Origin of the sequence: Vibrio sp. 16, from assembly GCF_963681195.1 — a bacterium.
GTDB classification, from domain to species: Bacteria; Pseudomonadota; Gammaproteobacteria; order Enterobacterales; family Vibrionaceae; genus Vibrio; species Vibrio sinaloensis_D.
This window is the reverse complement of sequence record NZ_OY808997.1, coordinates 2,996,584-3,054,254: the sequence shown is the minus strand read 5'-3', so window position 1 is coordinate 3,054,254 and position 57,671 is coordinate 2,996,584. Positions and strand designations below refer to the sequence as shown.

Sequence of the window (57,671 nt, the reverse complement as noted above, 5' to 3'; positions counted from 1 at the left end):
GAATCTGCTCACGACCACGTACATCTGGTAGACCAACCACCACTTGACGGTCAAAACGACCAGGGCGCAGAAGCGCTGGGTCAAGTACGTCTGGACGGTTAGTCGCAGCGATAACAATGATACCTTCGTTACCTTCAAAGCCATCCATTTCAACGAGCATTTGGTTCAGTGTTTGCTCACGCTCATCGTGGCCACCACCAACACCAGCACCACGCTGACGACCTACTGCATCGATCTCATCGATAAAGATAATACAAGGTGCTGCTTTCTTCGCTTGTTCAAACATGTCACGTACACGGGATGCACCGACACCAACGAACATTTCTACAAAATCAGAACCAGAGATAGTAAAGAATGGTACTTTCGCTTCACCGGCAATCGCTTTCGCAAGTAGCGTTTTACCAGTACCAGGAGGACCAACCATCAGAACACCCGTAGGGATCTTACCGCCCAGTTTTTGGAAGCGGCTTGGATCACGCAGGTAGTCCACCAATTCTTTTACGTCTTCTTTTGCTTCATCACAGCCCGCAACATCAGCAAACGTTGTTTTGATTTGCTCTTCGCTCATCATACGAGCTTTGCTCTTACCGAAAGACATAGCGCCTTTACCGCCGCCGCCTTGCATTTGACGCATGAAGAAAATCCACACACCAATTAGCAAAATCATCGGGAACCAAGAGATGAAGATAGTACCTAGCAAGCTTTGCTCTTCAGGAGGCGTGCCTTGTACTTTTACATTTTGATTAATTAGGTCATCAAGGAGCTTCTGGTCGTAGACTGGCATGTAAGTAACATAACGCGCGCCGCCGCCACGACGAGTGAAAGTAATCTCACCGTCTTTAAAAGTTGCTTCCTGAATCTGGCCTTGGCCAACTTCCTGTACAAACGTGGTGTAATCCACCGCTCTGCCATTGCTCTCTCCAGGGCCAAAGCTCTGGAATACCGACATCAATACGACAGCGATAACAAGCCACAGAATTAAATTTTTTGCCATGTCACTCAAGGTGTAAGCCTCTCGATAACTAATTGTAATTAAAGGTAGGGTACTACAGTTTATAACCTGTAGCTATAGTGTTAACTTGCCTCCCAGAAGGCAAAATAGTTAACCTTTGTAACCAGTGGCTACAACGAAGACTTCTCGGGAGCGAGCTCGCGAAGAGTCAGGTTTTCTAATTTTTACGACTTTAAACATGTCTCGGACTTCTTTCACAAACTGATCGAAGCCTTCCCCCTGGAAAACCTTTACAACAAAGCTACCATTAGGGGCTAGAACTTGTCGACACATATCTAGAGCCAATTCAACCAAATACATCGCTCTCGGCTGATCGACCGAATTATTACCCGCGATGTTAGGTGCCATATCTGACATGACCACATCCACCATTGAAGGTTGGATTCGGTCAAGCAGCGCTTCTAAGACAGCATCGTCACGAAAGTCACCTTGAAGGAAACTAACTCCTGCAATCGGATCCATTGGAAGTAAGTCACAGGCAATGATCTGACCACTGTCTCCTATTATCTTAGCAGCATATTGAGACCAACCACCGGGAGCAGCACCTAAGTCGACAACCGTCATACCAGGTTTTAGTAGTTTGTCTTTAGTTTGGATCTCTTCCATCTTGAAATAAGCACGAGAACGGTAGCCTTTTTTACGAGCTTCATTCGCGTATTTATCATCAAAGTGTTCTTTCAACCAGCGGCCTGAGCTAGCTGAATGTTTCTGTTTACTCATTTTAATCCCAATAAGGCACAAATAGGAGCTATTGTTTTAATAGGCTGAACCTATTACTCAATAAATTATAGTCTTCAGCAATAGATGGCGTTAAAATAGCTTTTTTCAACCCTTATTTTAAAGAAAATTGGCCGCGAAATGAACCTAAGCACTAAACAAAAGCAGCATCTAAAAGGCCTAGCGCACAGTCTAAAACCTGTTGTGCTTATGGGCGCAAACGGACTCACTGAAGCTGTTCTAGCGGAAATTGAAATTGCTCTAAACCACCACGAGCTAATCAAAGTAAAAGTCGCATCGGAAGACCGTGAGACTAAAAACCTGATTATCGATGCAATTATCCGCGAAACTGAAGCGGAAAAAGTACAAGTAATCGGTAAAACGCTAGTTCTTTTCCGTCAAACGGATGAGCGCAAAATCGAGCTACCACGTAAATAACTCTAGTTACGTTAGCAACAAAAAAGGTCGCCTATGCGACCTTTTTTAGTATTGGTGTTTACGCTAACGCTTAGATGTACTCTACGCGGTCGATCTCAAAGTCGCGATCGCCACCAGGTGTAGAGATTGCAACCTCATCACCTTCCATCTTACCGATAAGACCACGCGCAATTGGCGAACTTACCGAGATTCGACCTGATTTGATATCCGCTTCGTCATCACCAACGATTTGGTATCTCTTCTCTTCATCTGTATCGACGTCAATCAATGTTACCGTCGAGCCAAAGATAACTTTTCCTGAATTATCCATTTTGGTTACGTCGATAACTTGCGCCACTGAAAGCTTGTACTCAATATCACGGATTTGAGCTTCACAAATACCTTGCTCTTCACGTGCAGCATGATATTCCGCGTTTTCTTTCAGATCACCTAGCTCACGAGCTTCAGCAATTGCTTCAGAAATTTGTGGGCGAAGTTTTAATAGGCGGTCGAGTTCTTCACGTAGCTGCTTTTCGCCACGTACCGTCATAGGGACTTTTTCCATTGTTTACCTCATTCCAAAGCTATCTTTGGACAAAACAAAACTACCTAACCGCAGGGATTAGGTAGTGAGTTAACTAATCAATTTATTCTAGTGTAAACAAACTCGGCAACTAAATCACCATAAATCCCACACATCAAAAGGTTGCTCACATTGGTACTGATTATTTTTAAATCAGCACCTTCAGTGAAATGTAAAAACGTCCTTATTCAACTAAAAAAACGTAAAAAACAGCCGTGTCAGAGCAATGTCAAACATGCATGAAAAACCATACAAATCATAAACTTGATGTTTTTTAACACCAAATAAAACAGTGTTCATAATTCGAATTTATATCATTTTACTAACCCATCAGGGAACTTACACGTTAAAACATTGCTCACCGATTGCTCTCATCGAGTGAAGACTTTCTTCAGATTTCTAACATGAATCTTGAATATGAGTATTGATTCACAGGAGCAATAATTAGAGGATAACTCATGCAAACTGTGTTATCGCTCGCATATAACTATTTATGGACAGTAAATTAGGACTTATAAGATGAACAAAACTCTGATTGCTCTTGCAGTTTCAGCTGCAGCAGTGGCTACTGGCGCAAACGCGGCAGAAATCTACAACCAAGACGGCACTACTCTGGAAATGGGCGGCCGTGCTGAAGCACGTCTTTCACTAAAAGACGGTAAAGCGCAAGACAACTCTCGCGTACGTCTAAACTTCCTAGGTACAACTCAAATCACTGACGGTCTATACGGCGTTGGTTTCTACGAAGGTGAATTCACCACTGCAGACAACAAAGACGAAGATGATATCGATCACCGATACATCTACGCAGGTCTAGGCGGCAAATTTGGTGAAGTAACTTACGGTAAAAACGACGGTGCTCTGGGCGTGATTACAGATTTCACAGATATCATGGCTTACCACGGTAACTCTGCAGCGCACAAAATCGCTGCTGCTGACCGTGTAGACAACATGATTTCTTACAAAGGCCAATTCAACGACCTAAGCCTAAAAGCAAGCTACCGCTTCGCTGACCGCACAGAGGGTACAACATCTAACCCAGGTGCATACGGTGATAACGGTGCGGATGGTTACTCTCTATCTGCTATCTACGCTGTTGCTGATACTGGCCTAAATCTAGGTGCAGGTTACGCAGACCAAGCTGACCAAAATGAATACATGCTTGCAGCGTCTTACTCAATCCAAGATCTGTACCTTGCAACGGTATACACTAACGGTGAGCTAGACAAGAAAGACGCGGACTACACTGGTTACGAATTCGCAGCTGCGTACACGCTAAACCAAACTGTGTTCAGCACTACGTACAACAACGCTGAAACTAATGGCGAAACATCAGCTGACAACGTTGCAATTGACGCGACTTACTACTTCAAGCCTAACTTCCGTGGCTATGTATCTTACAACTTCAACCTTATCGACAAAGGCGACAAGCTAGGTAAAGTTGGTAGCAACGGTACAGCATCTTCTATGGATGCAGAAGACGAACTAGCAATCGGTCTACGTTACGACTTCTAATTTGTGACTAACAGTCATGAATCTAAGACGCCCGCTCTATAGCGGGCGTTTTTTTTACTGGTTATACTGACTCATGCCCATCCAATAGCCGACAACTGAATCATGAAAACCTTGTGTATTACCACTCTACTTTCCGTCTGTACGACTTTTTCCTGCCTAGCCTACTCTCCACTAGAGTCACTACCGAAAGGACATAGGGCAGGCTTACTGGTCGAGCGGTTAGACAAACCACAAGTGCTATTGACCACAAACAACAAAACTCAGTACTTTCCTCCTGCGAGCACGTTAAAAATCGTCACGGCGCTCGCGGCGAAACTCGAGCTGGGCGACAACTTTCGCTTCACGACCACAATAGGTAAAGCGGATAAAGATGTCGTGATTCGTTTTTCTGGCGATCCAACCTTGACCACCGACGATCTCAAACAACTATTGATCTCAGCTCAGCAGCAAGGACTTAAAAAGATCGAAGGCGATCTATGGCTCGACAATAGTGCGTTTACTGGTTACGACCGCGCTGTGGGCTGGCCTTGGGACATACTGGGGGTTTGCTACAGTGCGCCAGCGAGTGCTATAACCTTGGATGAAAACTGCGTTCAAGCCTCTATTTACACAGAGGCAAATCAAAAGACTCGCGTTTACGTACCTGAGCATTTTCCTATTTATGCCTCAACCTCTGCCATCAGCGTCACTAAAACTGAGCAAGAGGCAACCCAATGCGATTTAGGTCTTATTTCATCGCCAGATAATCACTACCAATTACAAGGCTGCTTGGTCGAACGGAGCAAACCTCTACCACTTAAGTTCGCGGTACAAAATCCTGAATTGTATACTCAGCGAATGCTTCACACCTTGCTCACTCAGCTCAATCTCGAGATTGAGGGTAATATTCGTGTTGGCAAGCCAAAACTTGATAACCAAATCCTCGCTGAACACCATTCAGTGTCGCTGCTCCCTATGTTGGATGAGATGCTAAAACGATCCGACAACTTGATTGCAGACAACCTAACCAAAACGATAGGCAGCCAGTTCTTTATTCAGCCCGGGAGCTTTTCCAACGGAACGAAAGCGATCAAACAGATCATCTTCGCTCATACCGGAGTCGACTTATCTGACACTCCGCTCGCAGACGGCTCGGGATTATCACGCAATAACCGTTTTAGCAGCGAGGACATGGCGAAAATACTGCGCTACATTTGGCAAAATGATGAGCAGCTCAATTTGATTGCATTGCTGCCTAAGTCTGGTGAAAGCGGAACGTTGAAATATCGTCGAAGTATGCGAAAAAGTCCTGTAAAAGGAGCGATTGTCGGTAAAAGTGGCTCACTCTATGGTAGCTATAATATGGCAGGCTTTGGTACCGATGCCAGTGGAGAGCCCAAGACGCTATTTGTCCAATTCATTACGGATTACCATCAAGCAAAAGAAAAGAGCGAGGGTAAACCTACCGTCGCTCCAATAACTCAGTTCGAGACCTTGTTTTACAAGGATGTGATCTCATTTAGTCAGGCAATACCCAAGAAATAGTTCACCACGGTGAAGTAGATCCACATACCCGAAATATCGACGATAGACGCCAACACTGGACTCACAAGCACCGCAGGGTCCAGTTTGAACGCTCTCGCAAGGATAGGTAATAGCCCTCCTAACGTTGTCGACATGGTCACTTGAATAAACAGCGCGACTGCAATCGCGATTGCAATGGTGTTGAGCTCAAAGCCTCCCGCAGTGGATCCATCGCTAAACATTAGAATGCGACCAACCATTACCAAAGAGATGGCAAACGCCAAGCACAGCGCCACTCGGCTCTCTTTCCAAAAAACCTTGACCCACTGCCGTTTCTTGAGCTCTCCCGTCGCTAGCGCGCGAATCACCAAGGTTGCCGCTTGCGTTCCAGTGTTACCACCAGCTGCGGCGATCACGGGCATATAGATCGCCAATAAAACAAGCTGACTAAGTGTATCTTCATATTGAGCAATGATAAGTCCTGAGACAATCCCCAACAGCGCTAGAGCGATGATCCAACCAATTCGTTGCTTCACATGCTCTACGACCGAGGTACTCAAATAACCGTTAGCCGTCTCAACTTCTGAATGAATAAACCCGAGTTGATGAGCGTAATGGCGAGCGCGCTTGTCATGCCCTTCATTTTCCAACAGAGATAGTAATTGCTGAACATAGCCAACAGAGCAGTGATGCAGTATCGCCACCGCCTCTTCTATTGGCATCACGGTTAGCAGATGCACTTGTTGATTTTGTTCGTACTGCAAAAATGCATTACGAGCCGCACCAATCTCTTCTTGAGAAAAGTGTGTGTTGTTTTCGATATACGTATTGCTCATTACCGTCATGGCGAATCTCCCGATTGGCAATAGGTAACGACCATCAAATACAGAATGGTAAACAAACGGTGACGTTTAGACACGAAAAGCAACCTAAACGTATTGAAAGGTAAATATGTTCTGTATTTAGTTTCTAGTTTTCGAGGAGAAAAACATGAGGAATCAAAGAAAAGAGGATTGCTCTACCAAACAGGTAGAGGCGGAAACGACAATACCGGCGTGGTTTATTTTTCTCCCTTGCTACTAGGAGGATGGTCGATATTGTTCATAAAAGTCTCCAAATAAACTGCCATACTGACAGCGCGAGCATAATAACAAAACCTAGGCAAAAAAACAGTCAATTTGAAGTCAAAAAGCCTAACATTTGAGATGGTTATAACTCTGCATTTAAATATAAAAAAAAGCGCCTAAAAGGCGCTTCAATTCAAAGTATTATCAATTAGTTGATGGTAATACGTGCAAACTTGCGTTTACCAACTTGGAACACATAAGTGCCCGCTTCTGGGGCAAACTTAGAGTCTGCCACTTTTTCACCATCAATCTTCGCAGCACCTTGCTTAACCATGCGCATCGCTTCTGAAGTCGAGGCACATAAGCCCGCTTCCTTCAGTAGGTTGCTGACTGGAAGACCCGCATCAAATGCAAATTCTGGCATTTCATCAGGGATCTGGTTTTTAGCAAAACGGTTAACGAACTCTTGCTCTGCCGCATCAGCATCGGCTTCACTATGGAAACGCGCGATGATCTCTTTCGCTAAAGCGACTTTCACATCTCGTGGGTTCTTGCCAGATTCTACACCAGCTTTGAGCTCGGCAATTTCCTCTAGTGGGCGGAATGAAAGCAACTCATAGTAATTCCACATTAGGTCATCAGAGATCGACATGATCTTACCGAACATTTCGCTAGGCGCTTCACTAATACCAATGTAGTTGTGCGCTGACTTAGACATTTTCTTCTCGCCATCTAGACCAACAAGAAGTGGCATCGTCAGGACAACTTGTGGCTTCTGACCGTGTGCTTTTTGCAATTCACGACCCATTAGCAGGTTGAACTTTTGGTCCGTACCACCAAGCTCAACGTCCGTTTCCATTGCCACCGAGTCATAGCCTTGTAGGAGTGGATACATAAACTCGTGGATAGCAATCGGCTGGCCGCCTGAGTAACGCTTTTTGAAGTCATCACGCTCAAGCATACGAGCAACAGTCTGGTTGGCAGCAAGACGAATCATGCCCTCTGCACCTAACTCAGAAAGCCACTCAGAATTGAATTGAATCTTAGTCTTTGCTGGGTCAAGAATCTTAAACACCTGCTCTTTATACGTTTCTGCGTTACGCAGTACGTCTTCACGAGTCAATGGTGGACGAGTTGTGTTTTTACCCGTTGGGTCACCAACCATGCCAGTGAAGTCACCGATTAAGAATGTCACATCATGACCTAGCTCTTGGAAAGCACGCAGTTTGTTTAGGATTACTGTGTGGCCTAGATGGATGTCCGGTGCAGTTGGATCGGCACCTAATTTGATGCGAAGAGGACGCCCCTCTTTCAATTTAGCAATCAGTTCTTCTTCTGGAATTAGTTCGTCAACACCGCGCTTAATCTCGGCTAGTGCAGCTTCAATGCTCGCCATTCTTGTTCACTCCCACAGATTTGGCAAAAATTTAATAGTTTGCCATATTACTTGAATAGCGATGCTTTTTGAAACCAGTTAGACTAAACAGCTAGGCTTTTTTACTTAATTTTTTAGAACGAACAATAAAATGTTGTCTATTTTCGCTCGGCTTCCATGGATGCACCGTGCCCTTATCGCTCTTTTTAGCGCTATTATCGTCATCGCCTTGTTTTTGCCCGAGCCTGAAGACTTACGCCAAGATGAGCGCCAATATCAAATTGGCAAAGCGTACCCACTCTCAATCGACCCAACGGCACTCACGTTAGAAACGCGACGCTCCAATCTCGCAGTGCTACGTTGGGATAAACATACTGTCGGGTCAGGAGACAGTATGGCGCTGCTATTCCAACGCGCAGGTTTGTCATCTCGCCTACTGTACCAACTCACATCAACCAGCAAAGAAATCGCCAATCAGCTAACTAAGGTTCGTCCTGGAGATTCATTTTTGTTTGGGTTTGACGGTGATAGTGAACTTGTTCAAATCAAACGCCAACTTAGCGCATACGAAACTTTCCTAATAACCAAGTCAAATGATGGATTCACCTCAAGCCTTGATAAGAAGGAAGTTCACTACCAATATAACTACGCGAGCAACATCATTACTTCTAACTTTTGGAACGCTGGGGTTGGTGCAGGGCTAACGGCAAACCAAATCATGGAACTGGCGGGGATTTTTGGCTGGGATATCGATTTTGCGTTAGATATTCGTAAAAATGATTCGTTTGAAATCCTTTATCAAGAGAAAGTGGTCGAGGGTGAAGTGGTTGGCCGAGGCAAGATCATGGCCGCTATTTTTACCAACCAAGGCGATACATTTAAAGCCATCTTAGATGACAAAACGGGGAACTACTACGACGAAAATGGTCGAGCAATGAAGAAGGCCTTTTTGCGCTCACCACTCGATTTTCGCCGCGTAACATCCAACTTTAACCCAACGCGTCGTCATCCAGTGACAGGCAAGGTTCGTGCTCATAGAGGCACCGATTATGCAGCGCCTGTTGGTACGCCTATTTGGGCCGCTGGCGATGGTACCGTTTTAAAATCTAGCTACAATCAGTTCAACGGTAATTATGTGTTTATCAAACACAGTAATACGTACATTACCAAGTACCTTCATTTGACCAAACGAACGGTAAAAACAGGTCAAAGGGTCAAGCAAGGGCAAACCATAGGTACCTTGGGTGGCACAGGTCGTGTAACCGGTCCGCACCTACACTATGAGTTCTTGGTCAATGGGGTGCATAAAAATCCTAGAACGGTGAAGCTACCGCAATCCAAATCATTGACGGGTAAAGCAAAAACAACCTTCATCGCCAATGCCGAGTTAAGGTTAGCGAAACTAGAGCGTTACAGTAAGCTACTGGCAACTGAGTAAAAATAACAAAGCCCCGCATACTCGCGGGGCTTTGTTTTTATCTTGCTTATTTCGCTTCAATTACCGTATTGGCCTCATCTTCCACCTTGTGCTCACGCCCTAACATCAATAGACATGGCGTTAAAACTAGGGTTAATACCGTCGCAAATGCCAAGCCTCCCGCCACAGCCGTCGCGAGTTGAGACCACCATTGGGTACTTGGCGCACCAAATTCTATCTTTTGGTTAACCAGGTCAATATTCATCTCAAGTACCATAGGCAACAGGCCAAGAATGGTCGTCACCGTGGTTAGCATCACAGGTCGTAAACGCTGCACGCCAGTTCTCAAAATCGCATCTCGCTTGTCTAGCCCTCGGCGACGCAATTGGTTGTAGGTATCAATTAAGACGATGTTGTTGTTAACCACAATCCCCGCAAGAGCAATCACACCGATACCCGACATTATAATGCCAAACGGTTTTTGGAATACCAATAAACCAACAAACACCCCAACTGTCGAAAACAGAACGGCAGAAAGAATAAGAAACGCTTGGTAGAAGCTATTAAACTGAGTAATCAGAATAAGCGCCATAACCACTAAAGCAACCAAGAACGCATTTTGCAGAAACGCCGACGAGTTTTCTTGCTCTTCATTCTGACCTCGAATCTTAAACTCGACGCCATCAGGCAGATCTAACTTGGTAAGCTCTTGCTCAACCTTCGGCAGCTCAAGTGCCAAGTTATATCCTTCTTTGATATCAGCAAAAATGTTGAGCACACGATGACCATCAATACGGCGAATTGTATCTTGCTTATGGTCAGGCACAATACTGGCAAAGTTGGTGATGGGTACCATGCCTGCGGCTGTTTTGACTTTAAGCTGATCAAAACGGCCAATATCACGCTTGTCTTCTGGGTAACGCACCAAGATATCTACCTCTTCGGTTGAATCATCTGGCAAGTAATCCCCTAACTTCAAACCATTGGTGACAAACTGGACCGTGTTGCCCACTAACGTCGCGTCCGCAGCAAAACGAGCAGCATCATCACGACGAATGTCGATTTGCCAATCTATCCCCGCTTTACTCGAGTTATCACTGATATTGGTAAATGCGGCATAAGAGTCTGCCCAGTGACGCACCAGTTTCGCGGCACTATCTAGCTCACCAGGAACGCGCGTAGACATTTCAATCACGAGATCATGTTCAACTGGCGGCCCTGCATCTGGGAACTTGTATTCTATTTCGACACCTGCATATTGGTCGGTTGTCAGCTTCAATTCGTCAATGATGGTTTTGACTTTACGTCGATATTGCCAATCCACAGGAGTAATCTGTATTTGACCAATTTGATCATCCCCTCCGGTGCGAGTGTAGACACTTTCAAACTCATCATGACCAAGCATTACCGACTCAATATCACGCATAATGACGTCTTTCTCATGGATAGAGAGATCGCCATAAGAACGAACTTTTACCGTGAAGAATGGCGGATCTACCTCTGGGAAAAACTCCGCGCCTAACCCCGCTTTCGCATAAGTAAAGCCAACCGCGATGGCGAGCAATATTGCACTCAACAAAATCTTGAACGGATGTCGTATCGCGATATCTAGGGTATGGAAGTAAAGTTTCGTTATCCCAGTCGCTTTGGTGTAGTCACCATCATGCAGTGCGAGCATTTTTTCGCGCTGTTGACGCGTGACATTTTGCGGTTTGCCAATCAAGCTGCCTAGAACAGGGACAAACAACAACGCCATCGCAAGGGATGCGGCCAATGTAGCAATCAGCGTCAGCGGCAAATACTTCATAAATTCGCCCGTGATGTCCGGCCAAAAGAGCAAGGGCGCAAAAGCCGCTAGTGTTGTCGCAGTGGAAGCGGTGATCGGCCAAGCCATTCGTTTCGCCGCGTCTCGGTACGCCTCTCGCCTTGACGTGCCTTCTTGCATTCGCCTATCGGCAAACTCCGTCACAACAATCGCACCATCCACCAGCATACCAACAGCCATAATCAGCGAGAAAAGCACGATAATATTGACAGTCAAACCAAACACGGACAGCACTAAAAGCCCAGTCAAGAATGAGCCCGGAATGGAGATACCCACCAAAAGCGCCGTGCGGACACCCAATATCGCGATAATGACGATCACAACCAAAATGATCGCAGACAGGATATTGTTTTGCAGATCGTTAAGCATCATCTTAACGTCATCAGATTGATCCCACGTGTATTTAACCAATAAGTTACTTGGCCAATCTTCTCGCTCCTGAGCGCCCTGCATAACAGCTTTAATAAGCTCCACCGTCTCGATGATATTTTCACCGGACCGCTTTTTAACATCCAGAACTACCGCCGACTTACCATCTAAACGGGCAAAGCTCTCTGGGTCTCGAAACGCTCGGCGCACCGTGGCCACATCGCCAAAAGTAATGACTTGTTTGCCGTCCACTTTGACGGGCAACTCTAAGACATCTTTTAACGAATCGAAGACAGATGGGACTTTAACAGAAAAACGTCCATAACCGGTATCCACAAAACCCGCTGCGACAACACGGTTATTAAGGGCAATTAAGTTATAGATATCAGCTTGATCAAGACCGTAGCTCTCCATAAGTAATGGATCGACAATGATCTCTACAATATCTTCTCTATCCCCAGCGATATCCACTTCTAAGACTTGACGATAGCCCTCAAGCTTATCACGCAGTTCTCGGGCAATTTGAACTATGGTTCGCTCTGGGACCGTACCGTATAGAACAACGGTTAACGCGGGCTCTTCCGATGCAAGAGTGACTTCATTAACGGTAGGTTCATCACTATCCGCAGGCAGTTTAGGTTTAGCGAGATCAACCGCCTCACGGACATCGGCCATCGCTTTGTTAAGATCAACACCAACACTAAACTCAAGCATCACAGACGCGTGTCCTTCAGATGCCGTTGAGGTCATCTCTTTGACACCTTCAATCGATCTTAGCTCTTGTTCAATGGGGCGAACCAGTAATCTCTCAGCATCCGTTGGGGAAATACCTTGGTGACCAACCGATACGTAGATAATCGGAATGGTAATGTCTGGGCTCGATTCTTTGGGAATCGTGATATAGGTTAACACGCCGGCGATCAGAACAAAGACGAGTAACACCAACATAGTCCGCGTGCGCGACAAGGCCGCATCAATTAATGCAAACATAACGACCTCCTAGTTACAACGATTGTTCGACGGCAATGACGCGATCACCTTCGCGAACAAAACCTTGTCCTGTGGTGATGATCTTCACCTGCTCACCGAGTCCAGTGAGCCAAACCCCATCCTGTTCTGCCTTCACGAGTTGGATTGGGACAAAATGGACGGTTTCTTCAACAAGAGTTTTCACGCCTAGATTGCCAGAATCGTCCAGCGCTAACATGGCAGGCGTGAGTTTAATCGCTAGCTTTTCTTTGAGATTCAGTTCTACTTCCGCACTGATCCCGGCAGGGATACGCTGGTCAGGATTGGCGAGCACAATTTCAATCGGAAACGTATTAGTCGATGGTGAAGAGACTCGAGAAATGTAACGCACTTGACCTGCCGTATTCTCACCCGCAATAAACCGAACCCGAGCGCTTTGCCCAAGCGTTAAATCTTGAATATGTCGCTCACTGACATCCGCTTCAATGATGATTTGACTCAAGTCGATCAACGATGCAACAGGATCACCCACGCCAACAAAGTCACCACGCTCAATAAATAAGTGTTCGACAATTCCGGAAAAAGGAGCGGTTACTGAGGTATTTCGCAACGCAATTTTTGCATTACTTACCATTGCTTTGGCTTCTACGAGTGCCGCTTGAGCATTGGTATAGGCAACCTCACCTTGTAACCCTCTGTCTTTTAAAGATTTGGCTGCGTTAAACTCTTTCTCGCGCACTTTGAGCATTGCTCTAGCGCGCTCTAGTTGAATATCAAGATCGCCTTTGTCTATCAACGCTATCACTTGGCCTTGTTCGACACTTTGCCCTTTTTCCACTTTTAGCTGGATGATTTTACCGGCAATTTCAGCCCCCAACTTAGCCTCTTTATTCGGTGCAGTGCGCCCATACAATTCGATAGATTTATACGTTTTTTGAGCATTGAAGGTTTGAAAAGCGACTTTGGCAAGCGGCACTTCTTGTGATGATTTCTCTGGACCTGATTCTTCGGCCTTTATCGCGCCTAAGCCAAGCCAAAACGAAAGGATCAGAACGATGATTATTGAGACGATGTAGGGACGAGCAGCAATAAAGCGGGTAAATGAGAAACTAGCCATAACAATCCTTTGTTTTTATTTTCACCATCAGGGGCGTTCAAATCAGGATATAAAGTAACCAGTTAAAAATAAATTACACTTGGACAGTAATTTAGCTTAGATCTCAGTTTCTGGATTAATAACTCAATTAAAAAAGGCTGCAGATGCAGCCTTTAGAAAACGCTAGTCAATAACAGCTTAAACGCTGAATGAAGCTCCACAACCACAAGTGGTTGTCGCATTTGGATTATTAACAAAGAAGCGGGAACCCTCTAGCCCTTCGGTGTAATCAACTTGACCGCCAACTAAGTATTGCAGGCTCATCGGATCAACCACTAGGGTAACGCCGCTATTAACGATCGTGGTGTCACCTTCATTGACACTCTCATCAAATGTAAAACCGTACTGAAAACCACTACAGCCGCCACCAGTAATATAAACTCGCAGTTTTAAGTTTGGGTTTTCTTCTTCAGCAATCAACGCCCCCACACGCTTAGCGGCGGCATCTGAAAATGTTAGTGGTATGTTTACTTCGCTCACGATGACCTCTCTCAGTGGTGAATTTCCAGAGCGCATCTTCTGCCACTATCTGGAACATCATCTTTAGTATTAATACCGGGATTATCTAATACCTGAGTGAAGCGTTCAAGTATTCGCCACATGGGAAGCGTTTTTTTAGCCAAATTACCTGCTATTTGGTGCCAAAGTACTCAGAATGTGCTGCAAAGCGTTTTATTGAACGGGAATCGACAGGTACAATGCGAGCCAAATTGGTCCGAGCAATCAAAAGAGGATATCCCATGACCAAATCAGCAGACTTATTCGAGAAAGCACAGCAAACCATTCCTGGCGGTGTCAACTCTCCAGTGCGTGCTTTTAACGGCGTTGGCGGCGCTCCAATTTTTGTCGAGCGCGCAGATGGCCCTCTTATTTTTGATGCTGATGGTAAAGCGTATATCGACTACGTTGGTTCTTGGGGACCAATGATTCTCGGTCATAACCATGCGGTCATCCGTGAAGCCGTGATTGATGCCGCTCAGCGTGGCCTTAGCTTTGGCGCACCGACTGAAATGGAAATTGCGATGGCTGAGCTTGTGTCTGAGCTAGTACCGTCAATGGAGCAAATCCGCATGGTGAGCTCTGGTACAGAAGCGACCATGAGTGCGATTCGTCTTGCTCGTGGCTTCACTGGTCGTGACAAAATCATGAAATTCGAAGGCTGTTACCACGGCCATGCCGACAGCTTGCTAGTAAAAGCGGGGTCTGGAGCCCTAACACTAGGTCAACCAAGCTCTCCGGGTGTACCTGCAGATTTTGCTAAACACACACTTACCGCTACTTTCAACGACCTAGATTCGGTGCGTGAGCTGTTTGCGGCTAACAAAGGCGAGATCGCATGTATCATCGTTGAACCGGTTGCAGGCAACATGAACTGTATCCCTCCTGTAGAAGGTTTCCATGAAGGCTTACGTCAAATCTGTGATGAAGAAGGTGCACTGCTGATCTTTGATGAGGTCATGACGGGCTTTCGCGTTGCATTAGGTGGTGCTCAAGGTTACTACAACATCAAGCCAGACCTAACAACACTCGGTAAGGTCATTGGTGGCGGTATGCCAGTGGGTGCGTTTGGCGGACGTAAAGAAGTGATGCAGTACATTGCACCAACTGGTCCAGTGTACCAAGCAGGTACACTATCAGGTAACCCGGTCGCTATGGCTGCTGGTTTTGCTTGTCTGAACCTTCTAAAAGAAGAAGGCAACGAAAAACGTCTTGCTTCTAAAACGAAACAGCTGGCTGATGGCTTTAAAGAGCTAGCCGATAACCATGGTATCCCACTGGTGGTTAACCAAGTTGGTGGCATGTTCGGTTTCTTCTTTACCGACCAAGAAACCATTACCAGTTACGAAGACGTGACTAAGTGTGATATCGAACGCTTCAAGCGCTTCTTCCACCTGATGCTAGACCACGGTGTTTATCTGGCACCTTCTGCTTTCGAAGCAAGTTTTACGTCTCTTGCTCATGGCAGCAAAGAGATTGAAGCGACATTGGAAGCCGCAGATCGCTGTTTTGCCATCCTAGCGAAAGAAGCGTAATCGCAATAAGCAAATTATGAAGGCTGCCTTTTGCAGCCTTTTTTATTGCCAATGAATAACAACCAACACAATTAAGCCAAGTAAAACGATACGAAACCAAGGAATCACGCGCCTCGCTTTTTGCTGCTTTTCACAACCTTTATCATTATTACAGCACCCCATAGTTTGACTCACCTCTGATACTCATTTGATTCTTCGTTGATAACTGCCTGTTTTAAAGCCATTATACTGATACAACGTCAAACCTTTGGACAAAATCGTGTCAGATAAAGTGAAAATCACCTCCAGCCATTGGGTCCTCATTACCGCTCTTTTGGCTGCTGGTTTTGCCTGTTTTCTATTGGTCGAACCGTATATCAACTCTATCGTAATGGCATTCATTATCTCTCTACTCATGTTTCCTATTCATGAGTGGATCGAAAAGAAGCTACCAAACCATCCTAATATCTCGTCCTTACTTTCATGTGTGGTTTTAACCTTCATTATTGTTGTGCCACTTTTGTTTGTGTTTGCCGCAATCGTGCAGCAAGGCTCGGCTTTTTCGCAAAATGTGTACCAATGGGTTACGCATGGTGGGATCCAAACCCTCTTTGAACACCCTTGGGTGGTGAAAGGTCTATCGTTGGTCAACACCTACTTGCCATTTGATACCGTTGAACCACAAGAAATTGCCCAAAAAGTTGGCCAATTCGCCACGACATTCGGCAGTAATCTCGTCGGTATCAGTGCAAAGATTTTGGGCGATGCAACCAACTTCTTGATGGATTTTTTCCTGATGTTGTTCGTTCTTTTCTTCTTGCTCCGCGACCACGATAAGATCATCAGCGCCATTCGTCATATCTTGCCACTCTCTCGAAGCCAAGAAGACAAGCTGCTTGATGAAGTAGAGCAAGTATCAAAGTCTGCTGTGATGGGCTCATTTTTAACCGCTATCGCGCAGGGTATTGCGGGGGGAATTGGGATGTGGCTAGCCGGTTTCCCTGGACTGTTCTGGGGCACCATGATGGGCTTTGCGTCTTTCATCCCTGTGGTCGGGACCGCTCTAATTTGGATCCCTGCAACTGTCTACCTCTATTTGACCGGTGATAGCACTTGGGCAATCTTCCTTGCCATTTGGAGCATTGCCATCGTAGGCTCAATCGATAATCTACTTCGCCCGCTACTGATGCAGGGCAGCGGTAATGCCGGCATGAGCACTCTAATGATCTTCTTCTCACTGTTGGGCGGCTTACATTTATTTGGCTTAATCGGACTTATCTATGGCCCTTTGATCTTCGCTGTCACCATGGTTCTGTTCAATATCTACGAGGAAGAGTTCAAAGACTTCCTCGACCGACAAGATCAAAACTAACCGCTACCAGTTGGTATCAACGGGGGATTATGCGAAAATCCCCCGTCTTTAATTCTTGGTAGAGTCCCTCTATGTCTGCTTATATCGCACCGAGTCAAATCGCAGAGCGCCAACTTGCTTACTTTGCAGGAAAGCACGTGCTTGTCGCTGGCGAAGCCGAAGATCTGTTTCCTGTCGAACTGGCCAAACATTGTGAATCCGTGAGTGTGTTCACCACCAACTATGGTTACTACCGCCAGCTCAAATCATACGATCATATTACTCGTGTATTTGGTGCAGAGTTTACTCAAGAGACTCAAGCCGACATGGTGCTGCTTTATTGGCCAAAAGCAAAAGCAGAAGCAGATTACCTACTCGCAATGCTGATGGCTAAACTTGGCACTGATACAGAAATCGTCGTAGTCGGAGAAAACCGCTCTGGAATAAAAAGCATTGAAAAGATGTTTAAGCCTTATGGGCCGATAACCAAGTTTGATTCCGCGCGTCGATGCTCATTCTATTGGGGAAAATGCACTGAACAGGTCAAACCCTTTGCGATGTCTGACTGGTTCAAGAGCTACCAAGTCAGCTACAAAGCGCACAACTTAACCATAAAAAGCCTACCTGGTGTATTCAGTCATGGCCAGTTTGATGTGGGCAGTCAGTTGCTCTTGGATACTTTGCCAGCATTGACAGGAAAAGTGCTAGATTTCGGTTGTGGCGCCGGTGTGATTGGATCAGTAATGGCGACACTTAACCCAGAGATCGAGCTCGAAATGTGTGACATCAGCGCGCTCGCGGTTGAGTCGAGTAAAGCGACCTTAGCGGCAAACCAACTATCAGGTAAGGTGTTTGCCTCGGACGTGTATTCAGATACCAGCGATGACTATCAGTTTATCGTTAGTAATCCGCCCTTTCATGCAGGTCTGGACACTAGCTACAGTGCAACCGAAACCTTACTCGCCACAGCGCCTAAACAACAAACGAAACAAGGTGAGCTCTTTATCGTTGCCAACAGTTTCTTGAAATACCCGCCCATTATTGAACAAGCGTATGGTAATTGCGAGACGCTAAATAAGACCAACAAGTTCACCATTTACCACGCCCAAAAATAGTCTCTAAGCCCCAGTTACTCGACCATAACTGGGGCTTTTATAAATAATTACCGATAAATTTGCGCCTTTCTCCACGCTTTAAATGCGACTTACTTGTCAAAGTAAAAAAACTCGTTAATTTTGTCAGATTAGGAATCAACGTTTTTCACTTTGCTCTTCAGGCAGCATGGTCCCTGCACACCTAGACCCTTCTCTGCTTGAGAGCCGCATTGCCACGGAAAGTCTATTTTCATCATGTTTAAGTTGTATCGCAAACAAAGATTCAAGCGTCTTCAGAATACGCTGATGTTCGCGTTTCTTGCGCTAAGCATTACGCCGCTGACTATTACAGCTATCTTTTTCTTACAATCTCACACCACCGACCTACAAGAGCAGAGCACGTCGCACCTTGTCTCTGTGCGCGATAGCAAGCAGCAACAAGTGGTGGATTACCTGTATGCTAAAGAATCCGAGGTGATGGGCTTTGTCCGCTCCGAGCTCGCGTATGCCAGTGGCGGACGTTTTTACGGCTTAGTCAATGCCTTCCAAAGCTTGGGGCTAGATATTGAAAGTGCGCGCGAATATGCACAAAAGCGTTACATTCAAGGATCTGGCGATCAAATCAAAACGTCTATCCTGCCTCAATCAAACATTTTCAACGGAACAGAACGTTATCGTCTACTGCACAAACGCTACCACTGGGCGTATCTAGAGCTTTTGAAGCGCTCCGATTTTGACGATATTCTGTTGGTCGATAGAGATGGTAATGTCACCTATTCAATCTTCAAATATGACAATTTCGGTACTAACCTACTTACTGGGCGCTACAAGGATGCCAACTTAGGTCAATCATTTAAGAAGTTGCGTGATTTGGTTACAGAAAAACGCAAAGCGAATGAAGACTTCACCCCAGTATTGATTTCCGACTTCACTCAAGAACAAGGAAAGTCGGTTGCTTGGTTGGGAGCACCGATTATTCAGCAAGGATATTTGCACAGCTACGCGATGTTCCGCTTGCCTAACAATGGCATCACCAAACTGATTTCAGACACCAACAATATTGCCTCAATGAAGACGTTATTGGTGGGACCTGATTACCAGTCACGAACATTGGCTTATCAAAAAGAAGATATCGAATTAAGTAACGAAGTTGTCACTCTCGCGCTGAACGGTTTGACCAACGTCGGGACTTATACCAACACTGCCGGCGAAGAAACCATCGCGGCATACAGCCCAGTATCGCTAAAAGGCATTGATTGGGCGTTGGTTGTTGAAGTACCAGAAAGTGTCGCCTTCGCGCGCGTTCACCAACTCGAAAAACTGTTTGTTGCCGCCATGCTGATTGCGATTGTACTCGTGGTCATGGCGTCTCACTACCTATCCAACTTTATTACTTCCCCATTGTTAAAATTGACGTGGGCTGCAGAAAAAGTCTCAGCTGGAGACATGGATGCAGACATGATCAACATGGAAAGAAAGGATGAAATTGGACGTTTGGCTGTAAGCTTTGAACGGATGCAACGTTCTATTCGTGAAAAAATTCAATTGATCAAACAGCAAAATGAAGAACTAGAGAGCAACTTACAGCTTATCCAAAAACAGAATGATGAGTTGCAGTTAGCCAACAAACTGAAAGATGAGTTTCTCGCGACGACCTCTCATGAGCTGCGTACACCACTGCACGGTATGGTGGGGATCGCTGAAGCACTCATTTCAGGCGCTAATGGCCCTATTACCGCCGATCACAAGTACCAACTCGATATCATCATCAGCAGCGGACAACGCTTGGCGACCCTCGTCGATGACTTACTCGACTACCATAAAATGCGTTATGGCAACTTAGATATCGAAACCAGCGCGGTCGATTTATCTGGCTCAACCCACTTGGTACTTGAGCTCTCTTCTCATCTGCTGGGCAACAAGCCACTGCGCATTATCAATCAAGTGCCAGAAGAACCGGTTTGGGTGAGTGCAGACCCTCAGCGTCTTGAGCAAGTCCTATACAACCTGATTGGCAACGCGATCAAATACACTACAGAAGGGAAAATTGTTATTTCTGCAACTGTGGTTGACAACAACATTCGCGTTCAAGTCGTCGATACTGGCCAGGGTATTCCTGCAGACCAACTCGACCACATCTTTGAACCGCTGATTCAAGCAGGCAACGATGCCAGTCGCTACAGACAAGGAGCTGGCCTAGGATTGTCGATTAGCCGACAACTCATTGAGCTAATGAAAGGCTCTTTGTATGTCAGCAGTCAACCAATGGTTGGAACCACGTTTAGCTTTACGCTTCCGATAGCAACAGAAGAACAAATTGCTTCAGCGAGTCAATTCGACAGCCCACATTTCCAAGCACCAGAAAGCACAGATATTGAACTTGCCGAGGTAACCAACGTGCCAGTGAACCCTGATGGACCACTATTACTGGTTGTCGACGATGAACCTGTCAACTTACGGGTCTTGGATAGTTTCCTCAGATTAGAAGGTTACCGTGTTCAAACAGCCAAAGATGGTTTAGAAGCCTTCGAAAAACTGGAAGCAGAGAAGCCGGAGCTGGTATTACTCGATATTATGATGCCAGGCATGAGTGGCTATCAAGTATGTGAGAAACTCCGCCAAGATTACGATCACGCACAGCTGCCTGTCATTATGCTAACCGCGCTAAATCAAGCCGACGACCGTCTACGTGGCTTCGAGGCGGGCGCGAACGACTATTTGTCTAAGCCGTTCAATAAACAGGAGCTAGCCGCTCGTATTCGCGCGCACCTAACCGCGAGTAAAGCCGAACAGCGCAGGATTGAGAATCAACAGTTACAACTAGAACTCAAGCAGCGTGCTTTAGTCGAAGCGAGTCTGCTTGAAACGCAAGGACGACTTCTCGAACAGCTTGAAACCGCGCCTGAAGCCATTATTTGTGTTCGAGAGGACAACAAAATACGTTTTGCCAACGAGGCAGCTTCAAAACTGTTCAAGCGTTCGACGGAGCAACTTAAGCGTTCATCGGCCGAAGAGCTTATCGCACCGAAATTCCTCAATATCACTCAGGATCACTACTGTGGAACCATAGACGTGTATGTTGAAGATGTTAGACAGCACCTTTCTACAGACATTCTCAAACTGCCAGAAGGCTCTGGGCTGCGCTCCATTTATATATTCAATGTCGGTGGAAGCATCAATGCCAGTCGAATCAATAATCTTGAAACGGCGATTGAAGCCCTATCAAGCTATGCTTTCGATGGGGACAAAGCCAAGCTGCAAGAGCTCAAAGAGCTCGGTGGCGAGTTCACTCGTCTTGCGGATAAAGTATCTTCAGACAGCAAACCCAAACAAGAGGTGATGCGTGAAATATTGGTCGATGCAATGACTAACGCACTGGAGTACTGGGAAAGCGTTACAGGAGAAACCAAGTTTGCCTTTGCAGAGAAGAGCGGTTTGTGGCGCGTTTATCTTGACCGGAGCACGCTTCAAACCCGAACGCTTGATAAATACTTGCGTATCGAAACCCTACCTAAAACCCCTCGATGGAGAACGGTATTGAGCTCTCTAGATTACATTCTGGAGCACTGCAACGAACAAAGCCCACAACGCGCTCATATTGAAGGGCTGCGCAATAAGCTACAACACTTACTGACAAGTTAACCTAGCGATACACATAAGATTAAAGCCTGCACTTAGCAGGCTTTTTTGTTGCTAGTAGCCGTTACCTCTACACACAGACTCTCTTTTTACGCCCCGTAAAACAAGCCAGGTTCTCTGCGATTTTGATGCTGATTATTTTATGTTTCCTATAAAAATTATCGCGTTCAAAGCCCAATTGACGTAAAAACAATCTATATTGAGAAGCCAGTCACAACAATACGGCAGATTTTATTTAATCCAATTAATTAACACTACAAACCATAAGTGATTAAGATCTCACATCGCCACACTTCGTAGAACAGCCATAAATTACAAAGACCAAAACCTAAGTAAGCACTAACATACAAATGCTATACGGAAAGTCACTGCGAGTCAGATCACGCAACAAAATTTGCACAAGATGCTTCTAGTTTGAGCGCTATTAACGTTATTGACGAGAAACATGGCACTTTTTACGTTTTTAACGGGAAATCCAATTGCGAAAATTGACGTTAAAGTGTTTTCTTACTGTGCCTAAGGCCTACAGGCCACTCTAAAGATTGTGCGTCTCCTCCGGATTGCAATCCAAAGTAGAGGTAGGCCTTAGAGAGTGTTTATCAATTGATGACATTCCATTCCATAAGTGAAATGAAAGCAAATAGTAAGGAACAGCTATGCTTGCCAACATTAAAAAAACAGCACTAGCAACAGCAATTATTGCAACAGCAACAACTGGATTCGCTTCAGTAGCGACTGCAGCTGAGCGCAGCGAACTGACTGTACACCCTAAAGAGTTTACAACCTTCGTTCGTAACTTTAACCCATTCTTGGGTGCAACGAACCTACACACTACAACGGACTTCATCTACGAGCCGCTTGTTGTTTTCAACGAAATGCACGGTAACACGCCTGTATTCCGTCTTGCTGAAAACTTCAAGATGTCTGATGACCTAATGAGCGTAACTTTCGATATTCGTAAAGGCGTGAAATGGTCTGATGGTCAAACGTTTGATGCAAATGACGTAGTATTCTCTTTCAACCTTGTTAAGGAAAAACCGGAACTTGACCAAAGTGGTATCAACTCTTGGGTAACTGGCGTAGAAAAAGTAAACGACTACCAAGTTAAATTCCGTCTGACTGAAGCGAACTCTAATGTTCCTTACGAAATTGCAAAAGTACCTGTAGTACCTGAGCACGTATGGAAAGACATCAAAGATCCTGCATCATTCACTAACGAAAACCCTGTAGGTTCTGGTCCTTTCACAGAGATCGACACATTTACAGCACAACTTTACATCCAGTGTGCAAACCCGAACTACTGGGATGCAGACAACCTAGATGTTGACTGTCTACGCGTTCCACAAATCGCGAACAACGACCAATTCCTAGGTAAAGTTGTTAACGGTGAAATGGACTGGACTTCATCATTCATTCCTGACATCGACCGTACTTACGCAGCAGCTAGCCCTAACCACCAGTACTGGTACCCGCCAGCAGGTACTCAAGCGTTCGTTGTTAACTTTAAGAACCCAGATGCAGCGAAGAACGAAGCGCTAACTAACGTAGACTTCCGTCGCGCGTTCTCTATGGCTCTTGACCGTCAAACTATCATCGACATCGCGTTCTACGGTGGCGGTACAGTGAATGACTTCGCTTCAGGTCTAGGTTACGCATTCGAAACTTGGTCTGATGAAAAAACTCACAACAAGTACAAAGGCTTCAACACATACAACGCTGAGGGTGCTAAAGAGCTACTTAAGAAAGCTGGCTTCAAAGACGTCAACAAAGACGGCTTCGTTGACACTCCATCAGGTAAGTCATTCGAGCTTCTAATCCAATCGCCAAACGGCTGGACAGACTTCAACAACACGGTTCAACTTGCAGTTGAGCAACTTGCAGAAGTAGGCATCAAAGCAAAAGCTCGTACTCCAGACTTCTCTGTGTACAACCAAGCAATGCTTGAAGGTACGTACGACGTAGCTTACACAAACTACTTCCACGGTGCAGATCCACACACTTACTGGAACAGTGCATACAACTCAGCACTTCAGTCTGGTGATGGTATGCCTCGTTTCGCGATGCACTTCTACAAGAACGATAAGCTAGATGGTCTTCTAAACAGCTTCTACAAGACAGCTGACAAGCAAGAGCAGCTAGATATCGCTCACGGCATCCAGCAAATCATTGCTTCTGACCAAGTGACAATCCCTGTAATGTCTGGTGCTTACATGTACCAATACAATACAACTCGATTCACTGGTTGGTGGAACGAAGAAAATCCAAAAGGCCGTCCAAACATTTGGGCTGGTATCCCAGAGCGTCTACTACACGTACTGGACCTAAAACCAGTTAAATAAGTAGTTGTTCTAACTATGCGGCATACATTCCGTATGCCGCAAAATCCCCCACTCTTTCATAAGTTTGTCAAATGGCGCCAGTCGTCAGGGGATTGTTCGCTCTAAAATTTGTTTTCGCTAGAGCGACCTGAAACCAGAAACAGGGAAAATCTGGGTGAGTAAGGTGTGAGTTATGGGTTATTTTTTAAGACGTTTGTCGTTCTATTTGGTCGCATTATTAGTTGCTGCGACATTAAACTTTATTATTCCTCGAGCAATGCCAGGTGACCCAGTCACCATGATGTTTGCGAACGCTTCAGTTCAAGTAACACCAGAACGTATTGCTGCAATGAAAGAACTTCTAGGTTTTGTCGATGGCGGCCTTTTCGTTCAGTACATTGCCTACATGAAAAATGTGCTTAGCTGGGAGCTAGGTACGTCAATTCAGTTTTACCCGCTTTCAGTAAACAAACTGCTTGGTGGTGCCTTTGGTTGGTCACTATTCCTAGCTGGTACAGCGGTAATTCTTTCATTCTCGTTAGGCTCTATCCTAGGTATCTTCGCTGCATGGAAACGTGGTAGCAAATACGATGCATTTGTTACACCGGGCATGCTGATTATTCAGGCAGTTCCTCAAGTTGTTATTGCAATGCTAGCGCTATTCATTTTTGCAATTGGCTTGAAATGGTTCCCGACCGGTTATGCATACACCGCAGGTACAGTGCCAGATTGGACAAGTTGGGCATTTATTAAAGATGTCGCTTACCACGCCGTTCTTCCTTTGTTCTGTGCGTCTATCGTTCAGATTGGTGGCTTCTTGGTTAACATGCGTAACAACATGATCAACCTTCTCGCTGAAGACTACATCACGATGGCAAAAGGTAAGGGCCTTAGTGAAAACCGCGTAGTCTTCAACTACGCAGCACGCAACGCACTGCTTCCAAGTGTCACTGCACTTTCTATGTCGCTAGGTATGGCAATTGGTGGTCAACTTATCGTTGAAATTATCTTCAACTACCCAGGTTTAGGTACCGTACTACTGAACGCGATACATGCTCGTGACTACCAGGTGCTTCAAGGCCAATTAATCATTATGACGCTGTTCATGCTGTCATTTAACTTAATTGCAGATATGGCTTATGTCGTTCTAGACCCTCGCCTGCGCAAGGGAGGTAAATAATTATGAAACAACTATTTCAGCTAATTCTAAGCAATGCCTACGCTCGTATCGGTCTAATAATTGTTTCTCTTTTCTTACTGATGGCCATTTTTGCGCCAGTGCTTTCAAAGCATGCTCCAGATAAGAGAACAGGTAATCCACATGAATACCCAGGCTTTGTTGTCAAATCAACACAAGCGAACCCTGATGGTTGGGTCGCACAAAATCTAGCGACAGACCGTCGTACCATGATCATGTCTAAAAAAGCAGACCATGTTTTGGGTACTAGCCGTATGGGTCGCGATATTTGGTCGCAACTTGTTCACGGCGCGCGTATTTCTCTAGGTGTTGGCTTCGGCGCAGGTATTACGGTTTGTTTCCTAGCCACGGTAATCGGTATTTCAGCAGGTTATTTCGGCGGCCGTGTTGACGATGTGCTCACTGCAGCAATGAACATCATGCTGGTTATCCCTCAGTACCCACTCCTATTTGTTCTCGCAGCCTTTATCGGTGAGGCAGGGCCACTGACCATTGCCATTATCATCGGCTGTACCTCCTGGGCATGGGGAGCGAGGGTAATACGCTCGCAAACTCTCGCCTTACGAGAGAAAGAGTTTGTTAAAGCAGCAGAAGTGTTGGGCGAATCGTCTTTCCGTATCATCTTTGTTGAGATTCTGCCAAACCTTATCCCTATCGTTGGTGCAAGCTTCATCGGCTCTGTTATGTACGCAATTGGTATGGAATCCATTATCTCATTCTTAGGTCTTGGTGACCCAAGTACCATCAGCTGGGGCATCATGCTGTACAACGTACAAACATCGTCAGCAATGCTAATCGGCGCTTGGTGGGAAGTACTTGCTCCATGTTTGGCTCTTACTGTTCTTGTAACTGGTCTAGCTCTGCTTAACTTCGCAGTTGATGAAATTGCTAACCCGCAACTTCGTTCACACAAAGGTATGAAGCGTTGGAAGAAGCTAGCTGCACAAGACAAGAAAGAACGTACGCCAGACCTACCACCTCAAAATGCACTTTGGAGCGGAGATAAATAATTATGACTGCACCACTTATTTCTATCCGCAACCTTTGCGTGGATTACATTACTGATGCTGGCGATGTACGAGCTTGTAACAATGTCAGCTTTGATATCGCCCCTGGTGAAGTGTTTGGCCTAGCTGGTGAGTCTGGCTGTGGTAAATCAACCGTTGCCTTCTCACTGATGCGTCTTCATAAGCCGCCCGCGTTTATCACTGGTGGTGAGGTTATCTTCAATGGTGAAGATATCCTCAAATACAGCGATGAACGCATGCAAGCGTTCCGCTGGAGTGAAATGTCGATGGTATTCCAAAGTGCCATGAATGCATTAAACCCAGTACTTACAATGGCAGATCAGTTCTGTGACGTAATCATGCGTCACACGAACATGACCCGCGAACAAGCACTAAAACGTGCAGAAGGTCTGCTGGAGATCGTAGACATTCATCCGAGCCGTCTAAATGATTACCCACACCAGTTCTCTGGTGGTATGCGCCAGCGTTTAGTGATCGCAATTGCGCTCGCACTGAACCCTAAGATGATCATTATGGATGAACCAACCACGGCTCTGGATGTGGTTGTTCAACGCGAAATCCTGCAAAAAATCTATGCGCTTAAAGAAGAGTTTGGTTTCTCTATCTTGTTTATTACGCACGATATTTCTTTGATGGTCGAGTTCTCTGATCGTATCGGCATCATGTACTCAGGCGAACTGATTGAAGTTGCCCCATCAAAAGAGATATTGGAAAGCCCTTACCACCCTTACACGAAAGGGTTGGGTAGTTCTTTCCCTCCATTAACTGGCCCTAAAACGAAGTTGACCGGTATCCCAGGTAACCCTTTGAACTTATTAGAAGTCCCTCAAGGTTGCCGATTCCAAGCACGTTGTGACCGCGTCCATGAAGCATGTACACGCGTTCCTACTCAACTTAGACAGATTGAGCCAAATCGTTTCTCTAATTGTCATCTTTACGGTGACCCTATTGCTCAGACTAAGCTCTAGCAACTCACTGAGAAATAATTAAAAAGATTACTGGAGACAATTATGAGCAAAGAATTTGGCCAGCTACTAGTGGAAGGAAAAAACCTAGTTAAGGATTTTCCTATCAACAGTAACTCCTTAAACCAACCAATGATGCGTGCGATTAACGATGTGTCATTCAAAATGTACAAAAGCCGCGGTCTATCCGTCGTTGGCGAGTCAGGCTCTGGCAAATCCACGACAGCCAAAATGATCGCGAAAATGTACGCACCCACTGACGGCATTATTGAGTACAAGGGTCGTGACATCCAAACGATTGACTCTCGCTCAGACCTAATGGCGTACCGCGAAGGTGTCCAGATGGTATGGCAAGACCCGTTTGGCTCATTAAACCCAACACATAACATCTTCCACCATATCTTGCGTCCGTTGCTGATCCACAAAAAAGTCGATCCTCGCAACAAAAAGGAGCAGGAAGAGCGTGTCTATGACTTACTCGAGCAAGTGGGTCTTATTCCGCCAAAAGAGACAGCGCAAAAGTTCCCTCATCAGCTTTCTGGTGGTCAACGTCAGCGCGTCAACTTAGCTCGCAACATTGCGGTAGGTGCAGAAGTTGTGTTGGCCGATGAGCCTACCTCAATGCTTGATGTGTCGATTCGTGCGGGTGTACTTAACCTAATGGAAGAGATGAAGTTTGAGAAAGAGATGTCTCTACTCTACATCACTCATGATATTGCGACGGCACGCTACATCGCCGAAGACCTAGCGGTTATGTATGTTGGACATATGGTGGAATGGGGTGACACCGAAGAGATCATCCACGATCCACAGCATCCTTATACACAGCTATTGGTTTCTGCGGTACCCGATCCAAGCAAATCAATTCACGAGAAATTGAAAGGCAACAAAGGCGAGATTCCACTCTGGACTCCGCAATCCCTTGGTTGTCCATTTGCTGGTCGATGCCAACATGCGACAGACAAGTGTAAAGAGAAATTACCTGAAGTCACTCAGCTATCAGACAACCACTTTGTTCGCTGTTACTTATACGAAAACTAAAGACCACGAGCCAAGCCCGAAAGGTCTTGGCTCGATAACATCATAATAACTCATTCACCACTCGGAGATTTTAATGCTGCTACTTACTAACCATATTGGTTATGAAGCCCTTGGTCCAAAGCAAGCTGTACTGATGACCAGAAAGCCGCGCCTATCGACTACCACTGCGCTATTGGTGTGTGCTGACAGCCATCAAACAGTTGCTAACTTTAGCATTGAGAACGGAACGCAGGTTGCTCGTTGGCACCAAGGGAATTTTTTTCGCATTGATTTCTCCCAGTTTACTCAGGCAGGACGCTACTACCTGCGTGTCGATAATCTCCGTTCTGAGATCTTTAAAATTGAGACAGGCGTTCTTTTCGACACCACGCTATCGGATGTTCTGCACTACTTTAAGTCCCAACGTTGTGGTGGGCGTTTTGACAAGCAAGATCACACCATTCCACTTCTTGGTAGCGACACCCATGTAGACGTCCACGGAGGTTGGTACGACGCATCAGGCGATGTCAGTAAATACCTGAGCCATTTATCTTATGCCAATTACCTGAACCCTCAGCAGACTCCTATCGTTGTTTGGAATTTACTCAAAGGCCTCGAATTGGTTGCTCATGATGAGAACGTAGCCCTATTCACCAAAGTACGAATGATGGAAGAAGCCCTATTTGGCGCTGACTTTCTTGTACGAATGCAAAATGAACAAGGTTTCTTCTACATGACGGTGTTTGATAAATGGTCAAAAGACATCAAACAACGCGAGATTTGCGCGTATGCCACTCAGGAAGGACACAAATCTGAAGATTACCAAGCGGCATTTAGACAAGGTGGTGGTGCATCTATCGCAGCGCTGGCGGCTGCCGCTCGTTTAGAAGAAAGTGGCGAGTTTGCGACACAAGACTACCTTACAGCAGCCGAAAAAGGCTACTGGCACTTACGTGAGTTTAACCTTCAATACCTCAACGATGGTGAAGAAAACATCATCGATGAATACTGCGCGCTGCTCGCCGCTGTAGAACTTTACAAAACAACGAACAAGTCAGAGTACCTAACTGAATGTCGAGACTGGGCAGCGAAACTTCAGCTGCGTCAACAGTCAGATGAAAACTTCGCCCACTACTGGTCTGCCAATCAAGATGGATCTCGACCTTACTACCATGCGGCAGAAGCAGGACTGCCTGTTATTGCTCTTTGCGCTTACCTCGCAGTTGAAACCGATAGTGCGCTTAAACAACAGGTTCAAACAACCATCTCGCAAAGTATTCAATTTGAACTAAACATTACTCATTTAACGGCAAATCCATTTGGCTATCCGCGCCAATATGTCAAAGGGGTCAACGAGTCGAAACGAGACGCTTTCTTTGTCGCTCACAACAACGAGACGGGCTATTGGTGGCAAGGCGAAAACGCTCGTTTAGGTTCACTCTCTACCATGGCCCTGTTTGCATTACCTTACATCGATGACATCCAGACACGCCAACAATTGCTTCGTTTCTCACAAGATTCTATCAACTGGGTGCTCGGTCTAAACCCTTATCACATGTGCATGCTGGATGGACACGGCCACAATAACCCAGACTACTTACCACAATATGGTTTCTTTAACGCCAAGGGTGGAGTTTGCAACGGTATTACTAGCGGCTTTGAGGATGAAGAAGATATCGCATTCAACCCTCCAGGACAGAAAGACGACATGCTGCAAAACTGGCGCTGGGGCGAACAGTGGATTCCTCATGGCGCTTGGTACTTGTTGGCCATCATCGCCCAGTACAACCATTTCAGCCAACAGGAGAAAAAATAGATGACACTTTACTATGTTGGTATTGATGGCGGAGGCACCTCTTGCCGAGCTCGAATTCGAGATGAAAAAGGAAACTGTATTGGTGAAGCCAAAAGTGGCAGCGCCAATATTCTACTGGGGATTGACGTTGCAATGACATCTATTGTCGATGCAATTACTCAAGCGGCAAAACAAGGCGGGTTAGATGAATCTCACTTTGGTCGTATGCACGTGGGTTTAGCCTTAGCAGGCGCAGAACAAAAATCAGCTTGGCAAGCCTTTATGGCCCTCAATCATCCATTCGCTTCATTAGTATTAAATACCGATGCTTACGGTGCATGTGTTGGTGCACACAACGGCGATGAAGGTGCCATTATGATCGCTGGCACGGGATCATGTGGTATCTACCTCGCACAAGGCGAGCAACATGTTGTGGGCGGCCGAGAATTTCCGATTTCCGATCAAGGCGGTGGCGCTGTCATGGGCTTACGTCTTATTCAACAAGTCCTGCTTGCAACCGATGGCATCGTCGAAAAAACACCGCTAGCAGAGCATGTCCTGAATCACTTCAATCAAGATATCGATCAAATCGTTGAATGGTCAAAAGGCGCTCTACCTAGAGATTACGGTCAATTCTCACCTGCAATTTTTGAACACGCCTACCAAGGCGATTCGCTAGGAATCAGCATATTGAAGCAGACAGCCGCCGATGTAGAGATGTTTCTCATTGCGCTTAATCGCAAGGGTGCAACGCGAATCTGTCTAATGGGAAGTATTGCGCAGCGAATTAAAGCGTGGCTCTCCCCTCCTGTTCAAAGCTGGATTGTCGAACCTCAGTTTGATGCGATTGAGGGTGCTCTCATGTTTGCGGGGAAACCCGAACATAACCTGTATTAAGGGCGAAACTATGAGCTTTCGTGTCGAACTCGCCGTTTTATCTGAGCAGAAACAATTCTGCCGCTTTGGCTTAACGGTACACAATTTAACCGATCAAGATCTGACAAACTGGCAGCTCCAGTTCATCATCGATCGCTATATCCAGCCAGATAGCTTTACTCATGGTTCGGTTGAACAAGTCGGCAGTTTCTGTCGCGTTACTCCCGACACGCCTATCTTGACGGCTAACCAGCACTACTACTGCGAGTTTAGCATTGGGACTGCGCCACTGCGTTTTTACACTGATGGACTTAAAGACGCGCTCATTACTACAGATGAAGGCACAGTTACCTACCCGGCGACTCTAACGCCTATCGTATTGGCCTCTCCGTACCGAGAGCGTAGTGAACTGCCGGAGACCATTGCCTCCGATCTAGCCTTGATCCCAAAACCAAATCATATAGAGCAGCATGATGGCCATTTCCATTTATCGGCCTCAAGCCAAATCACACTGCAAGCCTCTTTAGCCGAAACGGCGGCGACTTGGCTACAACAAGAACTCTTCCAGCTGTTTAACTTTGAGGTTCAAACCATTGGTCAGAGTGACATTTTATATCGTAATAACCCAACGCTGGATGAGGGAGAATATCAGCTGACTGTCTCAGGATCTGGTGTTCGCCTAGAAGCAGGCTCAAGTATCGGTTTTGTCCACGCAAGCGCGACCTTGCTGCAGCTGACTCAAGTTAATCAAGACCAAACTTTATCGATTCCTTATATCAAGATTTGCGACACCCCGCGCTTTAAGTACCGCGGTATGATGCTCGATTGCGCTCGCCATTTTCATCCGATAGAGCGAGTGAAGCGTCTCATCAATCATCTTGCACATTACAAGTTCAACACTTTCCATTGGCACCTAACGGACGATGAAGGTTGGCGACTAGAAATCAAAGCCTACCCTCAATTAACCGAAATTGGTGCTTACCGTGGGACTGGTACACCAATCGTCCCTCAATACAGCCACTTAAACAGTGTGTATGGCGGGTACTATTCACAACAACAAGTGAAAGAAGTGATTGCTTACGCTGCGGAGCGCGGCATCACGGTGATCCCTGAGATAGATATTCCTGGCCACTGTCGAGCCGCGATTAAGTCTTTACCTCATCTACTGCAAGATAACGAGGACCGCTCTCAGTTTCGCAGCATACAGCACTACACAGACAATGTGCTAAACCCAGGTTTACCGGGTACCTATGAGTTTTTAGATACCGTTCTGGAAGAGGTCGCGGAGCTATTCCCTTCTCAATGGATCCATATCGGTGCCGATGAGGTACCTGATGGCGTGTGGCTTGAAAGCCCTGCATGTCAAAAGCTCATGGCTGATCGCGACTATCAGAGCGCAAAAGAGTTGCAAGGTCATCTCCTGCGTTATGCAGAGAAAAAACTGCGCACTCTTGGTAAACGAATGGTGGGTTGGGAAGAAGCTCAACATGGCAACAAGGTGAGCAAGGATACCGTCATTTACTCGTGGTTGAGCGAAGAAGCCGCACTGAATTGTGCGAAACAGGGCTTCGATGTGATTCTCCAACCAGGTCAGTCAACGTACCTCGATATGACCCAAGATTACTCTCCTGAAGAGCCTGGCGTCGATTGGGCTGCCGTCATCCCTCTAGAAAATGCGTATCGATATGAACCTCTCGCAGAAATCCCTGATAGCGATCCTGTAAGAAAACGCATTCTCGGTATTCAATGTGCGCTTTGGTGCGAAATCATTAACACACAACAACGCATGGACTACATGGTCTTCCCTCGTTTGACGGCCATGGCAGAAGCCTGTTGGACAAACAAGCCTCAACGTAATTGGGAAGATTATTTATCCCGGCTAAAAGGACACTTGCCACTTCTTGAGCGGCAAGGCGTCCAGTATCGCCAACCTTGGAAATAACATCTGGATTAATGACTCGTCATTAACAGTTTTCACTAGCTTTAAAGTTTTGGCTACCAAAGTGGTAGCTTGGTAAAAAGGAAATTAACATGAAATACGGCTATTTCGATAACGACAATCGTGAATACGTCATCACTCGACCAGACGTACCTGCGCCATGGACAAACTACTTGGGCACAGAGAAGTTCTGTACAGTCATCTCTCACAATGCTGGGGGATACTCTTTCTACAATTCACCTGAATATAACCGTGTTACTAAATTCCGTCCTAACGCGACATTCGATCGCCCAGGACACTACGTTTACCTGCGTGATGATGAGACAGGTGACTACTGGTCAATCTCTTGGCAACCAGTAGCGAAAAGCCTAGACGAAGCAAACTACGAAGTTCGCCATGGCTTGTCTTACTCTAAATTTAAGTGTGAATACAACGGTATTGAAGCTGAAAAAACGCTGTTCGTACCAAAAGGCGAAGACGCAGAAATCTGGGATGTGGTGATTAAAAACACCTCAGATAAACCACGTACGATCAGCGCATTCTCATTTGTTGAATTCTCATTCAGCCACATTCAATCTGATAACCAAAACCATCAGATGTCTCTCTACTCTGCGGGCACCTCATACAACGAAGGCGTGATTGAGTACGACCTGTACTACAACACCAACGATTTCGAAGGCTTCTACTACCTAGCATCAACATTTGACCCAGATTCATACGACGGTCAACGTGACAGCTTCCTTGGTCTGTACCGTGACGAAGCAAACCCGTTAGCGGTAGAACAAGGTAAGTGTTTCAACACAGCACAAACGTGTTACAACCACTGTGGCTCTCTACATAAGCAATTTACTATCCAACCGGGTGAAGAAGTTCGCTTTGCTTACATTCTAGGTATCGGTAAAGGCAACGGTAAGCGTCTACGTGCTAAATACCAAGACCTTGCTGAAGTTGATAATGCGTTTGCGGGTATCAAAGCACACTGGGATGAGCGTTGTGGCAAGTTCCAAGTAAAATCACCAAACGAAGGTCTAGATACCATGATCAACGCTTGGACCTTATACCAAGCAGAAACTTGTGTGGTGTGGTCTCGTTTTGCTTCATTCATCGAGGTGGGCGGTCGTACTGGTCTTGGTTACCGCGATACAGCGCAAGATGCAATCTCAGTTCCTCATGCTAACCCTGCAATGACGCGTAAACGTATCGTTGACCTGCTACGCGGTCAGGTGAAAGCGGGTTACGGTCTACACCTATTCGATCCAGATTGGTTCGATCCAGAGAAAGCTGACGTTAAACCATCGAAATCACCAACCGTAGTTCCAACACCTTCTGATGAAGACAAGATCCACGGTATCGAAGACACCTGTTCTGATGATCATCTATGGCTAGTTCCAACCATCTGTAAGTACGTGATGGAAACGGGTGAGCACAGCTTCTTTGACGAAGTGATCCCTTACGCTGACGGTGGCGATGCAACGGTTTATGACCACATGAAAGCCGCGCTAGACTTCTCAGCTGAATACGTCGGTCAAACCGGTATTTGTAAAGGTCTGCGCGCAGACTGGAACGACTGTCTAAACCTAGGTGGTGGTGAATCTTCAATGGTGTCGTTCCTACACTTCTGGGCACTGCAAGAGTTCATCGACCTAGCGCAATACTTGGGTAAAGATGCAGACGTTGAGAAATACACGGAAATGGCAGCAAACGTTCGTGAAGCGTGTGAAACACATCTTTGGGACGACGAAGGCGGTTGGTACATCCGTGGTCTGACGAAAAATGGTGACAAGATCGGTACAGCGCAACAAGCAGAAGGCCGTGTACACCTAGAGTCAAACACACTTGCGGTACTTTCTGGTGCGGTATCTCAAGAGCGCGGTGAGAAAGCGATGGACGCAGTAGACGAGAACCTATTCTCTGAGTACGGCCTACACCTAAACTCACCATCATTCGCAACGCCAAACGATGATATCGGATTCGTAACTCGCGTTTACCAAGGCGTAAAAGAGAACGGCGCTATCTTCTCGCATCCAAACCCATGGGCATGGGTAGCAGAAGCGAAGTTAGGCCGTGGTGACCGTGCAATGAAGTTCTATGATGCACTAAACCCATACAACCAGAACGACATCATCGAAAAACGTATTGCAGAACCATACTCATATGTTCAGTTCATCATGGGTCGTGACCACCAAGACCACGGTCGTGCAAACCACCCATGGTTAACAGGCACATCTGGCTGGGCTTACTTCGCGGTAACTAACTTTATCCTTGGTGTGCGTACAGGCTTCGATGGTCTGACTATCGATCCTTGTATTCCAACGAGCTGGCCTGGTTTCGAAGTGACTCGTCAATGGCTAGGTGCAACGTACAACATCAAAGTGGTTAACCCTGATTCAGTAAGCAAAGGCGTTAAGTCGATTACCGTGAACGGTGAAGCAGTAAATGGTGTATCTGTGCCAGTTCAAGCGGAAGGTTCAGTAAACGAAGTTATCGTTACTCTAGGTTAATCATCTTTTAGGGGAGAGCTTCTCCCCTTTTGATTTATCCGATGCACTGAGTTTAATAAGTGCATCGGTTCGCTAGCAAAGATTTAAGAAGCGGCGGGATGCCGCTCTTATCGAGGATCGAATCATGATCAAATTTGGTACAGGCGGCTGGCGTGCATTTATTGGTGAGGAGTTCACCAAAGATAATGTACGTTTGGTGGCTCAAGCAGTCGCAAACATCACGAATAACGAATCGGTTGCTGATCGCGGCTTTGTGATTGGCTATGACCGACGCTTTCTTTCTGATAAAGCTGGTCGTTGGTTTGCTGAAGTTCTAGCAGCAAACGGCATTGTCGTTAGCTTTATCGACAAATTTGTCCCAACGCCTATCGTAATGTTTAAAGCGAAGGAAATGGGCTGCGCGTACTCGGCATGTATTACCGCATCGCACAACCCTGCCGATTACAACGGCATTAAAGTCTTCATTGAAGGCGGTCGTGACGCAGATGAAATCATCACCCAAAAAATCGAGTCACAAATCGCTACGCTAACTGCGCAAGAGGTAAAAAGCGTTGATTTTGAACAGGCAGTTGAAGACAAACTGATTCAAATCATCAACCCAATGAACGAGTTTGTAGACTCGATCATCGACTTTATCGACATTGAAGCGATCAAGAAGGCCAACTTACGCGTTCTTATCGATCCTATGTTCGGCGTTGCGAAAAACGCGCTGCAGACGGTACTGATCAATGGCCGCTGTGATGTTGACGTAATCAATGACGGCAAAAACCCAGACTTCGGTGGCTTAATGCCGTCACCAAGTGCAGCAACGCTTTATCGTCTCAAACATCTTGTCGCCGCCGAAGGCTACGATATTGGTATCGGCACCGATGGTGATGCTGACCGACTCGGAATCATTGATGAAAAAGGCAACTTTATTCACCCAAATGAAGTGCTCATTCTGTTGTACTACTACTTGTTAGAGTACAAAGGCTGGACGGGCTCGGTGGTTCGTAACATCGCTACGACGCATATTTTAGATAAAATCGCTGCAGATCACGGTGAAAAATCGTTCGAAGTTCCCGTTGGGTTTAAACACATCAGTTCACAAATGGAAGCTGACGATTCACTGATTGGTGGCGAAAGCTCGGGCGGTTTAACCATTCGTGGGCATATCAAGGGCAAAGATGGCGTATTTGCATCGAGCTTATTGGTCGAAATGATTTCTGTTACAGGCAAGAAACTATCTGAGTTGCTTGACGAAATTTACGGCAAGTACGGCTATGCCTATACAGCAGAGGGAGACTGTAAATTCAAACCAGCGGAGAAAGAGGCACTGTACAACAAAATCTACGTTGAGAAACAGCTGCCTGAGTTTGACTTTGAGATCGATAAAGTCAGCTATGAAGACGGTGCAAAAGTCTACTTCAAGAATGGCGGTTGGGTCATTGCTCGCTTCTCAGGCACAGAGCCTTTACTGCGTATCTTTGCCGAAATGGAAGATAAAGAAACTGCAGAATGTGTTCTTCAGCAAGTGAAAAACTTCTTGCAACTTTAACGGAGTGTCAACTCCGTCCCTATAGGTGAAGAACACTTGCCCAGCTTTCGAGCTGGGCTTTTTTATCTGGTTAACTAAAAAGCAAGGACCCCCTGCGTTTCAACCTTCACTGAGACCTGTTGACCGATTGTGAGTGGTTCTGCAGAGCTGGCGATCAACTTCTGGCCGCTTGCATCAATCACATAACGACAATGATCACCCATAAATTGCTGCTCAAGCACTGTGACACTGCTCTCTTCTGCTGCACTGATTTGTACATGTTGCGGACGAAGTAATAGTTCGCAATGCTCACCGATAGAGATGTCTTGTTGCGCCATCGCTTCTACCAAACCCAACTGCGTTTCGTACTCAGACTCTGATGCACGAGTCGCAGATAGGTAGCTTCCACCACCCAAGAAATCAGCAACGAACTTGCTAGAGGGTTGATAGTAGAGCTCACTCGCTGTGCCATATTGCTCAATCACACCGTGATTCATCACCGCCATCTTGTCAGCAAAGGCAAACGCCTCCTCACGACTGTGAGTCACAAAAATGGCCGTCACGCCCTGCTTTTTGAAGATTTTGCGGATCTCGCCAATCAGCTCATGACGAACTTGAGTATCAATGTTTGAAAATGGCTCATCGAGTAAGAGCAGATCGGGTTTGTACGCTAGCGAACGAGCGATAGCCACACGCTGTTGCTGGCCGCCGGAAAGTTGATGTGGGTAGCGTTCAGCATAACCATCAAGATGAACCAGCTCTAGCATCTCATTCACTTTTGACTGTTGCTGATCGTGCGGCAAATCACGCAGACCAAAGGCAACATTTTGCGATACCGTTAAATGAGGAAACAACGCGTAATCTTGAAAGATCATGCCAATGTTACGCTGCTCTGGTGGAAGCCAGTTTTTGCCATCATCAATCAGCATGCAGTTTAAGCTCATGGTTCCTGAGCTTAATGGCAACAAACCCGCGATGGCTTTCAATAATGTTGTCTTCCCGCAACCACTGGCACCCAGCAAACAGACGATTTCGCCTTGTTCCACTTCCAGCGACAATGACTCTAACACTGTAGTTTGCTCGTCATATTTGCACGTGAGGTTTCGAATCGATAATGCGCAGCTCATCAGTGTGAATGCTCCAGTGAACGGTTAACTATAACTAACGGGACTAAACCCACCAAAACGAGCAGCACAGCCGGCAACGCCGCTAGCTCTAAATGCTCATCAGAGGCAAAGTTATAAACATAGGTGGCGAGTGTTTCAAAATTGAAGGGACGCAACAACAGTGCAGCGTTTAGCTCTTTCATGGACTCAATAAACACCAGTAATGCCGCAATCAAGGCGCCACGGCGCACGAGTGGGAAATGCACGCGCCATAACATGGTGTTAGAGTTGCACCCCATGGTTCTCGATGCCATATCCAGCGACGGGGATACTTTACTCAAGCTACTTTCGACGCTACCAATCGCCACCGCAGAAAAGCGCACCACCATAGCAAAGATAATCGCAAACATAGAGCCTGAGAATATGAGCCCAGGACGTCCCCAATCCATCATTTTAGCCACATCGTTGACAAAATGATCCATAAATAGCACAGGAACCATTACCCCAATGGCTAGCACCGTACCCGGCACAGCGTAGCCCATCGAGGACAAACGCATGAAAGCAAGACTTTTTCTTCCTGGGCTTACACGCTGACAGAAATTCACAATCAATGCGACGAGAACACCAAAAAATGCAGCGGTCAAAGAGACATATAAGCTGTTCAACGCATACTCACGAAACTCAGCGGTCCAACTTTGAGCGAAGTATTTGTAGGCATAGATAATCAACTGACCGAGCGGGAATATAAACGCGATAGAGACCAAGCCCCAGCACCATGCCAACGCAAACCACTTTTTCCAACCAGAGAGCTGGTAACGGAAATCTTCTCGACTACTAAATTGATTTTGAAATAGCTTTTGCTTACGACGACTGTAGCGCTCTGCACTAAGAAGTAAAATGACAACCACCAGCATAATGGCAGAGATTTTCGCTGCCGCGGTCAAGCTAGAGTAGCCAAGCCAAGTATCATACACCGCCGTAGTCAGGGTATTTACCGCAAAATAGCTTACAGTGCCAAAGTCACCAATCGTTTCCATGGCGACCAAAGAGAGACCGACCGCAATTGATGGTCTAACAAGTGGCAGCGATATACGACGAAAGCTCTCCCAAGGTGAACATTTCAATAGACGTGCTGATTGGAGTAGTGACACGTTTTGTTCCATAAATGCCGCTCGGCACAGCAAATATACGTAAGGATAAAGAACTAATGAAAGGACGATAATGGCGCCAGTGAGAGTTCGAATATCTGGAAACCAATATTCTCCTGGCCCCCATCCTGTTAAGTCACGCAATAGGATCTGGACTGGGCCAGCAAAATCAAACCAATCGGTAAATATATAACCAACGATATAGCCAGGCATCGCGAGCGGTAGTACCAGTGCCCACTGGAGAACTCGTTCGCTCGGTAGGCGACACATTGCCATAAACCAAGCAGAAGGAATGCCAAGTAACAAAGACAATGTCATCGTCCCTAACACTAATACGATCGTGTTAAAGGCATAAGTGGGCATCACCGTCGACATCAAGTGAGAAAACAGTTCGTTTGTCTCACCGACTGCGGTTGTGAATATTGCCAAGATCGGCAAAACCAGTAGCAAAGCAAGCACTCCACTACTGGTTTTCCATAGGTAATTTTTTTCTTTCATCGCCTAATTACAACGAGGCCGTATGAAACATAAATGCAGTTGCAAATACATCTCATATCCCTTTAATAGTTTAGGGGTAGTTATACCCATAAAAACAAACAACCTCAAGTAACCCTGATAAAAGAGCGACTTGAGGCTGTATTCTAGCGAGGTTTATTGACCCGCTAAATGACTATTAAAGGTCGAATTTAACTTCGTCTAGAAGTTTGATTGCTGCTTCGTGATGATCAGCGATCTCGTCTAGAGAAATTGTATCTGCTTTGAAGTCACCCCAAGATGCTACTAGCTCAGAGCGCTTAACACCTTCTTTAACTGGGTACTCGTAGTTTACTTCTGCGTACATGCTTTGCGCTTTGTCACCAGATAGGAATTCCATCAGCTTCACTGCGTTCTCTTTATTTGGAGAGTACTTAGCCATCGCCATACCGGAGATGTTTACGTGAGTGCCTGTTGTCTTCTGGTTCGGGAAGTTGATGTAAACTGCATCTGCCCACGCTTTCTGCTCAGCGTCATTCACCATCTTACCTAGGTAGTAGCTGTTACCAAGAGAAACGTCACATAGACCTTCTTTGATTGCTTTAACTTGTGCACGGTCATTACCTTGAGGCTTGCGTGCTAGGTTTGCTTTAACGCCTTCTAGCCACTCTTTTGTCTCCGCTTCACCTTTGTGAGCAATCATTGAAGACACTAGAGATACGTTGTATGGGTGCTTACCGCTACGAGTACAGATTTTACCTTTGAATTCAGGCTTAGCTAGATCTGCGTAGTTGAACTCTTCACCTAGACGACCAACACGGTCACGTGAAGAGTAGACGCTGCGCGTACGAGTTGTTAGAGCAAACCACTCGTTTTCAGTGTCTTGGTATTGTGCAGGAATGTTCTTTTCTAGAACGTCACTTTGTACTGCTTGAACAAGATCTTTGTTAGTTAGCTCTGCTAGGCGGCTGATATCAACCGTAAGAATCACGTCAGCAGGGCTGTACTCGCCCTCTTGAGCCAACTTCTCTGCTAGACCTTTCTTAGCAAACTTCACGTTTACTTTGATACCAGTCTCTTTCGTGAACTCGTTGAACATTGGCTCAACTAGGAACGGCTGGCGGTAAGAGTATACGTTCACTTCTTCTGCTGCCATTGCTGCTGAAGGTGCAATTGTTGCACATGCTAATGCTGAAAGAGTTAGCAGTTTTTTCATTGGTTCAATCCTTTAGTATTCGTAATGATAACGTTTATCAGTTGCGTTATTATATTCATCATAGTTTAGAAAACAATGATGCGAAACAAAAAAACCTGCTCATCAGAGCAGGTTTTTGATAGTTTTATTTGTAAGTATTTGTTACGTCACATTTAGAGTTCTTACTTAACCGTGACAAATTCTGGGTAAGCACCAACACCACAGTCATGCATATCCATACCTTCCATCTCTTCATCTTCCGAAACACGAATACCGATGGTCGCTTTTAGTACCGCCCAAACCGCTAGGCTCGCACCGAACACCCAAGCAAAGATAACTGCCGCACCGAATAGTTGAGCACCGAAAGTCGCATCGCTGTTGCTTAGTGGAACAACCATTAAGCCGAAGAAACCGCAGACACCGTGCACAGAGATCGCACCTACTGGATCGTCAATCTTGAGCTTATCAAGGGCGATGATGCTAAACACCACGAGTGCACCAGATACCGCACCAATTGCCACAGCGTACAGCGGCGAAGGCGATAGAGGGTCTGCTGTGATAGCCACAAGACCTGCCAACGCACCGTTGAGAATCATGGTTAGGTCAGCTTTACCCCAAGTTGTTTTACAAACAAGTAGTGCTGCAATGGCACCGGCTGCCGCGGCTGCGTTAGTGTTCAAGAAGATTTGACCGACTGCTGTTGCGTTCTCGAAGTCTGACACCATCAGTTGAGAGCCGCCGTTGAAACCAAACCAACCGAACCAAAGGATGAAGGTACCCAAAGTTGCAAGCGGCATGTTTGAACCTGGAATTGGGTAGATTTCGCCATTTTTACCGTATTTACCTTTACGAGCACCCAGCAGCAGAACACCGGCTAGCGCTGCTGCTGCACCTGCCATATGAACAATACCTGAACCGGCAAAGTCACTAAAGCCAGCTTCTGATAGGAAACCACCGCCCCAAGTCCAGTAACCTTCCATTGGGTAAATAAATGCCGTTAACACTGCCGAAAAGATAAGGAATGACCAAAGCTTCATGCGCTCGGCAACCGCACCTGACACAACTGACATGGCTGTCGCAACGAATACCACTTGGAAGAAGAAGTCAGATTCTAGTGAGTGATCCGCTCCTTCGCCTTGAGTGCCAATTAATGCACCAAATGATGGCAACCAGCCGCCTTCACCATTGTCAACGTACATGATGTTGTAGCCAACGAGCAAGAACATGGTACAAGCAATCGCGTATAAGCAGATGTTCTTAGTTAAAATTTCTGTGGTGTTTTTTGAACGAACTAAACCTGCTTCTAACATGGCAAAGCCAGCGGCCATCCACATGACCAACGCACCTGAAATGAGGAAGAAAAAAGTGTCTAGTGCGTAACGCAGTTCCGTTACTGTTGTCGTTAATTCCATCTTATTGTCTCCAGTCCTTCGAATTCTTATCGCTGTTAAAGCGCTTCTGCATCCATTTCGCCAGTACGAATTCGTACCGCTTGGCTCAAGTCGTATACAAAGATTTTTCCATCTCCGATTTTTCCAGTGTGCGCCGCTTTAGATATCGCTTCGATAACGCGATCGACATTCTCTGCTTGAGTTGCTATCTCTAGTTTTACTTTTGGTAAGAAATCCACTTGATATTCTGCACCTCGGTAAAGCTCTGTATGCCCTTTTTGACGACCAAAGCCTTTAACCTCTGATACTGTCATCCCTTCGATGCCGACATCGGCCAATGCCTCACGTACATCGTCTAATTTGAACGGTTTGATAATCGCATTTATAAGTTTCATCGCATCCTCTCTGAAGCTGTCTTCCTTTTGTCTTATACAATCCAAGGTATGTGCCAACTTTTTAACTTATTGATTACTATGAAATTTAACTTTAATCAGCTGCTGAAATGCAAAAAGGGCGCACCGATATGGTGCGCCCTTTTCCCAATATTAAAGCAAGGTGGTCAAACCTCACCAATGCTGTGCATTTACTTTGTGGTTAGAAACTCTTTCCATTGTTCGATGAGTGCTTCAAAGTCTTCCAACCCACAACTTGCTGTACTTTCGCTGTCATAAAAGTCGAACTCACTCCCCGACTCCATCTCATCACCATGAGTCAGTACATTCTCTTGAACGATCACCTCGTCTCCCTGAATGTTGACGCTGATCTCAGTACCAAGAAGTAGATGTTCTTTTTGCGGTTCCATCCGAGCTTGGTCCGTTAACTGTTCAACTTGAGCTATCTTGTCCCAATCCTTGCCAACTTCTTCTTGCAACCAACGCCCGACAATTTCATGCCCCATGCTCGACTTGACGTAATACTCTCCCATTAATGTATTACGAATGAATTCAAACTCCATAACACGCCTTTTGCCTTCTAGCCTGCATAATGGGCGGCAGTATACAGACTACTGAACGATGACGCGATAGAGACGCAACCGAACCCAACATAAAAAAGCGCCCACCGATAGGTGAGCGCTTTTTTATCAATCACTTACAAGGCTAGCGCAATTTATGCTGGCTCTTGGAAGATCACTTGTGCCGCTTTCTTAGTGTACTGTTCCATTTTGTGGAAGTTTAAGTAGCGGTATGTATCTGCTGCTGTCGCATCGATTTGCTTCGCGTATTCCAAGTACTCTTCCTTCGTTGGAATCTTACCTAGAATTGCACCTACTGCTGACAGCTCAGCAGATGCTAGATAAACATTAGCACCGGTACCTAAGCGGTTCGGGAAGTTACGCGTTGATGTCGACATTACAGTTGCTTTGTCTGCCACGCGCGCTTGGTTACCCATACATAGCGAACACCCAGGAGTTTCGATACGAACACCAGCGCGGCCGTAAATCCCGTAGTAACCTTCTTCTGTCAATTGATCGCGGTCCATCTTCGTTGGTGGCGCGACCCATAGACGTGTATCGAGTGAACCACCCCACTGCTCTAGCAGCTTACCCGCCGCACGGAAGTGACCAATGTTAGTCATACAAGAACCGATGAAGACTTCATCAATTTGTGTGCCTTGAACCTCAGACAGAAGACGAGCATCATCTGGATCGTTTGGTGCACATAGGATAGGTTGATCAATCTCAGCCAAGTCGATTTCAATGATGTGTGCATATTCTGCATCCGCATCCGCTTCCATCAACTCTGGGTTTGCCAACCACTCTTCCATCGCCGTGATACGACGCTCGATAGTACGACGGTCACCGTAACCTTCCGAGATCATCCACTTAAGCATAGTGATGTTTGAGTTTAGGTATTCTTCGATAGACTCTTGAGACAGTTTCACTGTACAGCCTGCCGCAGAACGCTCTGCTGAAGCATCAGACAGCTCGAATGCTTGCTCAACGGTTAGGTGCTCAACACCTTCGATTTCTAGTACGCGACCAGAGAATTCGTTGATCTTACCTGCTTTCTCAACCGTCAATAGACCTTGTTGGATTGCGTAATAAGGAATCGCATGCACAAGGTCACGTAGCGTGATACCCGGCTGCATTTCACCTTTAAAGCGCACCAAAATTGACTCTGGCATATCCAATGGCATTACCCCAGTCGCCGCTGCGAACGCAACCAAGCCAGAGCCTGCTGGGAATGAGATACCGAGAGGGAAACGAGTATGCGAGTCACCACCCGTACCTACCGTATCCGGTAGAAGCATACGGTTTAGCCATGAGTGGATTACACCATCACCTGGGCGAAGCGATACACCGCCACGGTTCATAATGAAATCAGGTAGTGTGTGGTGCGTGTTTACATCGACTGGCTTTGGATACGCAGACGTGTGACAGAAAGACTGCATCACAAGATCAGCAGAGAAGCCCAGACACGCAAGGTCTTTAAGCTCATCACGAGTCATAGGACCGGTTGTATCTTGAGAACCTACTGTGGTCATCTTAGGCTCACAGTACTGACCTGCACGCACGCCTTCAACGCCACATGCTTTACCCACCATTTTCTGAGCAAGCGTGTACCCTTTGTCAGATGCAGTAGGATCAATCGGCTTAGCAAATAGGTCTGTTTCACCTAGACCAAGAGATGCACGAGCACGGCTTGTTAGACCACGACCGATGATCAGTGGAATACGGCCACCAGCACGAACTTCATCAAGCAGTACTTTGCTCAGTTCAAAGCTAGAGATTTCTTCGCCATTTTTACGGACAACACCTTCATATGGGTAGATGTCGATCACGTCACCCATGTTCATCTCTTGAACGTTCAGTTCAATAGGTAACGCACCTGAATCTTCCATTGTGTTGTAGAAGATAGGAGCAATTTTACCGCCGAGACAGATACCACCAGTGCGCTTGTTTGGTACGAATGGGATATCTTCACCCATAAACCAAAGCACTGAGTTAGTCGCAGATTTACGAGAAGAACCTGTACCTACAACGTCACCAACGTAAGCCAGTGGAATACCGTCTTTTTGTAGTTCTTCAATTTGTTTAATTGGGCCAACACTGCCTGGCTGGTCTGGGTTAATACCCTCACGCTCCATCTTCAGCATTGCTTTCGCGTGTACTGGAATATCTGGGCGAGACCACGCATCTGGTGCAGGCGATAGGTCATCGGTGTTCGTTTCACCGGTCACCTTGAATACTTTAACCGTGATCTTTTCAGCAACTTTCTCTTTCGTGGTAAACCACTCAGCGTCTGCCCAAGATTGTAGGACTTGCTGAGCAAATTCATTACCTGCTTTGGCTTTTTCTTCTACGTCATAGAAGGCATCAAACATCAGTAGCGTGTGAGATAGTGCTTTCACAGCGATAGGCGCTAGGGCTGCATCGTCCAACAGAGCGATGAGTGGCTCAATGTTGTAACCACCTTGCATTGTGCCTAATAGCTCAGCTGCTTTCTCTTTGCTCACAAGTGGTGACGATACCTTACCTTTTGTGATTGCAGTCAGAAAGCCGGCTTTTACGTAAGCCGCTTCGTCAACACCTGGTGGGATGCGATTCTCAAGTAGGTCAAGAATGAACGCTTCTTCACCTTGTGGGGGATTTTTAAGAAGTTCCACAAGGCCTGCAACTTGCTCGGCATCTAGTGGTTTAGGAACAACTCCTTCGGCAGCACGCTCTGCGACGTGTTTACGGTAGGCTTCAAGCACGACTTTTTCCTCTCATTGCGGTTCCTCCCTCTTATTACTATTTATTCAAAAATATAAGGGAGTGAACATCCTTGGAAACTTGGCTCTCCTTGCCATATTTTTCATTCAGTTCTGAGTGAGAAACAGCGCCAGAGAGGCCAAACTGTGGGCGGTAGAATAGCAAATTTAACGTTAAATTAAAATCTCATCATTTTGACCAACATAGCAACTTAAGACTAAAGTTTTATGATTTTTATGCACTAAATCCTTTGATTCTCACAAGTTAAGAATCGCAATTGTGCATCTCTTTAGCCCGTTTTTACTTAAATGTTGTGCCAATTATTAGGTAGAAAGAATCATAGTTTCTTTCGGTTCGACCATAACCAAACATAATGGGTCCTACGGGTGAGTCAACACCAGCAAAGACAGAGCCTGCCATATACAAAGGCAGATCATTGTAGTCCAAGTCTGGATCAGACCAGACACCACCGTATTCGGCGGAAGCGCCAATATAAAACGGTGAGGTAAACAAGCCAAAATCGTTGTCAAACCATCGATATCGATAGACCACGCTACCAAAGGCTTTGTTTTGGCCGATCAAACTATTACGAGGAATACCAGACAAATGCAGGAAACCGCCGATTTCTCGCGGATCAATCGGTACTGATGAGTTTTTACTGGTGACAACACCGATGTCCAAATTTGCGACCAAAGTATGTCTTGAAAAGCTGTGCGCCGCCTTCAACACACCACTCATCTCATACGATGTGTCTTCGACCCTTTGATCGGTCACCAACTCTGTTGTTCCAACACTTTTATCGCGAGATATCAGATAATTGAGATCTAAATAGATCCCTTCTGTGGGCAAACTAAAGCTGTCTAAGGTGTCAATTCGATAATTGGCAAATGCCCCCAACCGCTTAAATTTTACATCTCCTAATAAAGGCAAACTGGACAGCTCACCGTCACCATCGGTGTATCGGACACCAAACTTTAGTTCTCGCCATAGCGTTTGCTGATAGCCGATGGCCGCTTCCGCTACCCATTCGGTGTAAGAAACGGGCAAATAGTTTTCAGTTGCTTCTAACGAGGTGTCCTCAAACCCTGTGAAAGGGGCATTGCGCTTTTCTTTGGTGTAGGCCAACTTAAATGTGGTAAACGTCTTCTGTCCAGAGAGAAACGGGCTGTACAGCTCTCCCTCGATCATCTTGTCAGTACCCATTTCAAGGTTGGTTCGAAGCTCGGCCCCATGCACATTCAAATCGGTAAAATTAGTCGACATACCAATTGAGTACTGACTGTCGGTACTAAAATCATCTTCAAGGAAAAAGCGGAAGTTGACGTAGTTTGGTCCCCAGGATTTTTCATCCACATCAATGACCAGAGTGTCGTTACCGTCTACCTCATCATAACGATACGAGACAAGTTCAAAGCGATCGAGCGCATACAAATCCTGCACACTTTGCTCAATCTCTTTCGTTGAATAAGTGTTGCCAGGCTCCAATGCCAAGCGGTTTTCCAATAACTTTTTGCTGTAGTGACTGTTGTTATTAATGACGATATCTTCGACGGCTATTTCATCGCCATAACGAAGATTTCTGCGCGCATCTTCTTTGTCATCCACATATTTTTGGTAGTCTGCTGAAGATAAACTGTAGCGCTTAATCAAGTCACGATTTTGCATGGCGGCTTGGTAGCCTTTGCGAAAGGCTTCAGGCATCTTATCGAACTCGGTGGTCTCCATGTCACCCACATCCGGTCGTAAGAACACGTCGTCGTCAGTGAGGGTTTCGGCTTGACGGTTGGTCGTGCTACGAACCAGATAGTTGGACAATTGATCCGCCACAGTCAGAAAAGTAGTGAAGTCATCTTCTTCTTTGTAGTCGGTGCTGATATCCACCGCGATCACAACGTCTGCACCAAGTTCACGTGCAACGTCTACGGGCATATTGTTAGTCACTCCGCCATCGACCAACATGCGACCATTCACTTCATACGGAGGGAGTGCTCCTGGGACCGACATACTCGCCATCATGGCATCAACCAAATAGCCATTGCCGATAATGACCGGTTCCAGCTCGATAATATCGGTTGCGACAGAGCGATAAGGAATGGCTAAATCATCAAAAGAGACGAAAGGCGGTAAGTTTCCCGTTGTTTCGCGCAAAATCTTGAGCATCCCCTGGCCTTGCACAATACCACGCGGAGCCCGCATTTCTCCCCAACGCAAACCAAGATCGGTGGTCAGTTGGTAGCGGTCTTCATACTCTTTATCACGCACCCGTCGTTCACTGCGATTCACGCGGTCGCGATAACCAGTGTTCCAGTCAACCGTATCGATGAAACTTTCAATTTCATCAGCGCTCATCCCCGTGGCGTACAAACCACCCACATATGCGCCCATACTGGTACCAGTAATAAAATCAACCGGCACTCGCATCTCTTCCAGAGCCTTTAAGACACCAATATGCGCAGCACCTTTTGCTCCACCACCCGCCAACACCACTGCGACTTTTGTGCGCGGTTCTGAGTGTTCGCTTTCTTGATATTCGGACTGCGCCAAAGCAGACACTGACCACAAGCCAGCCAATAACAACATAGCCAGTTTTTTCACACTAAAATCCTTTTGCTAATGAAGTGATGGAGCGTTAATCGAGTCTATTCTTATAACCCACTGATTACCATGTGAATAGTTTTTTTATCCATTGCGCAGGTTGATCATCACACTGTTGTTTGAATTTTCCGTTTGCATCCCAGATAGGCAATTTAAACGAGTTTTGACAATCGAGTTGCAAGTTCCCTTGGGCAGATTTGGCGAACCCTACCGTGCTAACATTCTGCGGCCAAGGTAGTGTTAGCTTCTCAGGAATGCGGTGCTTCAGGTATTCGGCATACACTCGCAACGCGCCACTTGAGCCTGTCAGTTTGGTTGGTTTGTTATCGTCTCGACCAAGCCAAATCGTCGTCACTTCGCGACCATCAACACCGACAAACCAACTGTCGCGAGTATCGTTACTGGTCCCAGTTTTGCCAGCAAGAGCCGCCCAGCCAAATTGACTATTGAGATAACGCCCCGTGCCTTCCAAAACTCCACGCTTCATCGCGTAGGTGGTGAGCCAAGCGGCTTGTTGATCGACCGTTTGTGACGATCGCGGTAGAGATTGGAATAGCACCTGACCATCAAGATCAACCACAGAGCGAAGTGCCGAAAGCTCAGCGCGACGCCCTGAGTTAGTCAGCGTTTGATACATCTGCGCCACCTGGAACGGCGTCAGAGTAAACGAGCCCAAAAACATCGAGGGCACCGGACGTACTTCGTTTCTGTCCACACCGAGTTTTTCTAGCGTATCGACGACGCTCGGAATGCCAAGCTGCATACCCAACTGAACCGTCGGCACATTGAGTGACTTCGCCAACGCCATGTAGAGTGGAACATCGCCACGGAATTTTCGATCGTAGTTGCGAGGGGACCAAACGGAGCCTTTGCTGCCTTTTAAGCTCAGCGGTTTATCATTCAAAGTGGTCGCGAGATTATACTTATCCGGTTGCTCTAAGGCCGTTAAGTAGACCGCCGGTTTGGCCAGTGAGCCGATTTGTCGACTGGCATTTAGCGCTCGGTTAAATCCATCATAACCGGTTCGTTTACCACCTACCATCGCACGGATTTCACCGGTATGACGATCCACTGCAACCGCCGCGCCCTCCAGTGATTTACCCGCAACTTTACCTAGCTCGGGGACTTTCTTGGCAATGGCGGCTTCTAACTCTTGTTGCGACACAGGGTCGAGCGACGTAAACACTCTCAGACCGACATCCGATTGAAACGCATCACCGACTTTTTGGTTGAGTTCGATTTTAAGTTGCTGGAAATACGCAGGCTGCCGGCTCGCGATACGTGGATTGTCTTGGATATCAAGCGGTCTATCCGCAGCCATTTCAAACTGATTGGCACTCAAGATACCTTGCTGCATCATCAAGCGCAGGACGAGATCGCGTCGTTCTTTCGCTCGTTCAGGAAAGCGCACTGGATTGTAATACGACGGTCCTTTAACCATACCGACTAGCAGCGCAAGCTGGTCAATACGAAGCTCTTGGATGGGCTGACCAAAATACAGACGCGATGCCAAACCAAACCCGTGGATGGCCTCACCACGGCTCTGACCTAAATACACTTCGTTCAAATAAGCTTCAAGAATACGATCTTTGCTGTATCGATAATCGAGAATCAGCGCAATGTAGGCTTCACGAACTTTACGCCACAAGGTTCGGTCGCTAGAAAGGAAGATGTTTTTCGCTAACTGTTGAGTTAACGTCGAGCCGCCTTGTACTGTACGACCCGCTTTTACGTTGGCCACCAATGCCCGCGCAATCGCTAAGGGTGACACGCCATCATGTTGGTAGAAGTTTCGATCTTCTGTCACAAGAAGCGCATCGACCATCACTTCAGGGAACTGGTCACGACGCAAAAACAGTCGTTGCTCATCATGATTTTTTTCTAGCATACCGAGCATTTTCGGCTCAATACGAAGGTAACCCATGTCACCTTTTTGCTCGAGGGACTCAATACGCGTTAACTCGCCTTGATTGAAATGCAGCATCACATGACGATCTGGCTCTGGTCCATCCGTAAACTCGAACGGACGACGGATTAACTCTATTTTGGTCGAAGAGGACGAGTACTCACCGGGATAACGAGGTTGACGCACTTTTCGATAATTCAGCACATCCAACTCATTACGCACTTCTTGAATGGAAATCGCGTCTCCGGGTGTTAAGTGTAAAATACGCGCGTAAACCACTGTCGGTAAGTCAAACAATTGCCCCTCAAAACGCTGTTTGACCACACTATCTAAATAGATGCCGACAAACAGTAAAACGGCCAATCCTGCTAGCCCCAACTTCCAACTGATTCCCCACAAGGTTTTCAACCATGTTCGCTGAGCTTTGGCTTTTGGCGCGCGTTTTTTTGTCGTACTGGCACGCTTGCGAGCAGGCTTTTTGGTCGTTTTCGCTTTGCTGCTCATAGTGGTGTTTTTCTTGGTCATGGTTACTGATTTAACTGTCTTTTGGTCTTAGTTGTCGCGATATGAGTTGCTGGGTCGTCAGGCCAGACATGCTTCGGGTAACGCCCTTTCATCTCTTTTTGCACCTCTTTATAGGCACCTTGCCAAAAACTGGCGAGATCCCGCGTCACTTGCAAAGGACGCTGAGCTGGAGACAGCAGCTCTAACACAATGGTCTTTCGACCAAGAGCAATTTGAGGTGAAGTTTGCTCACCAAAGACTTCTTGCATCCTTACCGAGAGCACAGGCTCTTGGCCTTGTTGATAGCGAATCGCTTTCTTCGTGCCTGTCGGTAATGTGTAATGTGTGGGTAGCCACTCTTCGATCTCTTGATTAAGCGGCCAACCGAGAAACGCCGTCAACGCTGCTAGAACGTCCACTTTCCCAAGAGCTTTGACCGAGCTCACACCCGTCAAATAAGGCTCTAGCCAAACATCGAGTTGCTCAAGCAAAGCGGCATCCGACAATTGAGGCCAATTGTGTTCAGGCAGCCAGTCCGCCGCACAACGAAATCGCTCCAGCTCCGCGATACTTTTTGGCGTCCAATTTAATACTGATAAGCCTTTACGACGAATAAAATTGAGTAAAGCTTGCGTCATTTTTTCGTTTGATGGTTCTGGAAGCGCCACTTTTGAAACAATGAGCTTACCAAACTTTTGCTGGCGCTCAGCGACTAAGCGTCCCTTTTGTTCATCCCAATCAACGACATCCAGATCGATAAACGCATCTGGGCACATCTGTTCAAGTTGATGAATGTCGAGTTCGATCGCCGAGAAAATAGTTGAAGAATCAGAGTGGCTGCGCATCAGTTCAATCGCCACAATATAATCACAACTTGATAGCCCTTCTTCCATGCGCATTTCTCCGCCGTGGCCATTGGCAAGTAGAAAGCGTCCGACTTGATTGTCTCGAGCCTTGGCAATGCGATCAGGAAAAGCACTGGATAACAACATTGCGACCAAGGATTCATCACAGCGCGACAACGAAAAGTCTGCCGATAATTTTTTCGCCAAAGCGCGCGCGCGCTGCTCAACCAGAGGTTGCTTGGCGTGTTTCCCTTGCTTAAAGCGATGGACGCTGTGAGAAAAATCGACTTGATTACGCTCGGGCTCTTCAAGCAGCGCCGCAACCATCACTCCAGTATCAATACATTGGTGAGCTTTCGCCGTCGAGAGCATCGCGGCAATACGCGGCTCTACCCCAAGCGTCACCGCAAGCGATCCTGCTTGGGTCAGTTGCCCCTTCTCATCGAGCAGATGCAACGATCTCAACAGGGAGCGCGCCTGCCCTATGGCACTTTTTGGCGGAGTGTCGAGCCAGAGCAAATCATTCACATCCTGCGCTCCCCACTGGGTGAGCTCAAGCGCTAGGTTTGCCAAATCAGAATGAAGAATTTCCGCAGGGGGCACATCCGGCTGCTGATTGAGTTGGCTCTCACTATATAAGCGCACACAAATGCCCGCTTCCAAACGCCCTGCTCGACCGGCTCGTTGCTCGGCTGAAGATTTGGCAATACGAACTTGCTCTAGGCGTGTTACGCCACTTTTTAGGTCGAACTTGGCCACCCGCTCAAGCCCCGAATCCACCACCAAACGTATGCCTTCAATGGTCAACGAGGTCTCCGCAATATTGGTTGCCAACACCACTTTTCTCTTGCCGGGCTCCGCGGGTTGAATCGCCATCTGCTGCTGAGCAAAGTTTAACTGGCCATAAAGGGGGCAAATTTGAATGTCTTTAGGCAAGCCCGCCAGCCTTTCTTCCACGCGTTTAATGGCAGCCACACCAGGCAAAAATGCAAGCAGAGAGCCGCTCTCTTGATTCATTAAGCTAGCGATTTGCTTGCTCATTAGCTCTTCAAGGCGATCATTGGCTTTCCCAGGCTGATAGCGAAACTCAACTGGATAGCTTCGACCTTGAGATTCGATATAACGCGCCTCAGGAAGCAATCGACACAGCGCCGCTTGATCGAGCGTTGCCGACATCACCACTAACTTAAGATCATCACGCAGCGCTTCTTGAATCTCTATACAAAACGCAAGTGCCGTATCGGTATGGATGCTGCGTTCATGAAACTCATCAAACAGAATGAGATCCACTCCGTTCAACTCAGGATCCGACTGAATCATGCGAGTCAGGATCCCTTCTGTCACTATCTCGAGTTGGGTTGTGGCACTCACTTTAGTTTCGCCACGAACTCGATATCCTATTCGCTGGCCAACACTCTCGCCCAACTGCTGAGCCAAATAACGCGCAATATTACGCGCCGCCAGCCTTCTGGGTTCTAGCATGATGATTTTGCCCGCGATCCCCCCTTGCTTGACGAGCTGTAAGGGGAAATGGGTCGATTTACCCGCGCCGGGGGCCGCTTTGAGGATCAGTTGAGCGCAGTCGCGAACACCCGAGAGTAACTCAGGCATCACGCCTTCAATAGGCAGTTGTGACAATGGGAAAGCCTTGTGGTGTAATGTTGGCAACTATTGTACATAAAAACAGTGCCAAATGAAGTTCGAGCCCGCATTAGAACCTGCCACACTTATTCAACGATACAAGCGCTTTCTCGCTGACATTACCTTGCCTGATGGCAGTGAGCGCACCATTCATTGCGCCAACACCGGAGCGATGACGGGTTGTGCTACGCCCGGCAATGCCGTGTGGTATTCCACTTCCGACAACCCTAAACGTAAGTACCCCAACAGCTGGGAGTTGACCGAAACAGCACAAGGGCATCGCATTTGTATAAACACCGCACGCGCTAACCAATTGGCAGTAGAAGCTATCCAATCAGGTACCATCGCTGAGCTGCAAGGGTATGATCAACTTCAAACAGAAGTAAAATATGGCAATGAAAATAGTCGAATCGATATCTTGCTCAATTCAGAAAATAAACCAAAATGCTATATAGAAGTTAAGAGTGTCACCTTACTGGACGAAAAACTTGCTGGGCAAGGTTATTTCCCCGATGCTGTCACGACAAGAGGCCAAAAGCATCTGAGAGAACTCTCAGAAATGGCACAAAGTGGACATAGAGCGGTACTTTTGTTCACTGTTTTACATTCGGGTATTGAAAAAGTGTCTGCCGCACACCATATAGACGCCAAATATTCACAATTACTGAAAACTGCGCAAGAACAAGGGGTGGAAGTCCTGTGCTACAAGGCCGAGCTTTCCAACTCAGAGATGAAACTGGTCAACGCAATTGAATTTATCAATTGACAGAAAAAGTGGTGTCACCTTCACATTGACAACAACTTTACGATTCAGAGTTTGCCTCGATAAGTTCTTTTTGCTATAGATACCCGCCTTAAATTAACTGCGAGCGCAGTTGACTAGGTGTTAGTAGGAGATGCTGCATGCCAGAATCAAAGAAAAAAGCGCTAGGCATCCTAGCCATTGCAGGGGTTGAGCCATATCAAGAGAAGGCTGGTGAAGAGTACATGTCACCAGAGCAAATGGCTCATTTTACAAAAATTTTGACAGCTTGGCGCAACCAGCTCAGGGAAGAAGTTGATCGCACTGTTCACCACATGCAGGATGAAGCAGCGAATTTCCCAGATCCAGTTGACCGCGCGTCTCAAGAAGAAGAGTTCAGCCTTGAACTTCGAAACCGTGACCGTGAGCGCCGTCTAATCAAGAAGATTGAAAAGACACTAAACAAAATCGAAGAAGATGAGTTTGGTTTCTGTGATTCTTGTGGCATTGAGATTGGCATCCGTCGTTTGGAAGCCCGTCCAACTGCAGACCTTTGTATCGACTGTAAAACACTTGCAGAGATCAAAGAGAAACAAATGCAAGGTTAATCACCTCCATTCTGTTAATTATAAAGGGAGCATTCGCTCCCTTTTTGGTTTAGTGAATTGCTATGAGTTACATTGGCCGTTTTGCCCCATCACCGTCTGGACCTTTGCACTTTGGCTCCTTAGTTGCCGCGTTAGGCAGTTACTTCCAAGCCAAGTCACAGCAAGGTCAATGGTTGGTTCGAATTGAAGATCTTGACCCTCCGAGAGAGATGCCCGGGGCGGCTAGCTTGATCCTTGAGACACTGGAAGCGTACCAACTGCATTGGGATGGCGAAGTCGTTTATCAAAGTCAACGCCATGACTTATACCAGCACCAAATCGAACACTGGCTGCAATCAGGTCAAGCCTACTACTGCCAATGTACACGCAAACAAATCAAAGCAATGGGTGGCTTTTATCAAGGCACTTGCCGTGATTTAACGCTCAATCAGCCAGATAACTGTGCCATTCGCCTAAAAATGACACATCCTATCTATCAATTTGAAGATGAGAAGCACGGTCAACTGACGATTCCAACCGCCTTAGCAGATGAAGATTTCATTATAAAACGCCGCGATGGGTTATTTGCTTACAACCTTGCGGTAGTATTGGATGACATTGACCAAGGCATCACAGAAGTGGTTCGTGGCGCCGACCTGATTGAACCTACAGGACGCCAAATTAGCTTGTATCATATGCTAGGTAAAGCGCCTGTGAGCTATCTTCATCTTCCACTGGCGCTAGGGGACAATGGTCAGAAGTTGTCCAAGCAGAATCATGCGCCAGCCATTGATAATCGCAATCCAAAGCCCGCTCTGTTAGACGCAATGCGCTTTTTAGGCTTTGAAATGCCACAAGATATCAAACAGCTGAGCGTGAGTGAGATCATTGATTGGGGCGTTAAAAATTGGCACTTGCAGCAGTTGCCAGCATCGATCGAGATCACACCAAGATTCTCAAACCGCTCGCCGTAAGCTATTATTAGCCGCAAATTCGCCTTATTAGGCACAAATTAAGCCTGTAGCAAGGTTGGTTTTCACCATATTATTGCCAGATGCACATGAACAAAAACGACGATACACCAAGCGAAAAGAACATATACCCAGAGCTTTCTCTGAATATCATCACTCGCCAAGAGCACAACGTCTCTCGTAAGAAGATCAGTGATAATGCACTGAAAGTGCTGTACAGACTTCATGGAGCAGGCTTTGACGCATATCTTGTTGGGGGCGGAGTTCGAGACCTTCTACTCGGCCAACAACCAAAAGACTTTGACATTGCGACCAACGCAACGCCAGAGCAAATTCGCCAGTTATTTAAAAACTGTCGCCTAATCGGACGCCGATTCCGTCTCGCGCACATTATGTTTGGTCGCGATATCATTGAAGTCGCCACATTCCGCGGTCACCACCAAGAACCGAGCAAGAACGTTTCTCAGCAATCCAAAGAAGGGATGCTGCTCCGTGACAATGTGTACGGCACGATTGATGAAGACGCCGAGCGTCGCGACTTTACCATCAATGCGATGTACTACAGCATTGCCGACTACTCAATTCACGATTATGCAGGCGGCGTCGAAGATCTTGAAGACAAATTGGTTCGTCTGATTGGCGATCCTGAAACGCGTTATCGCGAAGATCCAGTCCGTATGCTGCGCGCAATTCGATTCGCGGTAAAATTAGACTTCGACATCGAGGAAGATACCGCAGCGCCAATCGAAGAGATGGCAGTCTTACTGCGCGATATTCCACCAGCACGACTCTACGAAGAATCACTCAAGATGCTGCAATCAGGCCACGGTCTAGAAACCTACCACCTGATGCGTGAATACAACTTGTTTCAGCAACTGTTCCCAACCATCGCCGAGTTCTTCACTGAAGAGTACGACTCACCAACTGAGCAAATGCTAGATTTGGTTCTCGATTCGACCGATCAACGTATCGAAGAAGGTAAACGTATCAACCCTGCGTTTATGTTCGCCGCCATGCTGTGGTATCCGCTACAAGCAAAAGCGCAGCAGTTGATGGAGAAACGCAAACTCGCTTACTACGATGCAATCATGGAAGCGAGCAACCAGGTTCTCGATGATCAAGTTCGTTCCATCGCCATTCCACGTCGCCACACCGCGACCATCCGCGAAATTTGGCAACTGCAACTTCGCATGCCTCGCCGCAATGGTAAACGAGCGTTCCGCCTAATGGAGCTCAATAAGTTCCGTGCAGGCTTCGATTTCTTAGAAATGCGCGGTGAAATTGAGCAAGGCGAAACCCAGCAACTCGCCAAATGGTGGGAAACCTTCCAAAATGCGGGTCGTAACATGCGTCAAGCCATGGTGGCTGATTTAGATGCCAGCAGCGATGAAAAGCCAAGACAGCGTCGCCGTAAAACGTATCGCAAGAAAAAGTCGAAAGCATCATGATGAACACCGTCTTTATTGCGGTTGGTAGCAATCTTGCCGATCCTGTTACTCAAGCGAATGAAGCCATTCATGCGCTCAAAAGCCTGCCTCGCTCAGAGTTTGTGCGAACCTCTAGCTTATACAGCAGTACGCCCATGGGGCCGCAGGATCAGCCTGACTACATTAATGCCGTTGTTGAAGTAAAAACAGAATTAACGCCACTTGAGCTACTCGATTGCACACAAGCTATTGAACTAGAACAAGGGCG

At 46.5% G+C, this 57,671-nt stretch carries 41 protein-coding genes (2 of these 41 only partly in view); 23 read left to right on the top strand and 18 right to left on the bottom strand.

Features of this window, described 5'->3' with window-relative positions; all coding sequences use genetic code 11:
* Positions 1–994, bottom strand: the 5' portion of a protein-coding gene (ftsH, locus tag U9J37_RS14150) for an ATP-dependent zinc metalloprotease FtsH (RefSeq protein ID WP_005474276.1). Its footprint begins 974 nt before the window's first position; 994 of the gene's 1,968 nt are visible here — the first part of the coding sequence; its start codon is at positions 992–994; the stop codon falls past the left edge of the window.
* 108 nt (positions 995–1,102) lie between these two features.
* The gene (gene rlmE, locus U9J37_RS14145) at positions 1,103–1,732 is read right to left on the bottom strand and encodes a 23S rRNA (uridine(2552)-2'-O)-methyltransferase RlmE (protein WP_005474337.1); all 630 of its coding nucleotides are present in this window, start codon (positions 1,730–1,732) and stop codon (positions 1,103–1,105) included.
* Positions 1,733–1,870: 138 nt separating this feature from the next.
* Between rlmE and yhbY the strand changes: the two genes are divergently transcribed.
* Positions 1,871–2,167 (top strand): ribosome assembly RNA-binding protein YhbY, encoded by a 297-nt coding sequence (gene yhbY, locus U9J37_RS14140; protein WP_005474258.1) that lies wholly within the window; start codon positions 1,871–1,873, stop codon positions 2,165–2,167.
* Between the two features lie 70 nt (positions 2,168–2,237).
* Here yhbY and greA read toward each other — a convergent pair whose 3' ends face one another.
* A complete protein-coding gene (greA, locus tag U9J37_RS14135; protein ID WP_005474321.1) occupies positions 2,238–2,711 on the bottom strand; it encodes a transcription elongation factor GreA in 474 nt (157 codons plus the stop codon).
* 537 nt (positions 2,712–3,248) lie between these two features.
* On the opposite strand from greA, the gene U9J37_RS14130 reads away from it, so the two are divergent.
* Positions 3,249–4,244, top strand: a complete 996-nt coding sequence (locus tag U9J37_RS14130) for a porin (RefSeq protein ID WP_322413843.1) — start codon at positions 3,249–3,251, stop codon at positions 4,242–4,244.
* A 102-nt stretch (positions 4,245–4,346) separates the two neighbouring features.
* Entirely contained in the window at positions 4,347–5,768 is a 1,422-nt protein-coding gene (gene dacB, locus U9J37_RS14125; RefSeq protein ID WP_005474279.1) for a serine-type D-Ala-D-Ala carboxypeptidase, read from the top strand.
* Here dacB and U9J37_RS14120 read toward each other — a convergent pair.
* Together U9J37_RS14120 and tyrS are read right to left on the bottom strand one after the other, a co-directional pair.
* Positions 5,747–6,592: a magnesium transporter gene (locus tag U9J37_RS14120; RefSeq protein WP_005474315.1), complete on the bottom strand. Its 846-nt coding sequence runs from the start codon at positions 6,590–6,592 to the stop codon at positions 5,747–5,749. The genes dacB and U9J37_RS14120 overlap by 22 nt on opposite strands.
* A gap of 430 nt (positions 6,593–7,022) precedes the next feature.
* Positions 7,023–8,210, bottom strand: coding sequence for a tyrosine--tRNA ligase (gene tyrS / locus U9J37_RS14115; protein WP_005474244.1), 1,188 nt, complete (start codon positions 8,208–8,210; stop codon positions 7,023–7,025).
* A gap of 130 nt (positions 8,211–8,340) precedes the next feature.
* On the opposite strand from tyrS, the gene U9J37_RS14110 reads away from it, so the two are divergent.
* A complete protein-coding gene (locus U9J37_RS14110) occupies positions 8,341–9,627 on the top strand; it encodes a peptidoglycan DD-endopeptidase ShyC (protein WP_043887191.1) in 1,287 nt (428 codons plus the stop codon).
* Between the two features lie 46 nt (positions 9,628–9,673).
* Here U9J37_RS14110 and U9J37_RS14105 read toward each other — a convergent pair whose 3' ends face one another.
* The 3 genes from U9J37_RS14105 to erpA form a co-directional block, all read right to left on the bottom strand.
* Positions 9,674–12,790 carry an efflux RND transporter permease subunit gene (locus tag U9J37_RS14105; protein ID WP_043887192.1) on the bottom strand — a complete coding sequence of 1,039 codons (3,117 nt, stop codon included), beginning with the start codon at positions 12,788–12,790 and terminating at the stop codon, positions 9,674–9,676.
* A gap of 13 nt (positions 12,791–12,803) precedes the next feature.
* Complete coding sequence (locus tag U9J37_RS14100; RefSeq protein WP_005474338.1) at positions 12,804–13,886, bottom strand: efflux RND transporter periplasmic adaptor subunit; 1,083 nt, start codon at positions 13,884–13,886, stop codon at positions 12,804–12,806.
* Between the two features lie 177 nt (positions 13,887–14,063).
* The gene (erpA, locus tag U9J37_RS14095; protein ID WP_038137912.1) at positions 14,064–14,405 is read right to left on the bottom strand and encodes an iron-sulfur cluster insertion protein ErpA; all 342 of its coding nucleotides are present in this window, start codon (positions 14,403–14,405) and stop codon (positions 14,064–14,066) included.
* A 260-nt stretch (positions 14,406–14,665) separates the two neighbouring features.
* Here erpA and hemL point away from each other — a divergent pair, with 260 nt between their 5' ends.
* The 14 genes from hemL (at position 14,666) to U9J37_RS14025 (ending at position 37,198) form a co-directional block, all read left to right on the top strand.
* A complete protein-coding gene (hemL, locus tag U9J37_RS14090) occupies positions 14,666–15,958 on the top strand; it encodes a glutamate-1-semialdehyde 2,1-aminomutase (protein WP_005474311.1) in 1,293 nt (430 codons plus the stop codon).
* 259 nt (positions 15,959–16,217) lie between these two features.
* Entirely contained in the window at positions 16,218–17,309 is a 1,092-nt protein-coding gene (locus U9J37_RS14085) for an AI-2E family transporter (protein ID WP_038137559.1), read from the top strand.
* Between the two features lie 71 nt (positions 17,310–17,380).
* Positions 17,381–18,403: a 16S rRNA (guanine(1207)-N(2))-methyltransferase RsmC gene (gene rsmC, locus U9J37_RS14080; RefSeq protein ID WP_005474252.1), complete on the top strand. Its 1,023-nt coding sequence runs from the start codon at positions 17,381–17,383 to the stop codon at positions 18,401–18,403.
* 234 nt (positions 18,404–18,637) lie between these two features.
* Positions 18,638–22,024 (top strand): response regulator, encoded by a 3,387-nt coding sequence (locus U9J37_RS14075; RefSeq protein WP_043887193.1) that lies wholly within the window; start codon positions 18,638–18,640, stop codon positions 22,022–22,024.
* A gap of 653 nt (positions 22,025–22,677) precedes the next feature.
* A complete protein-coding gene (locus U9J37_RS14070; RefSeq protein WP_005474245.1) occupies positions 22,678–24,360 on the top strand; it encodes an ABC transporter substrate-binding protein in 1,683 nt (560 codons plus the stop codon).
* 172 nt (positions 24,361–24,532) lie between these two features.
* Positions 24,533–25,519, top strand: a complete 987-nt coding sequence (locus tag U9J37_RS14065; RefSeq protein ID WP_005474325.1) for an ABC transporter permease — start codon at positions 24,533–24,535, stop codon at positions 25,517–25,519.
* Positions 25,520–25,521: 2 nt separating this feature from the next.
* Positions 25,522–26,547: an ABC transporter permease gene (locus tag U9J37_RS14060; RefSeq protein WP_005474254.1), complete on the top strand. Its 1,026-nt coding sequence runs from the start codon at positions 25,522–25,524 to the stop codon at positions 26,545–26,547.
* A gap of 2 nt (positions 26,548–26,549) precedes the next feature.
* A complete protein-coding gene (locus U9J37_RS14055) occupies positions 26,550–27,533 on the top strand; it encodes an ABC transporter ATP-binding protein (RefSeq protein WP_005474318.1) in 984 nt (327 codons plus the stop codon).
* A gap of 42 nt (positions 27,534–27,575) precedes the next feature.
* The gene (locus U9J37_RS14050; RefSeq protein WP_005474333.1) at positions 27,576–28,571 is read left to right on the top strand and encodes an ABC transporter ATP-binding protein; all 996 of its coding nucleotides are present in this window, start codon (positions 27,576–27,578) and stop codon (positions 28,569–28,571) included.
* Between the two features lie 73 nt (positions 28,572–28,644).
* Positions 28,645–30,366: a glycoside hydrolase family 9 protein gene (locus U9J37_RS14045; RefSeq protein WP_005474335.1), complete on the top strand. Its 1,722-nt coding sequence runs from the start codon at positions 28,645–28,647 to the stop codon at positions 30,364–30,366.
* A complete protein-coding gene (locus U9J37_RS14040; RefSeq protein ID WP_043887194.1) occupies positions 30,367–31,242 on the top strand; it encodes a glucosamine kinase nucleotide-binding domain-containing protein in 876 nt (291 codons plus the stop codon).
* A 10-nt stretch (positions 31,243–31,252) separates the two neighbouring features.
* A complete protein-coding gene (locus U9J37_RS14035) occupies positions 31,253–33,163 on the top strand; it encodes a beta-N-acetylhexosaminidase (RefSeq protein WP_005474249.1) in 1,911 nt (636 codons plus the stop codon).
* A gap of 89 nt (positions 33,164–33,252) precedes the next feature.
* Entirely contained in the window at positions 33,253–35,661 is a 2,409-nt protein-coding gene (locus tag U9J37_RS14030; protein ID WP_005474317.1) for a glycoside hydrolase family 94 protein, read from the top strand.
* A gap of 124 nt (positions 35,662–35,785) precedes the next feature.
* Positions 35,786–37,198 carry a phosphoglucomutase/phosphomannomutase family protein gene (locus U9J37_RS14025; RefSeq protein ID WP_005474260.1) on the top strand — a complete coding sequence of 471 codons (1,413 nt, stop codon included), beginning with the start codon at positions 35,786–35,788 and terminating at the stop codon, positions 37,196–37,198.
* Positions 37,199–37,272: 74 nt separating this feature from the next.
* On the opposite strand, the gene U9J37_RS14020 is transcribed toward U9J37_RS14025, so the two are convergent.
* The 10 genes from U9J37_RS14020 to hrpB all read right to left on the bottom strand — a co-directional run bounded on the left by U9J37_RS14020 (position 37,273) and on the right by hrpB (position 53,673).
* Positions 37,273–38,304, bottom strand: coding sequence for an ABC transporter ATP-binding protein (locus tag U9J37_RS14020; protein WP_039477837.1), 1,032 nt, complete (start codon positions 38,302–38,304; stop codon positions 37,273–37,275).
* Complete coding sequence (locus U9J37_RS14015) at positions 38,304–39,929, bottom strand: ABC transporter permease (RefSeq protein ID WP_005474304.1); 1,626 nt, start codon at positions 39,927–39,929, stop codon at positions 38,304–38,306. The genes U9J37_RS14020 and U9J37_RS14015 overlap by 1 nt, the downstream gene beginning before the upstream one ends.
* A 175-nt stretch (positions 39,930–40,104) precedes the next feature.
* On the bottom strand, positions 40,105–41,121 hold the full coding sequence (locus U9J37_RS14010) for a Fe(3+) ABC transporter substrate-binding protein (protein ID WP_038137585.1): 1,017 nt from the start codon (positions 41,119–41,121) through the stop codon (positions 40,105–40,107).
* A 161-nt stretch (positions 41,122–41,282) separates the two neighbouring features.
* A complete protein-coding gene (locus tag U9J37_RS14005; RefSeq protein WP_038137588.1) occupies positions 41,283–42,512 on the bottom strand; it encodes an ammonium transporter AmtB in 1,230 nt (409 codons plus the stop codon).
* A 35-nt stretch (positions 42,513–42,547) separates the two neighbouring features.
* Entirely contained in the window at positions 42,548–42,886 is a 339-nt protein-coding gene (gene glnK, locus U9J37_RS14000; RefSeq protein ID WP_038137591.1) for a P-II family nitrogen regulator, read from the bottom strand.
* Between the two features lie 188 nt (positions 42,887–43,074).
* Positions 43,075–43,446, bottom strand: a complete 372-nt coding sequence (locus U9J37_RS13995) for a YacL family protein (RefSeq protein WP_038137600.1) — start codon at positions 43,444–43,446, stop codon at positions 43,075–43,077.
* A gap of 152 nt (positions 43,447–43,598) precedes the next feature.
* Positions 43,599–46,187, bottom strand: coding sequence for a bifunctional aconitate hydratase 2/2-methylisocitrate dehydratase (gene acnB / locus U9J37_RS13990; RefSeq protein ID WP_005475693.1), 2,589 nt, complete (start codon positions 46,185–46,187; stop codon positions 43,599–43,601).
* Positions 46,188–46,485: 298 nt separating this feature from the next.
* Positions 46,486–48,765 carry a patatin-like phospholipase family protein gene (locus U9J37_RS13985; RefSeq protein WP_043887358.1) on the bottom strand — a complete coding sequence of 760 codons (2,280 nt, stop codon included), beginning with the start codon at positions 48,763–48,765 and terminating at the stop codon, positions 46,486–46,488.
* A gap of 79 nt (positions 48,766–48,844) precedes the next feature.
* Positions 48,845–51,211, bottom strand: a complete 2,367-nt coding sequence (gene mrcB / locus U9J37_RS13980) for a penicillin-binding protein 1B (protein ID WP_322413842.1) — start codon at positions 51,209–51,211, stop codon at positions 48,845–48,847.
* Between the two features lie 2 nt (positions 51,212–51,213).
* The gene (hrpB, locus tag U9J37_RS13975; RefSeq protein ID WP_005475670.1) at positions 51,214–53,673 is read right to left on the bottom strand and encodes an ATP-dependent helicase HrpB; all 2,460 of its coding nucleotides are present in this window, start codon (positions 53,671–53,673) and stop codon (positions 51,214–51,216) included.
* 55 nt (positions 53,674–53,728) lie between these two features.
* Between hrpB and sfsA the strand changes: the two genes are divergently transcribed.
* The 5 genes from sfsA to folK form a co-directional block, all read left to right on the top strand.
* A complete protein-coding gene (gene sfsA / locus U9J37_RS13970) occupies positions 53,729–54,442 on the top strand; it encodes a DNA/RNA nuclease SfsA (RefSeq protein ID WP_005475678.1) in 714 nt (237 codons plus the stop codon).
* Between the two features lie 137 nt (positions 54,443–54,579).
* On the top strand, positions 54,580–55,026 hold the full coding sequence (gene dksA / locus U9J37_RS13965; protein WP_005475686.1) for an RNA polymerase-binding protein DksA: 447 nt from the start codon (positions 54,580–54,582) through the stop codon (positions 55,024–55,026).
* A gap of 62 nt (positions 55,027–55,088) precedes the next feature.
* Positions 55,089–55,979 (top strand): tRNA glutamyl-Q(34) synthetase GluQRS, encoded by an 891-nt coding sequence (gluQRS, locus tag U9J37_RS13960; protein ID WP_322413841.1) that lies wholly within the window; start codon positions 55,089–55,091, stop codon positions 55,977–55,979.
* 80 nt (positions 55,980–56,059) lie between these two features.
* Positions 56,060–57,424, top strand: a complete 1,365-nt coding sequence (pcnB, locus tag U9J37_RS13955) for a polynucleotide adenylyltransferase PcnB (protein ID WP_038137610.1) — start codon at positions 56,060–56,062, stop codon at positions 57,422–57,424.
* Positions 57,424–57,671 carry the 5' portion of a 2-amino-4-hydroxy-6-hydroxymethyldihydropteridine diphosphokinase gene (gene folK, locus U9J37_RS13950; protein WP_043887351.1) on the top strand. Its footprint extends 238 nt past the window's final position, so only the first 248 of its 486 coding nucleotides appear in the window; it begins with the start codon at positions 57,424–57,426; the stop codon falls past the right edge of the window. Before pcnB ends, folK begins: the two co-directional genes overlap by 1 nt.

Excerpts from the sequence above, each read along its gene's own strand:
- sfsA (WP_005475678.1), top strand. The coding sequence starts at position 53,729 with ATGAAGTTCGAGCCCGCATTAGAACCTGCCACACTTATTCAACGATAC.
- tyrS (WP_005474244.1), bottom strand. The coding sequence starts at position 8,210 with ATGGCGAGCATTGAAGCTGCACTAGCCGAGATTAAGCGCGGTGTTGAC.
- greA (WP_005474321.1), bottom strand. The coding sequence starts at position 2,711 with ATGGAAAAAGTCCCTATGACGGTACGTGGCGAAAAGCAGCTACGTGAA.
- U9J37_RS14130 (WP_322413843.1), top strand. The coding sequence starts at position 3,249 with ATGAACAAAACTCTGATTGCTCTTGCAGTTTCAGCTGCAGCAGTGGCT.
- U9J37_RS14005 (WP_038137588.1), bottom strand. The coding sequence starts at position 42,512 with ATGGAATTAACGACAACAGTAACGGAACTGCGTTACGCACTAGACACT.
- U9J37_RS14105 (WP_043887192.1), bottom strand. The coding sequence starts at position 12,790 with ATGTTTGCATTAATTGATGCGGCCTTGTCGCGCACGCGGACTATGTTG.
- glnK (WP_038137591.1), bottom strand. The coding sequence starts at position 42,886 with ATGAAACTTATAAATGCGATTATCAAACCGTTCAAATTAGACGATGTA.
- mrcB (WP_322413842.1), bottom strand. The coding sequence starts at position 51,211 with ATGACCAAGAAAAACACCACTATGAGCAGCAAAGCGAAAACGACCAAA.
- dacB (WP_005474279.1), top strand. The coding sequence starts at position 4,347 with ATGAAAACCTTGTGTATTACCACTCTACTTTCCGTCTGTACGACTTTT.
- U9J37_RS14045 (WP_005474335.1), top strand. The coding sequence starts at position 28,645 with ATGCTGCTACTTACTAACCATATTGGTTATGAAGCCCTTGGTCCAAAG.
- gluQRS (WP_322413841.1), top strand. The coding sequence starts at position 55,089 with ATGAGTTACATTGGCCGTTTTGCCCCATCACCGTCTGGACCTTTGCAC.
- U9J37_RS14030 (WP_005474317.1), top strand. The coding sequence starts at position 33,253 with ATGAAATACGGCTATTTCGATAACGACAATCGTGAATACGTCATCACT.
- rsmC (WP_005474252.1), top strand. The coding sequence starts at position 17,381 with ATGTCTGCTTATATCGCACCGAGTCAAATCGCAGAGCGCCAACTTGCT.
- dksA (WP_005475686.1), top strand. The coding sequence starts at position 54,580 with ATGCCAGAATCAAAGAAAAAAGCGCTAGGCATCCTAGCCATTGCAGGG.
- U9J37_RS14055 (WP_005474318.1), top strand. The coding sequence starts at position 26,550 with ATGACTGCACCACTTATTTCTATCCGCAACCTTTGCGTGGATTACATT.
- U9J37_RS14070 (WP_005474245.1), top strand. The coding sequence starts at position 22,678 with ATGCTTGCCAACATTAAAAAAACAGCACTAGCAACAGCAATTATTGCA.
- U9J37_RS14075 (WP_043887193.1), top strand. The coding sequence starts at position 18,638 with ATGTTTAAGTTGTATCGCAAACAAAGATTCAAGCGTCTTCAGAATACG.
- U9J37_RS14015 (WP_005474304.1), bottom strand. The coding sequence starts at position 39,929 with ATGAAAGAAAAAAATTACCTATGGAAAACCAGTAGTGGAGTGCTTGCT.
- rlmE (WP_005474337.1), bottom strand. The coding sequence starts at position 1,732 with ATGAGTAAACAGAAACATTCAGCTAGCTCAGGCCGCTGGTTGAAAGAA.
- pcnB (WP_038137610.1), top strand. The coding sequence starts at position 56,060 with ATGCACATGAACAAAAACGACGATACACCAAGCGAAAAGAACATATAC.
- U9J37_RS14010 (WP_038137585.1), bottom strand. The coding sequence starts at position 41,121 with ATGAAAAAACTGCTAACTCTTTCAGCATTAGCATGTGCAACAATTGCA.
- U9J37_RS14040 (WP_043887194.1), top strand. The coding sequence starts at position 30,367 with ATGACACTTTACTATGTTGGTATTGATGGCGGAGGCACCTCTTGCCGA.
- U9J37_RS14020 (WP_039477837.1), bottom strand. The coding sequence starts at position 38,304 with ATGAGCTGCGCATTATCGATTCGAAACCTCACGTGCAAATATGACGAG.
- U9J37_RS14035 (WP_005474249.1), top strand. The coding sequence starts at position 31,253 with ATGAGCTTTCGTGTCGAACTCGCCGTTTTATCTGAGCAGAAACAATTC.
- U9J37_RS14065 (WP_005474325.1), top strand. The coding sequence starts at position 24,533 with ATGGGTTATTTTTTAAGACGTTTGTCGTTCTATTTGGTCGCATTATTA.
- U9J37_RS14050 (WP_005474333.1), top strand. The coding sequence starts at position 27,576 with ATGAGCAAAGAATTTGGCCAGCTACTAGTGGAAGGAAAAAACCTAGTT.
- U9J37_RS14120 (WP_005474315.1), bottom strand. The coding sequence starts at position 6,592 with ATGACGGTAATGAGCAATACGTATATCGAAAACAACACACACTTTTCT.
- hemL (WP_005474311.1), top strand. The coding sequence starts at position 14,666 with ATGACCAAATCAGCAGACTTATTCGAGAAAGCACAGCAAACCATTCCT.
- U9J37_RS13995 (WP_038137600.1), bottom strand. The coding sequence starts at position 43,446 with ATGGAGTTTGAATTCATTCGTAATACATTAATGGGAGAGTATTACGTC.
- U9J37_RS14060 (WP_005474254.1), top strand. The coding sequence starts at position 25,522 with ATGAAACAACTATTTCAGCTAATTCTAAGCAATGCCTACGCTCGTATC.
- U9J37_RS14110 (WP_043887191.1), top strand. The coding sequence starts at position 8,341 with ATGTTGTCTATTTTCGCTCGGCTTCCATGGATGCACCGTGCCCTTATC.
- U9J37_RS13985 (WP_043887358.1), bottom strand. The coding sequence starts at position 48,765 with ATGTTGTTATTGGCTGGCTTGTGGTCAGTGTCTGCTTTGGCGCAGTCC.
- U9J37_RS14025 (WP_005474260.1), top strand. The coding sequence starts at position 35,786 with ATGATCAAATTTGGTACAGGCGGCTGGCGTGCATTTATTGGTGAGGAG.
- U9J37_RS14100 (WP_005474338.1), bottom strand. The coding sequence starts at position 13,886 with ATGGCTAGTTTCTCATTTACCCGCTTTATTGCTGCTCGTCCCTACATC.
- yhbY (WP_005474258.1), top strand. The coding sequence starts at position 1,871 with ATGAACCTAAGCACTAAACAAAAGCAGCATCTAAAAGGCCTAGCGCAC.